Source organism: Autumnicola aciditolerans, from assembly GCF_041679265.1.
Taxonomy (GTDB): Bacteria; Bacteroidota; Bacteroidia; order Flavobacteriales; family Flavobacteriaceae; genus Autumnicola.
In genome coordinates, this window is record NZ_JBGFSM010000002.1 from 115344 (window position 1) to 172724 (window position 57381).

Sequence of the window (57381 nt, forward strand, 5' to 3'; positions counted from 1 at the left end):
CATTCAGTTTTTTAAGTACTTCGGCATCAGAAACAAAACAGTAAACGGCTTCACTGTGGTTTAGAACATACTCATAATCATCCTCAGAAATAGTTGGATAAACAGGAACATTTTGAGCACCAATTTGCAAAACCCCTATGTCCAGCACGTTCCATTCATTCCGGTTAGAAGAAGAAATAACGGCAATCTTTTCAGCTGGCTTTACACCCAGGCGTAGCAAACCTCTGCTCACGCTATTCGCCTTGTCAATATATTCCTTTGTAGATATGGAATTCCAGGAATTGCTGTACTTAGTACTTAAAGCGACCTCCAGGGGATGATTTTCCAACTGATAATATGGAAAATCAAACAGTCTTTTTATCTCTGTCATGAACTATATGGTGTGATATTCCCTGCAAAATAGGAATTTTGGGTGCTATTTCAAATCATATATCTAAAAAAAGATGCTTTATATTATAAACCTTTTAACGGTTTATGACTTATACTACAATAGGATTATGCGATTTATTAGAAGTTAGTTCAGGGAAATTGTTTTAGCAGACAATAAACTGAATAGTTAGCATAATTAAATAAGATCCTTGACCTGATAATAAATATCCATAATTTTAAAATTTTTTCTACACCTTTTTACATGAAAATTTTGTGAAAGGCCTTTTATCTTACTCATTTCATCCATGCTAAGTTTCTATTAAATTAACTACTAAGGCGTTAAACTCATTTTAAAATTCAGATTAACCGTAGAGATAAGGAACCTAATCCGTACTTTATAGGGACAACTAAAAAAATGAAATGATTATGAAGAATTTTAAGACTACCTTAATTTGTGCCATGCTATTGCTGGCCTTTGCCTGTGGCCCGAGAGTACGAACCGTAAATCCGGAAAGCAGCGACCTTAGCAGTTACGAAACTTTCGCCTATTTACCCAATACCAATGCTGAAGTTCCCGGTAAAGCCTATAATGATGAGAGTGTGAATCAAACTATTATTGAAGCTATAAATAACAATATGCAACAGGAAGGCTACGAGCTGGAACGTAATGAACCTGATCTACTGGTATTAGTAAGTACTAAAACCGATACCGAAGTAGAGACCACCACAGACCCTGTATATGCTACCTATCCCTATTCTGCAGGAATGGGATCAGTAAGCCCCTACTATAACAATTACTATTACTATGGATATAACAACTATAATGGGGTAGTGGGTTATGATACCGATACCTATTCTTATAAAGAAGGTACTTTAATAATTAACCTTGTAGACAGGCAAACTAAAAATACGGTTTGGAAAGGTATTGCCTCAGATGCTGTTTACGACCAAACTTCCCGGGATGCGATCAGGGGAATGGTTGATGATATTTTTGAAGAATACCCGCTTAAAAACTAATAATTAAAGAGGTGCAAAAAAAGAAAAACCGAAGTTCTGTACGGACTTCGGTTTTTTTATTACTGCTTTTTCTCCAGCCATTTTCTGGCGTTCACAAAAGCTTCCAGCCAGGGGGATACTTCATCTTTTCGTCCTTTGGGATAATAAGCCCAGTTCCACTGGAAAGTAGAACGTTCCAAATGTGGCATCATTACCAGGTGCCTGCCCGTGTCATCGGTTAACATTGCGGTATTATGGTTGGAACCGTTGGGATTGGAAGGATATTTATCATATCCATATTCTCCAACAATTTGGTATCGCTCTTTTGGATAGGGAAAACTGAATTTTCCTTCCCCATGTGCTGCCCAAATACCAAGTTTACTGTCGGAAAGGCTGGATAACATCACCGAATCATTTTCTTTAATTTCTACGGAAGTAAATACACATTCAAACTTCTTTGAAGCATTGTGCAGCATTTTAGGTTTTTCCTCATGATCTGGGTTTATCAAGCCAAGTTCTATAAAGAGCTGACAACCGTTGCAAACACCAAGTGATAATGTATCTTCTCTACTGAAGAAATTATCTAAAGCCGCTTTCGCTTTTTCATTATAAAGAAAAGCCCCGGCCCAGCCTTTCGCGCTTCCCAGAACATCTGAATTTGAAAAACCGCCAACGGCAGCAATAAATTTAATATCCTCCAACGTTTCCCTTCCCGAAATTAAATCAGTCATGTGTACGTCTTTTACATCAAAACCAGCCAGGTGCATTGCACGCGCCATTTCCCTTTCTGAATTTGAACCTTTTTCACGAATTATCGCCGCTTTAATTCTTTTGTCACTTCTAGCGGAGTCGAGAAGGCCGGTAAAATTTGCCGGAAATTTGAATTCCAGCGGCTGATTTTTGTAATTATTCAATCTTTCGGTGGCTTTGTCTTTACCACTCTGCTTTTGATCTAAAAGAAAAGAAGTTTCAAACCACTTGTCCCTTAATTCAGAAACATTAAAACTGAAGTTTTCAGCACCGTTCTTAATTTTTAACTCGTTTCCTTCAGTTGCACGTCCAATTTTAAAGAATTCAATATCATTATCAGTCAGCACCTGTTCCGCAGCAGCGTCTTTTGCCTGAAAAACAATTCCGCAGTTTTCATTGAAGAGAAGTTTTAGGGAATCTTTTTCATTTAAAGCGGAGAGATCAATTTCAGCTCCCAGGTTTACATCGGCGAAGCACATTTCCAGTAAAGTGGTAATCAGTCCGCCGGAAGCAACGTCGTGGCCTGCCAAAATCAATTCGGTTTTAATAAGGCCCTGTATATTGTAAAAAATATCAGCGAATTTTTCATCATTTTTGATGGTGGGAACATCAGCGCCCACTTTATTCAGAATTTGGGCAAAGGAAGAACCGCCGAGTTTAAAAGAATCCTGGGACATGTTGATATAATAAATATCGCCGCCGTCTTTCTGAAGTACAGGCTCCACCACTTTAGTGATATCGTCGCAATGTCCGGCTGCTGAAATAATCACTGTTCCGGGAGAAATAACTTCTTCATTTTTATACTTCTGCTTCATCGAAAGCGAATCTTTTCCCGTGGGAACATTGATGCCCAAAGCAATAGCAAAGTCTGAAACTCCCTGAACAGCCTCATAAAGCCTGGCATCTTCGCCTTCATTATTACAGGGCCACATCCAATTAGCCGACAAGGATACGGATTTTAGCCCTTTTTCAAGTGGCGCCCATATAATGTTGGAAAGCGCTTCGGCAATGGAGTTTTTAGAACCCGCAACGGGATCTACAAGTGCCGAAACCGGGGAGTGGCCTATAGAAGTCGCCACTCCTTCTTTACCATTGTAATCCAGGGCCATCACCCCGCAATTATTAAGCGGAAGTTGCAGCGGACCGGCGGTTTGTTGTTTGGCCACCCGGCCGCTCACGCAGCGGTCAACTTTATTGGTAAGCCAGTCCTTACATGCCACCGCTTCCAGTTGCAGCACCTGCTCCAAATATTCCTGAATTTTTTCTGAGGAATAAACAAGATCACCATATTTGCGATCTACCGTTTTATCTATCATCACAGTTTTGGGAGAGCTGCCAAACATATCGGCAAGTTCCAGGTCCATAGGTTTTTCGCCTGTAGTTTTTCCTTCAAAAGAAAAACGATGGTTGCCGGTAACATCCCCAACTTCATATATTGGAGCACGTTCTCTATCGGCTACCCGTCTTAAAATCTCAAGGTTGGTGTCGCCAATTACCAGCCCCATGCGCTCCTGGGACTCATTTCCTATAATTTCTTTCGCTGAAAGGGTGGGATCACCAACCGGAAGTTTATCAAGATCTATCTTTCCGCCGGTTTCTTCCACAAGTTCGCTAAGACAGTTTAAATGGCCTCCGGCGCCGTGATCGTGAATAGAAACAATAGGATTCTCCTCGCTTTCCACCATTCCGCGTACGGCATTGGCCGCACGTTTTTGCATTTCGGGATTTGCCCGCTGTATGGCGTTGAGCTCAATACCACTTCCAAACTCTCCGGTATCTGCAGAAGAAACCGCGGCACCGCCCATGCCAATGCGGTAATTTTCGCCACCAAGCACCACGATTTTGTCTCCTTTTTTTGGGACATCTTTTTTCGCCTGGTCTGCTTTCCCATAGCCAATTCCGCCGGCAAGCATAATTACTTTATCATAACCGAGTTTTCGATTATGTTCTGCATGTTCAAAAGTAAGTACAGAACCTGCAATTAAAGGCTGCCCGAATTTATTGCCAAAATCGGAAGCTCCGTTGGAAGCTTTTATCAAAATATCCATCGGCGTCTGGTACAACCATTTTCGCTCCTGCATTGCATTTTCCCAGGACCGATCTTTCTCTAGCCTGGAGTAGGAAGTCATGTAAACCGCAGTTCCCGCCAAAGGCAAAGAACCTTTCCCGCCGGCCAGGCGATCCCGAATCTCCCCGCCGCTTCCTGTAGCCGCACCATTAAAAGGTTCTACGGTTGTTGGAAAGTTGTGAGTTTCGGCTTTCAGGGAAATTACCGACTCAAAATCCTTATTTTCATAATATTCCGGTACGTCTGGCGCTTTAGGAGCAAATTGCTGTACTTTAGGGCCTTTAATAAATGCTACATTGTCTTTATAAGCCGAAACAATTTCGTTGGGATTCTCTTCGGAAGTTTTTCTGATGAGTTTAAAGAGGGAAGAAGGTTTTTCTTTTCCATCAATTACAAAAGTTCCGTTGAAAATTTTATGCCGGCAATGTTCTGAATTCACCTGGGAAAAACCGAATACTTCAGAATCGGTTAGTTTTCGGCCGAGTTTCTCGGCCAAACCCTGTAAATAAGCAACTTCTTCAACATTAAGTGCCAGCCCTTCCTGTTGATTGTAAGCCTCAATATCATCAACTTCAATTATCGGTTCCGGATTTATATGAATATCAAAAATATCCTGATCTAAACCATTGTATTTTTGCGATAACATGGGGTCGAAATCATGAAAATGCTCATCTACCCTTAAAAACTCTTCAATCCTGATGATGCCCTGAATACCCATATTTTGGGTGATTTCCACGGCATTGGTACTCCAGGGAGTAATCATGGCGGCTCGTGGGCCAACAAAAAAATCTGCCAGAGCAGATTTATTTATTTGAGTGGTGTCGCCAAAAAGCCAGTTTAGTTTAGAAATATCTTGAGCTGAAAGGTTGGTGTGGGTCTCCACAGCAAAAACCTTGGTGGTTTGGTTTCCGAAGAAAAGGATCATTCCAGGTTGTTTTTTATTGGTGACAAATTTAGCTTTTTTGGTGTGAATAACCGGAATGGAAAAATAAAAAAACCGATGCTGACCAGCACCGGTTTTTAATAATTTTAGAAATCAGGAATTAGTAAGTACCAATTCCATCAACATCATTCCTGTCCAAAATTTCCCATTGGTCAGCATCGTACGTGGTGGCAGGTTCTGTAATCTCTGCTTTTCTACGCAGGGTGATATCTTTGGCATAGTCGGCATCATTGTTAAAAACCCCAATAATATCTACCAGTTCATCATTTTTAAATAATCCCACGGCATCATTTCCGTTAAAGTCTATAGGAGCGCCATTTTGCTGGATATCGGCCTCATCCAGTAATTTCTGAAGGTCAGACTGGGAATTGATAACCACCAGTACATCGCCTGCTTCCAAAGTACCGGTTAGAGGGAGCGCGTTGCTCCAGTCACCAGAACCGTTTGATTGTTTCATGATACTATACCCGGCTGCTTCCAAATCTATGGCTTCTTCAGAAAGGTTAACAATTTCCAGGGCTTTGTTATTACCACTACCTTCAACATATTCTGAAAATAGTAAAACTGCGTTTTCATTATTGCCTGTAGTTCCTTCTCCATCTTCATCACCCTCACCTTCATCTGGAGTTTCGTCTTCATCTTCATTATCCTCATCGGTAGTATCTTCAGTATACTCTTCGCTTACAGGGCCAGTGTAATCTTCAGTCCATGTATTTACTGCATCGTCTCCTCCCCATATTAAAGTGGCCAGGTAAGGATTATCAATAAAAGGGTTACGGTTACCCTGCGCGCTTTCTATCACATCATTTCTATTCGCCTCTAAAACAGATACCGGGTCTTCAGCATTCCATTTTAGAAAAAGATCCATACCGCCCACATCGCTAAAGCTTTCGCCATAAGTAAGGTTCATGTACATAACAATCCTGGCTATATCCCCAGTCCAGTCTTCGCCGGGATACCAGGATGCATTATCTACCAGGTGATAACTTCCTTCACCATCGGCGAATGGGTAATTTTCGCGTGAAGAATTTATATTCTGGTCTCCAGGTTCCAGGTTATGAAGATCGGCTTTTACATCGTCGCTGGATAAATAAGATTGCGGATAGATGTGCTCGGTATTAAATGTTTGGGGGGAATATGAATTAGCGCTGGAAACGTATTCTCTTTTATCCCTGCTTTCACCGCTATACACCAATACTACATTGGCATCATTATCTGGATCTTCATTGGCATTGTATAAATAGTCATGCCTATCAGTGTAACTTAAAAAAGTAGTATGCCTGGCAATGGTTAGATCTGAAAGTTCCTGTTCAAGATCTTCTGAAGATAAACTGAAATCTACATCAGCATAATAAGTTGCCAGGTCATCGGGTATAATAAATCCCGGGTCCTCTCCCTGCTCTTCATCACCAGTATCGCCAGTCTCCCCAGTATCGGGAGTATCTGTAATAGTGTTGTCGTCATCAGAACTACAAGCTGCTAAAATGAACAGGCTGAAGAAAATTAAAATTCTGGTTTTTAAAATCATGTTACAATGTTAAATTATTAATTAAGATTTAAATCATTTTTTTAACTCCAGCAACGCCATATAAAACCCGTCATATCCGCTTTCCGAAGAAAGGATTCTCTGATCTTTTACAAGCTTGAAATTTTTCCCTTCCTCGCGGTTCAGGAAACTTTCTACCTGTTGCTGGTTTTCTGAAGGTAATACAGAACAGGTGGCGTAAACCATTTTTCCGCCAGGCTTTAAAATTTTAGAATATTGATCCAGGATTTCTGCCTGGGTGTTCTTTATTTCATCAATAAAATCCGGTTGGAGTTTCCATTTAGCGTCCGGATTCCTGCTTAATACGCCAAGTCCGCTACAGGGAGCATCAATTAAAACCCTGTCTGCACTGTTATGAAGTTTTTTAATGACCTTGGTAGTATCAATTTCTCTGGTCTCTATATTGTGAGCACCTGCACGTTTTGCACGGCGTTTTAATTCTTTTAATTTATTTCCGAAGATATCCAGCGCGATAATCTGGCCTTTATTTTCCATTAATGCCGCTAAATGCAAAGTTTTACCACCTGCACCTGCGCAGGTATCCACCACCCGCATTCCCGGTTCCACTTCGAGAAAATGAGCAACCAGTTGCGAGGAAGCGTCCTGTACTTCAAAGAAACCATCTTTAAAAGCTTTGGTTCTAAAGACATTGGCTCTCTCTTTAAGTTCCAGGGCTTCTGGATAATTTTTAACAGGAACAGAATCTATCTCCTCCTTTAAAAATTCCTGTTTCAGCGTTTCTTTATCAGTTTTGAGCGTGTTTGTTCTTACAATTACCGGTGCCAGATTGTTTAAAGCATGAATTTCTTTAGTCCAGGTTTCTTCACCAAGTTCTGCAACTCCCAATTCGTCCAGCCAGTCTGGGATAGATTCTCTAAATTTCCTAATCTGGCTTAATTTGTCAAACCTACCTTTAATCCTTCGGGTAGGAGTATCTTCAATTTGTTTCCAGTCCGGCAGTTCTATTCCTCTTAAAGTGGCCCAAACCGCGAAAAGGCGAAACAGGTTTTCGCGTGAAAAAGGTTCTTTAACTTCGGCAATTTCAGCATAAAGGCGTTTCCATCGCACAATATCATAAGTAGTTTCAGCAATAAAACTTCTATCCCGGGAACCCCAGCGTTTATCCCTCTTGAGCGTGCCCTGTATAACCTTATCGGCATATTTTCCCTCGTTAAAGATTTCAGATAAAGAATCTATGGTCGCGAAAACCAGGTTTCTGTGTAAGCGCATAAAATTATTTTAAGGCTGCAAAGGTACGGATTTTTGCTTCGGAAAAATTTATCTTTGGTTTATTGCTCAAAATGGCCAAATTCATTTTTCACCAAATATAGCTATTGTATGAAAAAATTACTTTACCTGTTTGTTATCTTTATCATTTCCTGTAAGTCTGAAAATAAATCTGATTCAGCTTCCGAAGCAAATGAAAATATTGCCGAAAGCTTTTTTACCAGTGTTGAAATAGAAAATATCCTGCAAAATGATTCTTTAAGCATCAGGGCTATAGAAGTAATTGGGAATAATCTTGTTTTTGCCGCCAATAACGGGACTTATGGTTTGTATAATTCCGCAGAAGAAAGATGGAAAACAAATGTGCAGAAGTACGATACAGTTGTTCCGGAATTTAGGGCAATTGCAAGTACTACGAATGATTTTTTCATGCTGAGCGTTGGATATCCTGCATTACTTTATAAAACGGGAGAAAACGGTAAAATGGAGCTGGTGTACAAAGAGGAAGGTGAAAATGTGTTTTATGATGCCATGGCTTTTTGGAATGACCAGGAAGGCATTGCTGTGGGAGATCCCACTGAAAATTGCCTTTCTGTAGTTATTACCCGTGATGGGGGTAAAACCTGGAACAAGATGCCGTGCGAGGAATTACCTGAAGCTGCCAGGGGGGAAGCGGCCTTTGCCGCCAGTAACTCTAATATTGCCTTAAAAGGGAATAAGGCCTGGATCCTTTCCGGCGGAATGAAATCGAGAATATTTTATTCGCCAGACAAAGGTGAGAACTGGGAAGTTTTTGAAACTCCGTTGCTTCAGGGAGAAGCGACCAAAGGAGGGTACAGTATGGATTTTTATGATGCTGAAAACGGAATAATTGTAGGGGGTGATTATACGGCTCCTGAAGGAAATACAGGAAATAAAGCGATTACCAAAGATGGCGGCAAAACCTGGAAGCTTGTGGCTGAAGGGGAGGAGCCGGGTTACAAAAGCGGAGTGCGGTATGTGCCAAATTCCGCCGGAAAAGAAATTATAGCTACTGGTTTTACAGGTGTTTCGTACAGCAAAGATGGCGGGGAAAGCTGGAGTCAGATTTCCAGTGAAGGTTTTTATACCATACGTTTTATTGATGATTCCACGGCTTATGCGGCCGGTAAGGGAAGAATAGCGAAATTACATTTTAAATAGAACCGGTTTAAAAAAAGTATTCCGGATGACAACAGCCACCCGGAATACAATTACTAACTAACTAACCAAAAAACTAAATCTAAAATCTTCTATTTACTGTTATTCTCTTGTTCGCTTCTTTTTCTTTCGCGATACTCTTTTATTAGTTTACGATGAAATTCATCTTCCAACCGGTGCAATTTTATAATTTCTTTGGTAGAGAGAATTTCTTTTAGATCCTTGAAAAGCTGTTTTTTAATCACATACTCCTGCCTTTCAATATCTAAATACTCGTCCAGTATTCTTTCTGCCTGTTCTTCATTTATGCATTCGGTATCCAGCAATTTTGTATCCTCTTCCTCATGCAGCTGTCTTCTTTTATTTTCATATTCTTCGTAGATAGGCCAGAATTTTTGCGCAATTTTATTGCTCATATTTAATTCCTGGGTAATAAAGGCTGTTTTCAGGGCTTTAATCTGTTCCCTGTTGTCCTGCGCATTGGAGTGGCCAACGCAGAAAAAAATAAGAAAAACAAGTATAGATTTTTTCATTTAATAATCAAATATATAAGTAGGGTCCTCCACATGCTCATCAAGATAATCTACAACAGCCCTGGAATTCACCTTCCTGAAATCGGCATCCTCAATAACATATCCATCTTCATATAAATAATTGGTAATTTCAGACTCCGGCATGTCCATATATCCTTCTTCTATGTAGTTTTCTATGGCAGACAATTCAAGGTTGTCCCAGGACGCTTTTGCGCTGTTTTCGTTAAAGAGGCCATAGAACAAAGAGATTAAAACTGCTGCAATCCCGGCAACATAATAAAGAGTCCTTCTGTCTATTAAAGAAATAACTCCTGTAGCTTCCTTCTCAGGAAGTTCTACATTAAAATTTTCAAAGTAACGTTGCGGGGTCTTAAACCCACTGGAAATTTTTTCATTAAGAACAAAGGCTTCTTTGGAATCAGAAAATAAGCTATCCATGAGGTTCTGCTCCAGAGCCTCAAAATAATCTTCGGGAACTTTAAAGCCCGGTTTAGATTTGTGTGGTAGCTTGTTCGTTTTCATTTGTTTATTTGACTTCTGTTTTTACAAAAGGTTTAATTTGTTTTTAAAAATTCTTCAATTTTTTTGGCAGCAATATGGTAACTAGCTTTTAATGCGCCTTCGCTCGTTTCTAGAATTTCAGCCATTTCCCTGTATTTTAGTTCTTCAAAATATTTCATATTAAAAACCTGTTGTTGTTTGGCGGGGAGACTGGCAATGGCCCTTTGCAGTTTTAATTCAATGTCGTTACCGTCAAAATACACATCACTTTGAAGATTTGAAATAAGCCGTTCCTGTAAATCTTCAGAGGTGATTTGAAGTTTTCTGGCTTTTTTATTGATGAAGGTGATCGCCTCGTTAGTGGCAATACGGTACATCCAGGAAAAAAGCCTGCTCTCTCCCTTAAAGTTACGGATATTTTTGAAGATTTTAATGAAGGTGTTCTGAAGAATATCATCTGTATCGTCATGGTTTTTCACCATATTCCTGATGTGCCAGTAAAGTCTTTCCTTATGTATTGATACAAGCTCTCTAAAAGCATCCTGGGCAGTAGCTTTATGTTTAAGGCGCTCTACTAATTCATTTTCAGACGTATCCAACTGCTTTTAATTTGCTGAACAATACAAGTTATGTTTTGCGGGCTTAAAGATATTTAAAAAATTACAGGCAGGATTATCTTCATCTTTCTTTGTTTGTAGGAAAATTATTTCAATTTTGACTTCAATTCAGGATAAAATGCTTTTTTTTCTGTTGAAATGCTATTTTTTCTTGGTGAAGTGGAATTAAGTTGTATATTTACAGCATCAGAAATGATTTAATCTTTTTTTGCCCCAAAGATAAAATCGCATTAAAGATGTTGTTTTCATTAGCCCCAAGATGGAAATGACTATTATAAAAATGGATGAAACCTACTTTCATCCATTTTTTATTTGCTTAAACTTCAGTAACTTATCTTGTAGGAATTTACAACGATTAGTCGAAGGATTGCATTTCCACTAATTTTCTATAATTGCCGTTTTGGGCAAGAAGTTCTTCGTGCTTCCCGGCTTCTACTATTTCTCCTTTTTGCATCACTACAATTTTGTCTGCATTCTGTATGGTGGATAACCTGTGCGCAATTACCACGGAAGTGCGATTTTTCATCATGTTTTCCAGTGCCTTTTGTACTAGTTTCTCACTTTGGGTATCCAGGGCAGAGGTAGCTTCATCAAGAATCATGATGGGTGGATTTTTTAGTACTGCCCGGGCAATTGAAATTCTTTGTTTTTGCCCGCCGCTGAGTTTATTACCACTGTCTCCTATATTGGTATCCAGTTTTTGTGGCAGGTCTTTAACGAATTCCCATGCATTGGCGACCTTAAGGGCGTCTATTATTTCGGCTTCGGTGGCGTCTTCTTTCCCCAGTCCAACATTGTTTCTGATGGTATCATTAAACAAAATGGAATCCTGGGTAACCAGCCCCATGAGGTTTCTTAAGGAAGATTTTGTAATATCACGAATATCGATATCATCAATTTTTATTTGTCCTTCATTTACATCATAAAACCTGGTGATAAGGTTGGCAATGGTAGATTTCCCACTTCCGGATTGCCCAACGAGAGCCACGGTTTCCCCAAAATTAACCTGCAAAGAAAAATTTTTTAGGACTTTCTCTTCTTCATATTTAAATGAAATGTTTTCAATATGTATGTGGGAATCAAAGGACTTTTTGTGAAGAGCGTTGGGTTTATCCCTTATAATGCTTTTAGTTTCAATTATTTCCATAATCCGCTCTGCACTGGCATTGCCTTTTTGCACGCTGTAGGCTGCTTTTGAAATGGCTTTGGCAGGCGTAAGGATTTGATAAGTAAGTACTATAAACCCTATAAAAGTAGAGGCATCCATGGTTTGTTCTATTAATACCATATTTCCACCGTACCACAGGATAATGGTAATAACCACCACTCCCAGAAACTCACTCATGGGAGAAGCGAGGTTTTGCCTGTGCAATAAAGAATTAAGGATGCGGTTAAGCCTTCCTGTACTTTCCTGAAATTTACGCCTGAACCTCTCTTCAGCATTAAATCCTTTAATAATTTTTAAACTGGAAAGGCTTTCTTCCACAAGAGAAAGAAAAGTGGCGTTTTCCTGCTGTGCACTGGTAGATTTTGCCTTTAATTTTTTTCCTATAGAAGAGATTAGAAATCCTGAAATGGGCAGGAAAATGAATACAAATAAGGTAAGTTTGGGACTAATGGCAATCATAGCAACAAGGGCAAATATAAGTTGCAGCGGCTCCTTAATAAACATTTCCAGCATGCTTAGAAACGAAGACTGGATTTCCTGCACATCGCTGGTGATCCTGGATATAAAATCACCTTTGCGTTTTTCAGAGAAAAAAGAAACCGGTAATTCCACAATTTTATCATATATCCTGTTCCTTATATCTTTTAACATCCCGTTCCTTAAGTTGGCAATAAAGTACATTGCCATATAATCAAAGATGTTTTTTAGCAGGAACAGCACAATAACCAGGACACAAATAGTGATTAAGGCTGAAATTTGTCCATATTCTTCTACCCGTTGGTTAAGGAAAAAATTCGCATAATCGCTCGCGAAATCTTTAAAAGTTTCTATTTCCCCATTCCAGTTGGGCTTCACCAGTATTGGTTCTTCTTCCTGGAAAAGCACCTGTAGCATTGGGATAAAAGCCAAAAAAGAAAGGGTGCTGAAAATGGCGTAGAAAATATTGGAAATAATATTCAGGATCGCGAAACGCTTATATGGCTTCGCGAACTGAAGTACTTTTCTGAAATATGACATAGTAGGAAGGGATTAACCCAATTGCAGTTCTTTCTTAATTCTTGAAACTTTGTCGGCTAATTCCTGGTTAACTTTCGAATGATTTTCCACCTGGTCCAGATCTGCATTCACGCTAATGTAAAACTTGATCTTTGGCTCTGTTCCGCTGGGGCGGGCAGCGATTTTCGTACCACTTTCAGTGTAATAAATCAATACGTTGGATTTTGGAATATCTATTTTTGCTTCCGTATTATCCTGTAGGTTCCTGGCAACTGAAGCCTGATAATCTTCAATAAGCACCACTTTTTCACCATCGATTTCCTTCCAGGGATTTTCCCTTAGATCAACCAGCATTTTTTTAATTTCCTTTTCTCCCTCAATTCCTTTCTTCACCAGGGAAATAAGCTCTTCACGATATAGGCCATATTGGGTATATAGTTCTATTAATTTCTGATAAAAAGAACTTCCTTCTTCTTTCATTTTTGCAGCGATCTCACAGGCAAGCAGGGTAGAGGTAACGGCATCTTTATCTCTTACAAAGTCTGAAACCATGTAGCCAAAGCTTTCCTCACCACCTCCTACAAAATCCAGATCAGGGTGATCTTTTATAAGTTTAGCAATCCATTTAAAACCGGTTAGCACCTCGTGGTATTGCACATCGTAAGCTTCCACGATATTTTTAAGCATGGGAGTGGAAACGATGGTAGAGGCTACAAATTCGTTGCCGTCCAGCTTATTTTCCTTTTTCCACTGTTCCAGTAAAAACCACGTCATTACCAGCATGGTTTGATTGCCGTTGAGCAACGTCATGTTGCCTTTAAGGTCACGAACAGCTACTCCAAGGCGATCGCAATCAGGGTCTGTTCCTATCACGATATCTGCATTGTTTTTATCGGCAAGTTCCAGGGCCATTTTTAGCGCTTCAGGCTCTTCAGGATTGGGAGATTTTACCGTTGGAAAATTGCCGTCCGGTTCTTTTTGTTCCTGGACTATGTTTATATTTTTAAAACCAGCTTTTTCCAGCACATCCGGAACAAGGGTAATAGAAGTCCCGTGCAGGGAAGTGAAAACGATATTAAGTTTTTCTTTTGCGGAAGCAGAAGTATCAAAACTGCCATTTGTAACAGAAGCTTCAGTAAAAGCTTTATCCACTTCTGTATCTATGGTATGTATGAGTTCTTTCCTGGCTTCAAAATTAATATCAGCATACTCGGTAGCATTAATAACTTCTACTAAATCCTTATCCTGTGGCGGTACCAGCTGGCCGCCATCCTGCCAGTAGACTTTATACCCGTTATATTCCGGTGGATTATGGCTGGCCGTAAGAACAATTCCGCAGTGACAATTAAGATGTTTTACCGCAAAAGACAATTCCGGCGTTGGGCGTAAATTTGAAAACAGGTAAACCTCTATTCCGTTAGCCGAAAAAACATCGGCAACCACCTGCGCCAGTTCTTTGCTGTTGTTCCTGCAGTCGTAGGCCACAGCAGCTTTGGGTTTCTCCCCGGAAAATTCTTTTTTCAAAAAGTCAGATAATCCCTGTGTATTTTTCCCGAGGGTGTATTTATTGATCCTGTTGGTGCCAACGCCCATAATGCCACGCATCCCACCGGTACCAAATTCCAGGTCTTTGTAAAAGCTTTCTTCCAGTTCCTGCGGCTTGTTTTCCAGCAGGTGATTTATTTTATCTTTAGTCTCTTTGTCAAAAGTTCCGGTAAGCCAGGCTTCGGCTTTGGTGCGTATTTCAGGTTTTATCTGTGACATGTTTTTTCTATTTACAAACAAAAATAATGATGAAGTTAAAAATTTCCGGTGGTTTTATTAATTAAATAACGTTCTTTTTCTCTTTTAGACCTTAAGATAAGCTCGCCCAGAAAACCCGCAAGGAACAATTGGCTACCAATTATCATAACGGTAAGCGCAATATAAAACCACGGGTTGGAAGTAACCAAAACGTTGGGAAGCCCATGGTACAATTTATAAAGTTTGGATATGCCAATCCAGCCTGCAGAAATTAATCCGAAGATAAACATCAGCACTCCCAGCGCTCCAAAGAAGTGCATGGGACGCCTGCCAAATTTGGAAAGAAACCATATGCTTATAAGGTCCAGGAAACCATTAATAAAGCGTTCTACACCAAACTTTGTTTTGCCATACTTCCTGGCCTGGTGCTGAACTTCTTTTTCTGTAATTTTTATAAATCCTGAATTTTTAGCCAGTACGGGTATGTAGCGGTGCATTTCGCCATAAACATCAATGTTTTTAACCACTGCTTTACGATATGCCTTGAGGCCGCAGTTAAAATCATGCAGTTTCACGCCAGAAGTTTTTCTTGCCGCGGCGTTGAAAAGCTTGGAAGGTAGGTTTTTAGAAAGAATATTATCGTAGCGCTTCTTTTTCCATCCTGAAACAAGGTCGTATTGCTCTTCTTTTACCATCCGGTAAAGCTCGGGGATTTCTTCAGGATTATCCTGCAGGTCCGCATCCATGGTTATAATCACATCGCCCTGCGCCTGCAGGAAACCGGCGTGCAGTGCCTGGGATTTCCCGTAGTTGCGGTTAAATTTTATGCCTTTTACAAACTGGTCATTTCGCGAAAGTGCTTCAATAGCATTCCAGGAGCCATCTGTACTACCATCATCAATAAAAATGATCTCATAGGAAAAGGAATTGGACCGTAAAACCTTTACGATCCAATTATATAATTCCACTATGGATTGTTCTTCATTTAGGAGAGGAATGACGATAGATAATTGCATAAATTTATGCTTCGTATGGGTTCTTGTTCTTTTTGATAAGTCCTACTACCAATGCAATAAGAAAACCAAAGAAGATATTTCCAATGAGGGAAAAAGCTGTAATAATCCAGGGAGAAGAAAATTTACCGGCCATTTCCATAGATTGATCAATTTGGCTCTGTGGCATATCTGGGAAACGTTCAATCATTTGCTCCCTTTGTAAATCCCCTAATTGTGTCATATAATCTGGCTCTATAACAAAAATAAGAAGTAATAACCATATCGCTCCAATAATTCCGCCTATTAAAGCTATTCCCACTCCTACCTTTAAAGCATCTTTTATTGAAAGATAGCCATTGTTTTCTTTCTTATATGCTTCCACCCCTAACCAGATAGTGCCGGCAAGAATCAGGAATCCAATAATATTGTAGATAAAGCTGGGGCTAAGGTATGCATTGGTGACATACATGATTACCCCAAGAAGGATAGATATGACTCCAAGGATGGCTCCATAATTAAGAATAATCTTTTTTGAATTTGCTGTTGAATTTTCCATGTTTTAAAAGATTGATTAGTTTTATGGAATATTGGTAAGCAAAGATAGTAAAACGTTACATACAGATATTTCAAAAAAGTTTCAAGATGTGCTTGTATTTATGTATGAAATGATTAAATTTGCACCTCGAAAAATAAAAGTTAAAAGCGATGAAGCAGGGAATCCATCCGGAAAATTATAGATTAGTAGCGTTTAAAGATATGTCTAATGAAGATGTATTTTTAACAAAATCTACCGCCAAAACAAAGGAAACAATTGATATTGAGGGAACAGAATATCCTTTGATAAAGTTGGAGATTTCAAGGACCTCTCACCCATACTATACCGGGAAGTCTAAACTTGTGGATAGTGCTGGTAGAATTGATAAATTCAAAAACAAATACGCGAAATTCAAGAAAAAATAATTTTTTCCTGAGTTTTAACAATATATAAGGCGGTCCGTAAGGCTGCCTTTTTTATTTTACACTTCTTCAGGTTTATCTTTACATCTTCTAAATTTTAGCTGAAAATGAATTATATCCTATTTGACGGTAACTACCGAAATAAATTGCTGCCGTTTACTTTTACCCGGCCCGTAGCCGATATACGAATTGGAATTCTTAGCATCAGGGAAAAATGGGAAGCCTGGCTTGGCAATACCACTTCTACGGTCACTGAAGATTATCTTGCAGGAAAATGGCCATTGGTAGAAATGGAAGAAAATGTTATGATTAATGCCGCTTTCCTGCCAACAGCATCGCTTGTGGAGCAGGTGAAAGACCTTAAAGAACAGCAGGCTATTTTTTTTGAAGAGGAAGTGGTGGCATTCTTTGTTAAAGAAGACCAGGAAGTGGATTTCACAAAATTTGAACAGCTGGAACTTGCTGAAGAAGCCTTTTATATTCAGCACACCTGGGATATTTTTTCAAAGAACGGAGAGGCCATAAGGGCCGATTTTGATTTACTTACCGAGAACAGGGATTCGCAGGACATTCCGGAGTCCAACCACGTGATGAATGCCGGCGATATCTTTATTGAAGAAGGTGCTGTGGTGGAGTGTTGTTCTTTAAATGCATCTGGCGGTCCAATCTATATAGGAAAAGATGCCCAGGTGATGGAGGGCAGCCTTATTCGCGGCCCTTTTGCAGCCGGCGAGGCTGCAGTGGTAAAAATGGGTGCCAAAATTTATGGCCCCACCACTATTGGCCCCGGATGTAAGGCAGGAGGGGAGATTAGTAATTCTGTGCTTATGCAAAATTCCAATAAGGGACATGACGGCTTTCTTGGAAATTCTGTGCTGGGGGAATGGTGCAATATTGGAGCCGACTCCAATAATTCCAATCTAAAAAATAATTATGCTGAAGTGCGCCTTTGGGATTATGAATCTGAAAAGTTCGCACCCACCGGTCTTCAGTTTTGCGGATTAATGATGGGAGACCATAGTAAATGCGGCATTAACACCATGTTTAATACCGGTACAGTGGTAGGGGTGAGCGCAAATATATTTGGGGCAGGATTTCCGCGGAATTTTATTCCAGGCTTTAGCTGGGGCGGAAGCGCAGGAACAACAACCTACAAAACCCAAAAAGCCTTTGAGGTGGCAGAGAAGGTAATGAAAAGACGAGATGTGGAATTTACAGAAGAAGATAAAGCCATCCTGGAACATGTTTTTGAAGAAACTAAAAAGTGGAGAAGAGATTAATTGGAATGTGAGATTTGAAAATGGGTCAATTTGAAGATTCGTAATTCCAGGCTGTACCGTGTGATGTACTGCAGCGTTCATTTTTTCTTTGTTTTTTAATTAAGGTTAGTAAATCGTATATTTGCAAACCCTTTGGCAGGATGAGATTTGGAATAAAAACCGGCTGATTTATGAATGGAAAAAAAGTAGCTTTTTATACCCTGGGCTGTAAGCTCAATTTTTCAGAAACATCAACAATTGCGCGCTCTTTTAAAGATGAAGGCTTTAGCAGGGTAGATTTTTCTGAAGAAGCAGATATTTATGTGATCAATACCTGTTCGGTTACAGATAATGCAGATAAACGCTTTAAAACCATTGTAAAGCAGGCGCAAAAAATTAATGAAAATGCCTTTGTAATTGCGGTGGGTTGTTATGCCCAGCTTAAGCCGGAAGAACTCGCGGCAGTAGACGGCGTGGATCTCGTTTTAGGGGCTACTGAAAAATTTAAAATTACAGATTATCTAAACGATCTTACAAAAAATGATTTTGGTGAGATTCATTCCTGTGAAATCCAGGAGGCAGATTTTTATGTGGGTTCATATTCCTTTGGGGACCGCACGCGGGCATTTTTAAAAGTGCAGGATGGTTGTGACTATAAATGTACCTATTGCACAATTCCACTGGCAAGAGGGATTTCCCGAAGCGATAAGCTTGAAAATGTGCTTCACAATGCAGCCGAAATTTCAGCAAAAGGAATTAAGGAAATTGTACTTACAGGGGTGAATATTGGCGATTATGGAAAAGGGGAATTCGGCAATAAGAAACACCAGCATACATTCCTGGACCTGGTAAAATCCCTTGACGAGGTAGAAGGAATTGAACGCCTTAGAATCTCTTCAATTGAACCTAACCTATTGAAGAACGAAACAATAGATTTTGTGGCAGCCAGCGATTCTTTTGTGCCGCATTTCCATATTCCTTTGCAAAGCGGGAGCAATGACGTTCTTAAAGCAATGCGCCGCAGGTATATGCGGGAACTTTATGTAGACAGGGTAAGGCAGATAAAATCTGTGATGCCTGATGCCTGTATTGGAGTGGATGTTATTGTTGGTTTTCCCGGGGAAACAGAGGAGCATTTTCTGGAAACCTATAATTTCCTTAATGAGCTGGATGTCTCTTACCTACATGTTTTTACATATTCTGAAAGAGACAACACCCTGGCCGCTGAAATGAAAGAAGTGGTACCGGTGAAAATTAGAAAGAAAAGAAGCAAAATGCTGCGTGGCCTTTCAGCTAAAAAGAGAAGGGCTTTTTATGAAAGTCAGCTGGGAAAAAAGTTTACTGTTCTTTTTGAAGGTGAAAATAAAAAAGGTTACATCCATGGATTTACTGAAAATTATATAAAAGTAAAAGCGCCCTGGAACCCCATGCTTGTAAATACTTTACATGAAATAGAACTCACGAAAATTGATGAAGACGGCCTGGTGAGATTTGATTTTATACGCGAGTCACAAGCAGTGGCGGTTTAACTAAATATTGATACCTACCGGAAGAAGGTCTTTATATTTTCGTCGGTTTCTGCGCATAAATTTGGCAATCTCAGGGCTTGTGGGCATTACGCGGGTATTCCGTTCCTTTATCTCTTTAAGCACATTTTCAATAAAAATTTCCATATAGCCTTCATTTCGTAAATTTTCAGACATAAGGATCTTTGTTAAAAAGATTTTCCTATCCTGTTGAGAATATTCTATAGTAGCCAGTTCTTCATGAATGGTGGTTTCGAATTGTCTCAGGAATTCATTATCTGTAATCTTTAATTCATCACTCATTTTTATATAGATTTTAATTAGTATTCAGAATCGAAATCATTTCCTGGGGAAAATGGTCTTCAATTCCAGGGAAGCCAATTGTTGGGCAAGCATTGGGCAATTAAAAATGTTTTTAAATCTGGTTGATTAGCTTCAAATTATATACCAGGATTTAATATATGTTAAAATTTGAAGTAGTAGTGTTGCTTATTTTGAACGCTTCTCAAATTTAAGGATTTAAATTTGAACCTGCAGCTTAAGTCACTACATTTAGTAGATATGCGTTACCATTACAATAATCTCCAGATTTAGCTGCAATAAATTTGTGCAATATAACTGCCCGGCTTTTGTAATAGAATATAAAATATCTTTAATTTTGAGACTGACTTCAGCAAATCCCTGAAAGTTATTTTTGATGGCAGATAAGAAGCAGGTTTTACATGTGTATTTTATGCCGGGAATGGCTGCGAATCCCACTATTTTTGAGCATATTAAACTTCCCCCGGATCGATTTAAAGTACACTATTTAAAATGGATCATTCCTGAAAAAGCAGAGTCTTTAAAAGCGTATGCCCTGCGGATGAACAGTTTTGTAACACATGAACGGCCTGTATTGGTTGGCGTTAGTTTTGGCGGGATTCTTGTTCAGGAAATGAGTAAATACCTGGAGGTTTACCGGCTTATTATTATTTCCAGTGTAAAATGCCGGGAAGAGTTGCCCAGGAGAATGCGGTTTGCTGCTAAAACCGGAGCTTTTAAACTTCTCCCAACCGGACTTCTAAATTTTGTGGATCATTTTGAAAAAGTGGCTTTTGGAAAGTACCTTAAAAAAAGGGCCGCACTTTACCGTCAATATCTTTCCGTTCGGGATAAGCGCTACATCAACTGGGCAATAAGGAATACGGTACTTTGGGACTGTGATAAAGCAAATAAAGAGCTGGTTCATATTCATGGGGATAAAGATGAAATATTCCCTGCAAAATACATTAAGGATTATATAAACGTGGAGGGCGGAACTCATATAATGGTTATCAATCGCTTTCGCTGGTTTAACGAACATCTTCCAAGTTTAATTCTGGAAGGAAAAATGGAATTAAGAAATTAAATAAAGGTTGAAAAGGTTATGGAGTATTTAAAGAAAAGTCTGGTGGTAATTGGAATTTTAGCCGTGTGTGCGGTAAGCATAAACGCGGTGCAGGATTTTCCGGTTGATGCGATTAAAGGAGTAGAAACAGATTCGGTAATAAATAAAAGTGTCGCGCAAAATTACCGGATTAAAGCACTGAAGGTTCCAAGAAATCTCGATTTTGCAGGAGAACCCGTTCCACTGGAAGATCCAGATGTATATGAGAGGCTGGACCGGGAATTGCTGGTAAATACTTACTGGCAGTCCAATGCATTGCTGCTTATGAAAAGAGCAAATAAATATTTTCCAATTATTGAACCCATATTAAAAGAAGAGGGCGTGCCAGATGACCTTAAATATCTTGCTGTAATTGAAAGTGGCCTTACCCAGGCAGTTTCCCCGGCCAGGGCTATAGGTTTCTGGCAAATAATGGAAGGTACAGGGGAAGATTATGGCCTGGAGATTAACAGTAATGTGGATGAGCGATATAATATTGAAAAAGCCACTCGGGTAGCTGCCAGGTATCTTAAAAAGGCCAAAGAAAAATTTGGATCCTGGACCTTGGCTGCTTCAGCGTATAATGCGGGGAATGCGGGCATTGCAAGGCAACTGGAAAGACAAAAAGTGTCGGATTATTACGATTTACTTCTTGGGGAAGAAACTGGGAGATATGTGTTCAGGCTTCTGGCATTAAAAGAGATCATGACCTCTCCCCAAAAGTATGGATTTGATTTAGAGGAAGACGATTTGTATGCTTATATTCCAACTTTTAAAGTTGAAGTAGATACAGTGGTACATGATTTTCCTGATTTTGCGAAACAGTTTGGGATTAACTACAAAATCCTAAAGATTCATAATCCCTGGTTAAGGGATGATCATCTTAACAATGCTTCCCGCAAAAAGTATGAAATAGATATTCCTGAAAATGGCTATTATCCTGAAATAAATTAACGCTATTGTTCGAGGGATAGAAGGGTGGCCATTTCCTTTTCATGGCTTGCCCTGGTAAGATGGCTGGAAATGCCTTCTTCCATAGACTCGTAGTTGCGCTCATAAGAGACTTTCTGAGGAGTGTTATAAGGTAGGAAAATGCTTCTCCTTATATCCATAATTTGTTTGTTTTCTGAAATAAGAAAACAGGTGGGCAAACCCAAAGAATGCTTAAGGTTTTGAATTACAAACGGATCGCTGTTTTGGGATTCATCTATGTAAACAACAGAAACTTTTTTGTTGAATTCCTCCGATAATTTTCTTGCAGTGCCTGCTTTATCCCAAAAAAGTACCACAAATTTCACTTTGTCCCTGTATTTTTCAGCGAGTTCATTAATCGCCGGAATTTCGCCTTTTTCAGGTACGCACCAGGAGGCATAGGTGATAAGGTATACCGGTTTTTTATAATCATATAAATGAACAGGTTTCTGGTTTAAGCGGTAGAACTTAAAATTATCCATAAACGTGTAGCGAAGGCAGTTGTTCACTAAAGAATCAAATAAAAAGCTACCTCTTTCATAATCATTAAATCGGTAAGCTCTTTTTGCCTTAGCCTCATATTTTGGTAGATGATAATACAACGCCTGGGAGAAGTAGATTTTTGTACTATTCTCCTCCTGGGATTGGGCGCAAAACCCGCTAATAAGAAGAAACAGGAGTAAAAATTTCTTCATGCATTCTTAGTTGGCTGTTAGAATGCAAAGGTATGCCTGGTACAGGCCGTGCAGAAATATTTTCGTTAAAGGGTAAAAATATCTGGTGAAAGTAGGTATTTATGTTTTCCTGTGTATGAAAAATGCTTAAATTTTCTTCATTTGCTGCTTCATCATCCTAATTTGGTCCTTCAGCATCCCGTGTTTATCCAGCTTTTTGGCTTCGGCAAGTAAATTGGTGGCTTCTCTTTTCCTACGCTTGGTCATGGCGATTCCCGCAAGATTGAGTTTTGCCATTGCAAGGTCCTGATCCATGGAAAGACCAAGGCGTATGGCTTTCTTAAAATATTTTTCCGCCTGGGTAATGTTAGTTTGGGAAACCATTAATCCGTGCAGGTACCAATAATAGCCTTGTTGTTTTTGAGTAAGGGCGCTCTCCGGATTTTTAATTTTATCCAGCCATTTCTTGGCGCCATCAAAATCCTGTTTGCGCAGCCTCAGGAAAGCAAGAAGAATCATTTCGTTCTTAAAATAAAGGAAGATAAAAATGCCTGCAAGTAGAATAAGCGCTATTCCATTACCAATATTTCCTTCAAAAAACTGCCAGAAGGCCCAAAGCATTACTAATCCGGCTAAAACTAATTTGATATTCTTATTAAACATGCTCCTCTTTGTTTTGCAGGCGGCAAAGGTAATAAAAACAATTAAAAATTATTTCTATTTAGTATTTGGAAGAGTTAAAAAGCTTTGTATATTTGCACGCAGTTTTTAGGACTGCTTTAAAAAGATTTCACAGAAGATTAAAGATATTTAAAATGAAGAGAACGTTTCAACCATCTAAGAGAAAAAGGAAAAACAAGCACGGCTTTAGAGAACGTATGGCCAGTGTAAACGGTAGAAAAGTTTTGGCCAGAAGAAGGGCCAAAGGCAGAAAGAAATTATCTGTATCTTCTGAGAACCGACACAAACATTAATGATTTTTGATATCAAAATAAAAAAGGTGTTACTTTTATTAGTAACGCCTTTTTTTATACCCAATAGCTTCTTACTTTTATAATCAAAACCTTCTCAATGCCCAAAAACAATAACCTTAAAAGTATTTTAATTATAGGCTCAGGTCCCATTGTTATAGGCCAGGCCTGTGAATTTGATTACTCCGGAACACAAGCACTTCGCTCTTTGCGCGAAGATGGTGTAGAAACTATCCTTATTAATTCCAATCCGGCAACTATCATGACAGACCCTTCCATGGCAGATCATGTATATCTCAAGCCGCTAACCACGAAATCTATCGTGGAAATTTTGAAAAAGCACCCTGAAATAGATGCGGTTCTTCCCACCATGGGCGGCCAGACGGCCCTTAATTTATGCATAGAGGCAGATGAGAAGGGAATTTGGAAAGATTTTGGAATAAAACTCATTGGAGTAGATATAGACGCCATAAATATTTGTGAAGATCGGGAAAAATTTAAGCAGTTAATGGGTAGGATTGGAATTCCTGTGGCACCTGCTAAAACGGTGACCTCTTATCTGGAAGGAAAAGAAGTGGCCCAGGAATTTGGTTTTCCTCTCGTGATAAGGGCTTCTTTTACCCTTGGAGGTGGTGGTGCAGGTTTTGTGCACAGGCAGGAAGATTTTGAAGAAATGCTAACCTACGGGCTGGAAGCTTCTCCAATTCATGAAGTTTTAATTGATAAGGCCTTGCTTGGCTGGAAAGAATATGAGCTGGAATTGCTTCGCGATAAAAATGACAATGTAGTTATTATTTGTACTATAGAAAATATGGATCCCATGGGCATCCATACAGGGGATTCTATTACTGTTGCTCCGGCGATGACATTGAGTGATACAGCATTTCAGCGTATGCGGGACCTTGCGATTAAGATGATGCGCAGTATTGGAGATTTTGCCGGGGGATGTAATGTTCAGTTTGCAGTAAGCCCCGATGAGAAGGAAGAAATTTATGCCATAGAAATCAACCCACGGGTTTCCAGGTCTTCTGCACTGGCTTCTAAAGCTACCGGTTATCCCATTGCTAAAGTGGCTACCAAACTGGCTATGGGGTATACCCTGGATGAGTTGGAAAATCAAATCACTAAAACCACTTCCGCTTTATTTGAACCTTCCCTGGATTATGTAATTGTAAAAATTCCAAGATGGAATTTTGATAAATTTGAAGGAAGTGAACGTACACTCGGGCTTCAAATGAGGTCTGTGGGAGAAGTAATGGGAATAGGACGTTCTTTTCAGGAAGCCTTGCACAAAGCCACCCAGTCTCTTGAGATCAAGAGAAACGGCCTTGGTGCCGATGGTAAAGGCTATACCAAGTATGATGAAATTATAGACAAGCTTACCAACCCCAGCTGGGACAGGGTCTTTGTAATTTATGACGCGATACAGGCCGGGATCCCACTGAGCCGTATTCACGAAATCACTAAAATAGATATGTGGTTTCTAAAGCAATATGAAGAGCTCTTCGCTTTGGAAGTTGAAGTCTCCAAATATGATATTGATAGTCTTCCCAGGGATCTTTTCCTGGAAGCGAAACAAAAAGGCTTTGCTGATAGGCAGATTGCTTTTATGCTGAAATGCCTGGAAAGTGAGGTCCATAAAAAACGGGAGGAGCTTGGCATAAACAGGGTTTACAAACTTGTAGATACCTGTGCTGCCGAATTTAAAGCAGAAACACCTTATTATTACTCTACTTTTGAAGCTGAAATTGAAACGGCCGATGGTAACAAATATGTAGCCAATGAAAGCGTTTCCAGTGACCGTAAGAAAATTGTAGTACTGGGTTCTGGTCCAAACAGGATTGGGCAGGGAATAGAATTTGATTACAGTTGTGTTCATGGAGTACTCGCCGCAGCAGAATGTGGTTACGAGACCATCATGATCAATTGTAATCCGGAGACAGTTTCTACAGATTTTGATATTGCCGATAAGCTTTATTTTGAGCCCGTGTTCTGGGAACATATTTATGATATTATCCGCCATGAAAACCCGGAAGGAGTAATTGTGCAATTAGGTGGGCAAACCGCTCTTAAACTTGCTGAAAAACTGGATCGCTACGGAATAAAAATTATGGGTACCAGCTTTAAAGCCCTTGATTTAGCAGAAGATAGGGGAAGTTTTTCCAGGTTGCTGCAACAAAATGACATTCCCTATCCCGAATTTGGTACGGCTGAAAATGCCGATGAAGCCCTTGCGCTGGCCGATGAATTAAATTTTCCCATCCTGGTAAGACCGTCTTATGTCCTGGGCGGGCAGGGGATGAAAATTGTTATTAATAAACAGGAGCTGGAAGAAACCGTGGTAGATCTTCTAAGAAAAATACCTAATAATAAACTATTGCTGGACCATTATCTTGACGGAGCTATAGAAGCCGAAGCCGATGCCATTTGTGACGGGGAAGATGTTTATATCATGGGAATTATGGAACATATTGAGCCCTGCGGCATCCATTCCGGGGATTCCAACGCCTTACTTCCTCCTTTTAACCTGGGAGATCTGGTTATGCAGCAGATAAAAGATCATACCCGTAAAATTGCATTGGCGCTAAATACGGTTGGCCTGATCAATATTCAGTTTGCGATAAAAGATGAGAAAGTTTACATTATTGAAGCCAATCCAAGAGCTTCCCGTACGGTGCCTTTTATCGCAAAAGCATATAAAGAACCTTATGTGAATTATGCCACCAAAATAATGCTGGGAGAGAAGAAAATAAAAGATTTTAAATTTAATCCCCAGTTAGAAGGTTACGCCATTAAACAGCCGGTATTCTCTTTTAATAAATTCCAGAAGGTTAATAAGCAATTAGGCCCTGAAATGAAGAGTACAGGAGAAAGCATTTTATTTATAGACAGTCTTAAAGATGATGCTTTTTATGATCTTTATTCCAGGCGTAAAATGTACCTGAGCAAATAAATGCGGCAGGAGGATACAACAAATTAAGTTTAGATAAAAAAACGGCTGCTTTTTTAAGAGCAGCCGCTTTTTTAAAGCTTGTTTTATATCTACTTCTTACTTAGCTCCAGGACCTGTACAGAATTTTTACCATCGGTAGATTTCCATACCTGTTCTTTCTTTTTGTTGGTAACCATTATCCAGGTTTTATCAAAATCTGAATCTTCATAGGAATTAGTACTGGTAATAGTAATAAGATCGTCTCCCTGCATGGTCCATCTAAAATCCTGGACATCGCTAAATTCGTTCTGGAACATATTATATTCCACATTTTTCTCTCCGGTTCCGTTTTTATTGATCACCAGTTCGCCAGCGTTGCGGGTGGTGAAATTTTGTCCTTTTTGATTATCTACCTCGTAGCGGTCAATATTCCAGTTGCCTACCACATTAGGACTACAACTCATTATTAACATGGAACAGAATATTCCCAGAAATAAAACTTTTTTCATAACTATTTAATTTTTGGCTCAATATAACATAAATTGCAGCTTTTAGCACATTTTAGCCCAGTACTGGCTGGAGTTTTCACTAAATTTTAGCAATGAAAGAGGTTGTTTTAACATTTGGAGGGGTTTATGGTACTCTTGCAGTAATATTTGGAGCTTTTGGCGCACATGCTCTTAAAAAGCAATTGAATGAAGAACAATTAGCAAGTTTTGAGACGGGGGTAAAATACCAAATGTATCATGCCATTATACTTATAATATCCGGAATTGTTTTTCCATTTCTAACAGTGGGACAACAAATAAGCGGCTGGTGTTTTATTATTGGAGTCCTTCTGTTCTCGTTTAGTATTTATGGCCTGGTACTAACAGATGCTGCCGGGAAAAAATTGAAATTTCTTGGTCCGATAACTCCAATTGGAGGCCTTTTACTTATTATTGGATGGATTATGTTTACTATAAATTTGGTACAAATAGCGAACTACTTAAATTAATTAACACCGCAATTTGTCCTTTGCAGTACCATATTGCGCTCAAATTCAATTTCAGGATTCTCAGTAAACTTCATCCCTTCTTCTGTTTGTTGCATATTGCCGTGCCCTTCAACTATACTTTTTTCACCCTTTAAAAAAACCACATCCCTTGTGGATTCTTTGCCTTCCGAAGTAAAAAAGTATTCGGCATAAAGGGTGTCTCCCTTCATTTCTCCTACAATTTCACCGTTGTTTTTATCTTTTTCAGCTAAATGGTACATTAAATAGCCGGTTACCTGGTCTCCTAAAATTTCCAGTCCCAGGTTTATGGTGTCATTGCCTTCAGTATAAAGAAAACATTGCTTCTGCGGGATATCTCTGGCTTCTTCAACTACAACGGGAGTATTGGACCGTGCTTCCTTTTTTTCTTCTTTATGTTCCTGGCAGGAAATGAAGAAAACAGCTAAAATCAGTAAGCTGGACAGCTTATTTTTCATCTTTAAAAATTTTTAATAAAGATAGAGGATTCTGAAAAATTTTATAAGCAGAATAAAAATTTATTAGCCTTACTCCATAATTTTGCGTTTTCCATATCTTTCTGCAAAATAGGCAATGATGAGCAGCTGCAGGGAGTGGAACAGCATGATAGGCAAAAGCAGCAGCCCTGTGGCAGCTGAGTTCCCAAATATTACCTTTACCATCACAGAGCCATGAACCAGAGATTTTTTTGTGCCGCAGAACTGGGTGGCAATTTTATCTTTTATATCAAAATGAAGAGCATTACAGAGGACATTGAGCCCAAAATAAATAATAAAGAAAAACGCTACAATCAAGCCGAAAAGCTTCAGCAAAGCTCCCACGCTTACCGTTTGAAAAAGATCTGAAGTAAAAGAATTGCTGAAACTGGAATAAACAATAAGAATAATGGTAGCTTTATCTACCAGTCCAAACTTTTTACCATGTTCTTTTACAAAATCTCCTATAAATTTCTGAAAGAATAATCCCAGGACCAGGGGGAGGATAATCTGAAGGAATAGTTTTAAAAGAACCGTGGTAAACTCAAAACTGGTGGATTTCTGAAGGAAAATTTCCAGCCAAAGAGGAGTGGCAAAAATGCCAATAAGCCCGGAGAGGCTTGCATTAAATATCGCAGTTGGAATATTGCCTTTAGCGATAGAAACCATCACTACAGAAGAAGATACGGTTGAAGGCAGGGTCGCAAAAAAGAACAGGGCAATCCATAATTGAGAGGTGGTACCTTCTTTAAAAAGGGGAAGGCATGCCAAAGCCAGTAAAGGGAATATCACAAAGGTGGTAAGTTGTATCACCAGGTGGGATTTGTAATTTTTTAGCCCGGCTTTTATTTCTGATGGCGCTAATTTTAAACCGTATAAAAAGAAAATTAGCCCTATTCCAACGTCTATAATAGTAGATAAAGGCAAAACTTCAATTCCCTGCGGAAGGAAATAGGCGATGATGATAGCCGCGAAAATGGCAACAATAAATCCGTTAATCTTCAACTATTTCTCAATTTTTACATTTTCCAGTTCCTGGATGTGCAGGTATTCATCAGACATAAAATCGGTATCCTGGAATTCCTGTTTCCTGATTTTTTTCATAGAGATACGCTTCAGGCTTTTCGCGAAGCGCCTGATGTCATTATCGGTTTTAAGAATTAGGCCGGGTACTTTTACAGATTTACCATTGCTATCTTTGGCAACCATGGTAATGTGGGAAGAATTGCAATGTTTTACCTCGCCCGTCTGGATATTTTCTGCTTCCACCCGTATGCCTATTACCATAGAGCTGTTGCCAACATAATTTACCGAGGCCTTCATGGTGACCAGTTCGCCAATTTCTATAGGTTTCAGGAAATCTACCGTATCTACACTAGCGGTAACACAATAGGCGCGGGAATGCTTGGAGGCGCAGGCGAAGGCAATCTGATCCAGCAGCGAGAGAATATATCCACCATGGATTTTCCCGTTAAAATTGGAGTGGGAGGGCAGCATTAATTCTGAAATGACAACTTCAGATTCTTTAATTTCTTTGAATGTTTTGGTCATTGCTTAACGGTTTCTAAAATGTGGGGATTCGGCCTCTCTTACATCGGTTATAAAATATTTGGTATCGCCCCAAAAGAAGAAGGTGGCATACCTTTCAATGTAAGTGAGCTTAACATAATTGCCTTCATTTTCCTGAAGTTTCTCCACCAGCTCTTCATCATTGTTTAATACAGAAAACTGGAAAATCTGGGCACCGCTTATTCCCTGGCTTATTTCTCCTTCCCAGGTTTTGGAAAACACGCCTTTTTTGCTGAATTTAATAAGTTCGCCACTTCTTGTTCCTTCGCTATACGGAACAAAATAAACAAAGGCAAAATAAGCGAGAAACAACAGGAATATACTTCCCAGAATGATATATAAAGTCTTCTTCATTTTAGATGTTTTTATAGAGAATTTGCATGAATTCTTCCACTTTAGAAGGTTCAAGCCACCTGGTAACCACCACCAGGCTGTTCTTTTGATCTACAATAATAAAGTTTCCTCCAAATCCGGCAGCATAAAAAATATCCTCCTCAATGTTTTTCCATTGCCGCGGCCCTTGTGCATTTAACCACCACATGTAGCCATAATTAGGATTAGGTATAGAGGATTGCATAGCTTCTTCTACAAGGCTTTTTGAAAGTAACTGCTTTCCATCCCAGTTGCCATTATTCATAAACAGCAATCCAAAACGGGCCATATCTTTAGTATTGATAAACATGCCGCCACCGGAATGCCCGCCGCCACTTACCGATTGTATTTTAAGTCCGTCTATGGTGATCCAGGAATTATCATAGCCAAACCACCTCCACTTTGTGGAAGCCCCGATAGGATCCATAATTTCCTCTTTTAGGACCTTTGGGAGTGGTTTCCGGAAAACGTTTAGCAGAGAATACGCCAGTACGTTTACGCGAACATCATTGTATTTAAAATAGGTTCCCGGCTCATGCAATTGCCTTGCCCGCCATTGGTCAATATTTTCATTTGATGGCGGCCGGTCTGCCCAGTCATAAGATCCCCAGAGTTCACCGCTCCAGTCAGAATTTTGTTGTAAGAGGTGTTTCCAGGTAATTTTGCTGTTGTGCGGCCCTTCAAAGGTGTCGTCCCAAAGATAATCGGCTACTGTATCATTTACACTGGTAATAAATTTTTGCTGCAGTGCTAAAAGGGCGGTAGTGGAGAGAAAACTTTTGGTCACGCTAAAAGTCATGTCCACCCTTTCAATATCTCCCCATTCTGCTACAATATAACCCTTCTTTAAAATCAATCCTGCCGGCCCGCCGCGTCTTTTTGTAGGGCCTAAAATTTTGTGGTAAGGTTCGCTTTGAAATCCTTTTAATATGGCCTGCCGCAAATCTCTTGACTCTGAATATTCGTTATCCATAGCAAATTTTACTGCTTCGGTTAAATCCAAACCATAAACCGAAGCCTCTTTTTGCTGCCAGTTGCCACGTGGTGGAAAATATGTTTCCTGCGCAGGGAGCGCCAGAACAAAGAAAAAAATTAAAAAAACACTGAAGTTAAAAGAATGGTTTTTCATCTAGTTTAAGCTTGTTTTCTTTGGGTTATCATCCGGTTCAATATGAGCCTTATTCAGCCATTTTTGAGGGATTTTTTGTTTTGGGGAAATACCAAGGCTTTCCAGTTTATCTATATCTTTAATAAGGTTTTGCTGACCGGTTAATTTTTTCATCGCGCCATTATAAGCAGAAGAAGTAGATTTTAACCTGTTTCCCACAACTTCCAGTTCATCGAGCAAAAGCTTGAACTTATGGTACAATGAAGTTGCGTGTCCTGCAATTTCCAGTGCGTTTTGCTGTTGCTTTTCATTGCTCCAAATGGTATCTATGGTTCGTAATGTAGAGAGTAGAGTGGTGGGGCTTACTAATAAAATATTCTTCTGAAACGCGGTATAAAAAAAGGAATTATCAAGCTCCTGGGCCAGATATAACGCAGGCTCTACAGGAACAAACATCAGCACAAAATCTGGTGAATCGCAGCCGTGCAAATCTTCATATTTCTTGGCACTTAATTGCTGGATATGATTACTCAGGGATTTTAGATGCTCCTTCAAATAACGGCTTCTCAGTTCTTTATCTTCTTCATTTACGTATTTTTCGTAAGCCGATAAAGAAACCTTGGAGTCAATAACCATCTTTTTGTCGTTGGGAAGGTGTATCACCACATCTGGCAACACTTTATTTCCATCTTCATCTTTATAAGCTTTCTGAATAAAATATTCCCGGTCTTTTTCCAGCCCCGATTTTTCAAGTACCCTTTCCAGAATTAATTCTCCCCAGTTTCCCTGCGTCTTGTTTTCTCCTTTTAACGCCCTGGTAAGATTATTGGCTTCTTCGCTAATCTTTAAATTTTGCTCATTCAGGATCTTTAAATAATTACCCAGTTCCGCATGGCGGGAAATAAAATCATCATTGTTTTTGCTGACTTTTTCTTCAAAATTTTTAATCTTTTCCTGAAGCGGATTCAGGATATTCTGAATGTTTTCTTTGTTGAGCGAGGTGAATTTTTCTGACTTCTGCTCCAGGATTTTACTGGCAAGATTTTCAAACTGAACAGTGAACTTTTCCTGAAGGTCTTCCATCTCTTTCTTTTGCTCTTTTTGCCGCTCCAGGAGGTGTTGATATTCAGCAGTTCTGCGGGTAAGTTCATTGCTCAGACTCTCCTTTTCCCTGCGGATGTTTTCCCGTTGCTTTTCTATTTCTGCTAATTTTATTAGCAAGTCTTCCCTGGTCTCTTTTAAGTTGTTTTTGTATTCAATTAAAGCATTGTTATTCAGAAGTTTAATTTCTTCTATATGAAGTGTTTGTTGACTTATTTTTTCCTGTAACAGGCCTTCTTTTTTGCCAGCTTTTAACCTGGAGATAAAACTTCCCAAAAGCATTCCGCAAAAAAAAATAACAAAAGAAAGGAGTAAAAAAAGTACAATATCGTTCATGCGGGAGAAGTGATTTCTTCCAAAGATAATTAATTGAATTTATCCTGATAATAATAGCCGGGTTTAATTAGGATTTGATCCTGAAGGAGACGGTTTCCGGATCAAAAACAATAATGTCTGAAGGAAAAATTTCAGAGAAAGCATTTTTTTTCAGCAGTTCTTCAGGCGAACCAATTTCTACTTTGCCGGGCTGCATCAAAATGATTTTATCGCATAGCTGGATGGCGAGATTAATTTCGTGTGAAGCGAAAACAATTGCTTTATTGGTTTTTCGGGTAAGGTCCTTCAGCAACTTTAAGACGTAAGCTTTGTGATAAAGATCCAAATGGGTGGTGGGCTCGTCTAAAATCACCAGAGGGGTATCCTGGGCAATGGCTCGCGCAATGAGTACCTTTTGCATCTGACCGTCGCTAAGTTCGTAACATTTTTTCTCCTGAAGGGGCTCGATATTTACCAGCTTTAACGCAGAGAGGATCTGCCGGAGGTCATTTTTGCTCAATTTTCCTATCCAGTTGGTGTAGGGCTGTCTTCCAAGGGCCACAAGCTCCAGCACGCTCAGGTTTTTAGAAACCGGCTGCTCTGTTAAAACAAGGCTAATAAGAGAGGCTAATTCTAAAGCATCTATTTTACCGAATTCGATACTCTTTAAAAGAACTTTCCCCGATAATGCCGGCTGAATGCCGCTAAGCGTTCTTAAAAATGTAGATTTCCCTATGCCATTCACCCCAATTACCGCAACAAGTTCCCCCTGTTTTATTTTAATGTCTATACCAGAAGCAATCAGCTGTTCCTGATCCTTTTTTTTATAACCAATGCTTAGAGCTTCAGTTTTTAAAATATGTGCGGCCGATTTTGTCAAAACATGAATTTTCTTTTTCTAACCAATAGCCAGATCACTACAGGTGCCCCAATAAGCGAGGTAATAGCATTAATTGGCAATGTAAATTCTTTTCCCGGTAGTTGTGCTACTATATCACAAATTAGCATTAAAGCTGCACCTCCCAAAATAACTGCCGGAAGTAAAATCCTATGGTTATTTACCGGGAGTATCTGCCTGATTAAATGCGGCACTGCAAGACCAACAAAAGCGATGGGACCGGCAAAAGCCGTAATGCTACCGGCCAGAATACTGGTGGCAAGGATTATTTTAAAACGGTTCCTGCGGATGCTCACCCCCAGGCTTTTGGCATAGGGTTCTCCCAGCAGCAGGGTATTCAGGTTTTTAATACAGGAAACAGCAAGTATCATCCCGGTAAGCCAAAAAATTGATAAAATGCCAACTTCCGGCCACGACAGGTTTCCAAGGCTTCCAAAGGACCAGAAAACGTACTGCTGTAAATTTGCCGCAGGGCTAAAATAGGAAAGTACGCTTACCACAGCTGCCGTAAGGCTGGCAAACATTAAGCCTATAATTAAAATTGCCATGGTATCCCGAAGTTTTACCGAGGCCAGCATAACTGCCATTAACACAAAGAAACTCCCCAGGCTGGAGGCAATTACCAGGCTCCATTTAGAAAGCATGACAGCGGCAAACCCTCCTCCAAAAACCGAAGCTCCCATAATTATAATGGCCACTCCAAGACTGGCGCCACTGCTAAGTCCCAACACGTATGGACCGGCCAGAGGATTGCGAAACAGGGTTTGCATAAGCATCCCGCTTACTGCAAGGCCAGAACCGGTAATAACTGCCGTAAAGGCTTTGGGAAGACGATATTCCAGAATGATATAGCGGTAGGTTTCCCTGCTAACTTCCCCGTTAAAAATAGAGCCGAAAATGTCTTTTAATGGAATAGTTACAGAGCCGGAGGCAATATTTAAGAATATAAGGAGGATTACTCCGGTAAAGAGAAATACAATAATAATCCGATATTTTGTCAAATTCTGTTGCAAAAGGTACCAATGAACTGGTTGGATATTTTTTGAGAAGCGAAATTACAGTTTTTATCCTTAAGAGGGAATGCTAACTGCACGGGACTTACTTTTCGTCTCGAATTTCTCTTAAATGTTTAGAATATAAAATTGAATTGTATCCTTTACTCTTTAAACCCTGCATTAATTTTTTATCTCCTGTCCAAAGCGGTGCATTTAGCTGAAGGCCTAAAGCTATAAAAGGAATGTCGTAAGCGTCTACATCCTTGGTAAGTGCGGCGGCTTTTACCCAGTTAGACTGCTGAATGATTTCAGGATCAATGAATTCAATTTTTTTGAGTAGTAATCTTTTTAGGAAATTAAGATCAGTTTCTGAGTAACCGGAAATTTGAAGTAGTTTTTGATGATGTTTTTCCAATTCTTCAAGAAGAAAACCTGGAGAATAAAATTGAAAAATATCACTGGAATTTAATAAAAGATCGCTTATGTCTCCTTTAGGATTTAAGATGCCACTAAAAACTATGTTAGTGTCAACTATTATGATCATTAAAGGAATCGATTTTTATTTTTTTCCCACCAATCTGATTTGGATTTTTGAGCAAGTTCCTCAATCTGTTTTTCGCTGGCTTTACTTTTAGATGCTATTTCCCGGTATTTGATATAATCTATCATACGCTGCAGGCCTGGAAGGTGTGTTCCTGCCGGGACTTTTATAAGTATTTCGTTATCTTTTTTTTCGATTTGCATAGACTAAAGATAAGTATTTTTTACAAGTTTGTTACTCTTCCAAAGCTTTAAAAAATGTTCTCCGGTAATCTGGCATCAAACCAGGATGAAAAATAGAGATAAGGTCTTTAAGAACAAGATCCGGGCGCTGCGGGCCAAGTTCGTAATACACTACGCCGCCGGTTGCTCCTTTTACCAGGCTAACGCTGTAAACCTTTTTATTTTTAACCGCTTCAAACTGGCGGTAATGATCAGAATTTGCGAAAAGTTCTTCGTAGGAAGTAAACTGGCCGGCACTTATCCAGTAATCGGCATCCTGTGCTTCTGCCAGCACACTTTCAAAAGAAAGTGCCATGCTGCCATTTCCTTCGGTTTCGGCATAAACGTAATGGGCATTAGCGTCTTTTATAAATTGCGCGGTCCAGGAATTTCCATAAGGCATATACCACTGGTCTTTGTACATAGAACCGCTCAAAACTTTTGGAGAATCTTCGGCAGTATTCGCCAGTTCTTTGGCTTCTTTGTAGGAGACAGCAATCTGCTTGTAAATCTCTGCTGCCTCTTTTGTTTTATTAAAAAATGCTCCGAAGAATTTAACCCATTCCGCTTTACCCAGCGGGCTTTCCTCGGTCCAGTCGCCATTGTAAACCACCGGAATGCCTGCTTTTTGTATAGTTTCGAAGGCGGGATTATTCCCGTTAATGGCAAAGCCAATCACTACATCGGGTTCTAAATCTATCAGAACCTCAGTATTTAGATTTTCATTTTTCCCCACTTCTTTTATTTCTCCGGAATTTATCAATTCCCTCGTTTTTTCTGAAGAGATAAAATCCAGTCCGGGAAATCCTTTCAAAGCAGATTCTTCTTCCAAAGCTTCCAAAGCGGGAATATGGGTGGTGGAAGTCACCACAATTTTCCTGACCGGAATTTGGACTTTTTGGTCAAATTCTAAATCGGGTGGAATAACAGCATCCTCTTCAGCTAAAAGATAACGGAAATTTTCTCCGGCATCCGGCCAGGGGTTATTGACTTCAATTATAAAATAATGATCAAATTTTTCAATTTCGAATCCCTTTGCATAAGAGATGTTAATCTTCTCTCCCTTAGAAGGATATGTTTCTTCTCGTTTGTTTTCAGAATTTTTACAGGCGCTAAAAATCAGTAAGACTAAAAGGAGACCAAATTTCTTCAAAAGGAACTGTTTTAAAAATTCAAAAGTAAGATTATTTAAAAATTTAAGCTGCCAGCAAACATAATTGTTTATTTTCGCTAAGAATTTTTGGTTCGGTGCCGGAGTTTTTTCGGTACAGATTAAAAGGGAATCAGGAAGAAGTTAGAAGTACGAAATTAGAAGTGCGTAGTAAGTTTTTAAAACTTTGTACTTCACACTTCATAACCTCTAACTTCAAAAGCCTGAGCTGTTCCCGCAACTGTAAGCTTAGTCCCGTTGGGATGCTTGTTGTTATCACTTCAAAATACCACTGTTCTTTATGGATGGGAAGGTAAACAACAAGACGCAAGCCAGGAGACCTGCCAGAAGCAAACTTTAAAAATCGAGGCTTTCGGGATAAAAGTCGCTGGCTAATGAGAATAAGATTCCTATTAATCGTACTGCCGTTATGGCTATTTACATCTAAACTTTTTTCCCAAACACGGGAGATTACTGTTTTAGATACCGTTTTATTAAGCGATGAAAAGCTGGAGAAATTCTCTACAGGACAGCGTGTTTATAAACTTTCAGATTCGGTATTAACCAAAAATCAGCCGTTGCTTACCGATGTTTTAAGCTTTAATACTTCAATTTACTTCAAAGAAAACGGCAGGGGAATGGTTTCTTCGCCTTCTTTCCGCGGGACCACAGCAGCACAAACCGCCGTAGTTTGGAATGGGATCAATATAAATTCCCAATTTAACGGCCAGATGGATTTTAACACTGTAAATGCAGCAGCTTACGATAATATCCTGGTTAGAGGTGGCGGCGGAAGCGTGGTTTATGGTACCGGGGCTATTGGCGGGAGCATTCATTTAAACAACAGCCTGTCATTTAACCGGAAACAGCAACACCGGTTTCTATTGCAATACGGGAGTTTTAATACTGTTGACGCGCGGTACAACCTGAAATTAGCACAAAATAAATGGAGTTTAAATATGGCAATTGCCAGGAACAGCAGTGATAACGATTATGATTATCCAAACGGGCGCGGGAAAAACCTAAATGGGGAATACTATAATAATGCTTTGAATGTTACAATGGGGTACCGGTTTAATTCTAAAAACGTCCTTAAGTTCATTAGTGAAGTTTATGACGGGAAACGCCATTTTTCACTCATTCGTCCTTCCGAGAACCGTACGAAATACCTTGATTTTAACAACAGGAATTTATTAGAGTGGGCTAAGGAATTTTCAGATTTTCGGCAGGTTACCCGGCTGGCCTTTATCAGGGAAAACTACAAATATTTTGAAAACATAGATGCTGAAAATTATTCCTACGGAAAGGCAGGCAGCTTTATTGCGAAATACGATTTAAATTATAAACATAAAGAGCTTCTTTTAAATACAGTTATCCAGAACACTTATACAAAAGGTGAAGGAAGCAGTTTAGGCAATAATAGCCGAAACATCTTTTCTATAGCAGTTCTCGGGAAACATCGGGTGACATCAAAATTCCAGTACGAAGCAGGAATAAGAAAAGAAGTTACTGCGAATTATGATAGTCCGCTGTTATATTCTTTTGGAGCAGATTATAAAATTGGCAACTTTTATACGCTAAAGTTTAACGCTTCAAAAAATTTCAGGATTCCTACCTACAACGATTTGTACTGGTCCTCTGCAGGCAACCCAAATTTGGACCCGGAAACTTCTCTCCAGGCTGAAATTAGTAATGAATTTCATCTTAAAAATTTTGAAACCGGATTAACTATCTATTACAACAAGATTAATGACATGATTCGGTGGTTGCCCGGCGAAAGCGGAATCTGGCGTCCTGTAAATGAAGATAACGTAAAAATATATGGCCTGGAGTCTTATCTAAACTGGCATAAAACTTTTAGTAAAGATCAGGTTCTTACTACTTATGCCACCTATGCCTACACCGTTTCCAAAGATACTGAAAGCAACCGGCAGTTAATTTATATCCCTTATCATAAAATTACCGGCAATTTTAGTTACAATTACCACGCTTTTACCCCGTCTATCCAGCTGCTCTATAATGGAAGCGTTTATACCAGGACCGACTATAGCGGAGAACTCTCCGGATATTTTCTAGCCAATCTTGGTATTAACTATGCCTTCAAAAATGGCAAATTAGAGGCAGGAGCAAAGATCAACAACCTGTTTAATACAGAATATCAAAACGTAGAAGACCGGTGGATGCCGGGAACAAACTTTAATCTATACCTAAACTTTAAATTTTAATCAATCAACTATGAAAATTCGCAAATTTTTAAGCCTTTCACTTTTAGCCTCGGTTTTACTTAGCTCCTGTAGTAATGACGATGATATTAACGAGGTGCCGGAACCTACAGGAGATTATGCAGATGGAGTAATTGTTCTTAATGAAGGCTCCCAATCTGCAGGAAGTATTTCTTTCTTGGATACAGAACTAACAACGGTGGAAAATATGGTTTTTGAAACGGTAAATCCCGGGATGGACCTGGGTAATTTTGTACAATCTATGTTTTTTGATGATGAAAATGCCTATATCATTTCCAATGGTTCAAATTTGATAACGGTGGTAGATCGCTATTCTTTTGAATATAAAGGCCAGGTGGATAGCGGCCTGAATGTTCCTTTATATGGCGTGGCTTATAACGGCAAGGCTTACGTGACAAATGTAGCCGGTTTTAGTGATGGCAGTGATGACTATATTGCCGTTATAGATCTGGAAAGTTTAGAAGTTGAAGAAAGCGTAGTTGCCGGTAGTAAGCTATCAGCATTGCAGATAAGCGATGACTTGATTTATGCGGAAGGAGCAGCGTACGGAGATGGAAATACTGTAAAAGTTTTTGATCCTTCTTCTAATTCTTTTGTGAAAACCATTACTCTTTTTGAAAATGCTGAAGGAGAAATGGAAGGCTTGAATGCTATAGAAATTGAAGGTAATTCCCTGTTTGCCCTTTCTAATGAAAAGCTTTATAAAGTAGCTCTGAACGCCGCAGAAGAAGTTGCGGTGCTGGATCTTACAAGCTTAGGAGGAGTCTCAAATCTTGATATTGAAGATGATATAATTTATTTTACGGCAGGGAAATCTGTTTACAGCATTTCTGAAGACGCTACAGAAGCGCCTGAAGAAGCGATTTTAAGTTATGAAAGTGAATCTGATCAATATGGGGAAATGTATGGTTTTGAAGTAGAAGGCGGGTATATTTATGCGGGGGACGCGCCTAATTTTTCTTCAAATGGGAAGGTGAGAATATATACAATAACCGGAGAATTTATAACAGATTTCACAGTTGGAGTAGGGCCTAACGGGTTCTACTTTAACTAAATTGTTTACACTTTCCTGAAGTACTTTTTTAGCTTCAGGAAATGCTTTTCATATAAATGATAAGAAAGAAAAGCGACCAGGAATAGAGCAATTAACGCTATAAGGATAATTAAAATTCTGGATCCGGGGCTTAAGAGTTTGTTGAAAAAGACAATAATAAAGCCGCTGTAAACATAAAGCCCGTAAGTATATTTTCCCAGGTATTCTGTAATCCTGAAAATATAGTTACGGGCTAATTTTTGTCCAAAGTGGGTAATGCTGAAGATAAGCAGAACAAAAAACAGGGAAAGCAGCAGGTTAAATAAGATCGCAATTTTTACTGTAGGGAACAGTAAAATGAAAGAAAGTAGCAGGCCGGGCAGTAAAATGCGTTTTTTAAATTTTAATCTTCCCAGGTAAAAGAGATAACCTGCCGCCATCCCGAAGGCAAAATTCACAAGATGTAGGAATACACTTTTATAGCGCTCCCAGCCAAAGTAGCCTTCAGAAATCATAAAAATTACATACCCCAGCAGCAAAGAACCAATGATATACCAGAAGTGTTTTCTAAAGAAAATGCTCAGCAGCAGGAAAAGCAGGTAAAATTGCTCTTCCACGGCAATAGACCATAAAAACTTCAGCGGTAAAAGATAATGGCTGTTGTCATAATTGGAGAGAAACGTCCAGAAGTACCATTCCTTTTCAGGCAAGGTGATTGCAATGCCGGCTTTTTCAGCAAGAAAAGGCAGGATTACAAAACTGAAGAATACGATGAGGTAATACAGCGGAAAGATCCTGAGCACTCGGCGCAAAAAGAAATTTCTGCGGGAAAAACTTCCGGTTTTTTCTATTTCAGTAAAAGCAAGATAGGTAAGTAAGAAGCTGGAAAGTACAAAGAAGAAATCCACTCCCAAAAATCCAAAAAAGAAAATTTCAGAAGAATGAAACAGGAAAACCATAAGAAATGCCAGGAATCTGAGGCTGTCCAGCCCGTAAATCCTCCTTTTTTCGCTCTGCTTTAGCCTTTTCAAATAGTATAATTTCAGGATTTAATGAAGTCTTCAAAATCTGTAAAAAAGGCTTCCATTTTCAACATTTTTTCTACAAAAAATTGCTGTACATGCTCCCAGTTATTTTTATTATGGATGCTCACCCCGCCCAGCTGCACATAAACCCGCGAAACAACTTTACTTTCCGGTAGTTCATAGTGTTCATCAAAAATGGCATCTGGCAAATATTCAGCAAGAAGAATTTTCTTCAGCGAAAGCATCTTTTCGAAATAATAAGCCTGGATCAATTCATCCTGCGAACTTACATCCATAGAAACCTGTGCCATTTTTCTGGTAAAAGTAAACTTCAGCTGGATTTCCTTGATTTTCGTGTTATACAGGATCCATTTATGTGGAAAATTTTTTCCGAAGCCGGTCCAGAATTCCTGCGTAAGTTTTTTCGATTCTTCCCTGCTGAACATGGTTTACTTCTTTCTAAATAGTAGTTCCGGAATTTGGCTAAAATGGCTTCTTATTACAATTTGCCCAAAAATAACTATTATAAAATGAATTGCAGGTTGAGCAAAATTGAAACTTAAATAAAATAAGCCAGCAATATTCCAAGAATGACAACTCCCAGCTTTGAGATGTTAAAACTATGATTTTTAGCCGATTCAAATAAAATGGTAGTGGAAACATGCAGGAATATGCCAATGACAACCGCATTGATATATGCGTTATATTGCTGAAGGAATTCAAAATTTTCCTGAAGCCAGCTCCCAAGAGGAGTCATAAACGCGAAAAATGCCAAAAAAAGAAAAGTTGCCGGTTTGCTCATTTTGGAGCGGATTAAAAAAACCGATAAAATTGCGGCGACCGGAATTTTATGAATCACCACTCCTTGAAGTAAATGCCCATGCTCGTGTATGGGAAAACCTTCCAGCAATGCGTGCAGGCTTAAACTCGCGAGCAACAAGAAAGGGAATTTCCCCACTTCTTCGTGGTGGTGCATATGCCCGTGTTCCACCCCTTTAGAAACAAATTCCAGGCTAATTTGCAAAAGAAGGCCCATCATAATGAAAATGCCAATATCTGCGGTATTGCTTTGATAAACCTCGGGCAGCAATTCAAAAACCGTTACAGAAAGCAGATAAGCACCACTGAAGGATAGCAACAGTTTAAACCCTGTGGAATTCCCCGGTTTTAGAAAGAGTGAAATCACATAACCCGCAAGAACAGAAAGTAACGGTAAAATATAGATCATTCCTGGCAGGGGATTTTTTGGTTTTCGGCTTTTAACGCCTTAAGCTTTAAATTAACTTCTAACTTCTAAATTCACTCTTCACTCTTCACTCTTCACTCTTCACTCTTCACTTCTCACTTCTCACTTCTTTAATACCGGCCAAAATTAATGTATTTTTGCGGTTCTCTAAAAAGGTGATATGGGAAATAATTTTACAATGATCGCCAAAACCATGTTCGGCTTTGAACCAATCCTGGCCAAAGAACTTATGGCTTTGGGTGCTATGGAGGTGAAAGAAGGAACGCGTAATGTGAGTTTTGTGGGGGACAACGGCTTTATGTATAAAGCTAATTTGTGCCTGCGGACTGCCATTAAAATCCTGAAACCCTATAAAAGTTTTAAGATTTATTCTGAAGAAGATCTTTACAAAAGTATTTATGCATTGCCATGGGAGGAGTTTATGGATGTAAATGACACGCTGGCGGTAGATGCCACCGTACATTCTGATACTTTTACGCATTCAAAATACATCTCCCTTAAAACCAAAGATGCCATTGTGGACCGCTTTAGGGATAAATTCGGAAAGCGGCCAGATGTGGACCTGGATTTCCCAACGTTGCGGTTAAATATCCATATTGAAAAAAACTTCTGTAACGTGAGCTTTGACAGTTCCGGGCAGTCCCTGCATAAACGTGGCTACAAAACAGCCACCAATATTGCTCCAATAAATGAAGTTTTGGCGGCAGGAATGCTGCTGCACTCCGGCTGGAACGGGCAAAGCGATTTCCTGGATCCCATGTGCGGGAGTGGAACTATTCTTATTGAAGCGGCGATGATCGCCTGTAATATTCCGCCGAACCTTAACCGCAAAGAATTTGCTTTTGAAAGGTGGAAAGACTGGGATGCAGATCTTTTTGAGAAAATTGAAGAATCTGTGCTGAAAAAAATAAGGGAATTTCATTTTACGCTGAAAGGTTATGATACTTCGCCTTCTGCAGTGCATAAAGCGATTGATAATGTGAAAAATGCTAATCTTGCTGAATTTATAAAAATTGAAAGGCAGGATTTCTTTGAGAGTGAAAAGGAAAATGAGCGGCATTTGCACATGGTCTTCAATCCGCCGTACGGGGAACGGCTGGAGATTGACATGCCAAAGTTTTATAAAAAAATAGGAGATACGCTGAAGCAAAGTTACCCCGGCACCCAGGCCTGGTTTATTACTTCAAATCTGGAAGCAATTAAAAATGTTGGCCTTCGCCCTTCCAGGAAAATAAAAATGTACAACGGCGCATTAGAATCCCGCTTGCTGAAATATGAAATTTATGAGGGAAGCAAGAAAAGGATAAATTAGAAGTACGAAGTTAGAAGTACGAAGTTGGAAGTTGGAATTTTGAAATACGAATTTAGAAATTAGGTTTGGAATTGATTATCAACTTTAATAAAATTTCTGCGCTAATCTGCGAATTTTGTGGGAAGAAAGAGGAAGTACGAAATTAGAAGTACGAAGTTAGAAGTTAGAATTTTAAGGTATGAAGTTGGGAGTTAACAGCAGAAATTCTGCCGAAACAGAAAACTTCAAAACCTGAAACTTTAAACTTTCCTACCGTCTACCGTCTACCGTCTAACGGCTATTTTTTATAAAGTGGCAGCAGATATGAAATAGTATATCCAAAGCCAACCCCAAAATTACTTTCATCGTAAGTCCTGTTAAAGCCGGGAATGCTTAGGTTATCAAAATTTGGAGGAGTGCTTTGGCCAATACGCCTTTTTAGCTGAACATTAACAGCAAGAAAAAGGTTGTTAAGAACTTCTACTTTAATGCCTGCAATAAGTTCTATCCAGTTGGCGGTAAGGCCGGTGGTTTCTCCATCTTCCGGAGTGCGCACATCGGGTTCAAAATAAGAAGTGGTGGTATAGATGGTATATTGCTCCAGGTCCTGTGAAAAAGTGGCAAACCCGTAACGCAGGCCCACAAAGATGCTGTTTTGCATGTCCAGCCAGTTTTCATAGGCATTATAATCGGCTCCCACTTTTATATAGCTTCCGCTTGAAGTGGCTGTAATAGGGCCTTCGGCAAAAGTTATCTTTTCATTCCCAATTTCAGCAGCGGCATAGAAATTTTTATAAACCCGGTAATCCCCCACAATTTCAAAGCCGCTGTAATCATCCTGTAAGGCAGTCCGCAGCAATTTACTCAGGTCTACCCCGGCGCGCAACCCGAACTTTTGTTTATACTGTACACTGTCTGCAACAGAAGGCGGCGGAATTTCCTGCTCCTGTGCCTGCAAATTTCCGAAGAAAAGCAAAAGCAGTAGTAGATTAATAGTATAAAAAGAGGTGTGCTTCAGTTTCATCTATAACTTCTTCTTGTTCAATTTGATAGGCTTGTATCCATGCGCCGTCTTCTCCACCTTCGGTTTCCACATCAAGTCCGGAATAATTAATTTTAAAAGAGCAGGCCCGGTTAAGGTATTCCTGGTCGCGTATATAGCTAAAAGTAATCGTATCGGTATTATTTTGTTCTACAGGGCTATTAGGATCTATATCGTCTCCTTCGGCATAATTAAAGATGAATTCATAAGAGGTTTCATCGGCATTGGTGCGCAAAGGAACTGCCAGGCTATCGGTATTAAAATCGTCTCCGGTATAAAATGTGGTGTCTCCAACTGCCCTAATTCTCAAATTTGTAGGAGATTGCAGGGTAGTGCGGTCTTCAACATCATAAAAGCGAATGATGAGCAGGGAAGTGGTTTGGGTACTTTCAGGGCAAATATCGTCCCGCTGGCATGAGCTAAATGCAGCCAATCCCAATAACAAACCAAACATTAATTTATTTCTGAAACTCATTAAGGTTTTATCTTTTTTCAAGGCAAACCACGTTCTCCACATGAAAAGTCTGTGGGAACATATCTACCGGCTGCACTTTTGTTACTTTGTAATGTTTATCCAGCATTTCTAAATCCCTGGCCTGGGTGGCAGAATTGCAGCTTACATAAACAATGCGCTTCGGCAAGATAGCAATTATCTGTGCCACCACCTCTTTGTGCATCCCGTCCCGCGGAGGATCTGTAATTATAACGTCCGGGTGGCCATTTTTATTGATAAACTCATTGGTAAATACCTTTCGCATATCCCCGGCAAAGAATTTTGTATTTTCAATATTGTTTCTCTGGGCGTTTTGTTTCGCATCTTCAATAGCTTCAGGAACTGCTTCAACCCCAATGACTTTTCGCGCTTTAGCGGCGACAAACTGGGCAATAGTACCAGTTCCTGTGTACAAATCGTACACCACCTCATCTCCCTGTAAGTTGGCAAAATTCCGGGTAATTTTATACAATTGGTAAGCCTGGGCAGAGTTGGTCTGGTAAAAACTTTTGGCGTTTATCTTGAATTTAAGACCTTCCATTTCTTCAAAAATATGATCCCGGCCATGGTAGCAAATCACTTCCTGATCATAAATAGTATCATTTCCTTTAGAATTGATCACGTATTGCAGGGAGGTAATTTCGGGAAATTCAGCCAGTATATTGTCAAGCAGTAATTCCCGTTTTTCCCTGTTTTCTTCAAATAGCTGAAGCAGCACCATTATTTCCCCCGTAGAAGAGGTGCGTATCATCAGCGTTCGTAAAAAACCCGATTGCTCCCTTGCGTTGAAGAAAGGCATATCATTTTCAGTAGCAAAAATTTTTACAAAATTTCTTATCGCGTTGCTGGGGTCCTCCTGTAAATGGCATTTTTTAATGTCCAGAATTTTATCCCACATACCCGGAATATGGAAACCAAGAGCGTTCTTGTTTTCTATATCTTCCCCGCTTTTAATTTCTTTCATGCTAAGCCAGCGGCTGTCACTAAAAGAAAATTCCATTTTATTGCGGTAAAAATAGATGTCTTTGGAGCCAAGAATAGGAGTAATCGCCGGAAGTTCTACTTTACCAATGCGGCGCAGGTTATTTTCCACTTCCTGCTGTTTGTACTCCAGTTGGAATTTATAGTCCATAAACTGCCATTTACAACCTCCGCAAGTGCCAAAATGCTGGCAAACCGGCTCTACACGTTTAGAAGAATATTCATGAAATTTTACGGCAGTGCCCTGGTAGTACGATTTTCGTTTTTTTATGGTCTGGATATCGGCAATATCACCGGGTACCGCGTTATTGATGAAAATCACTTTTCCATCCGGCGCTTTGGCGATACTTTTTCCTTTAGCACCTGCATCAAGTACTTCTACTGCTTCAAAAAGCTTGTTTTTTTTCTTTCTGGCCATAGCGCAAAAATAGGATAATTGCCAAGATTTAATAGGGCTGGCATTGAAAATTTCAGTAAACATTTAGTAATTTGCGAAAATCTGAAAAAAGGATGATTTCTCTCCAAATCCGCTGCTTTCAATGCGCGGGACAAGAAGGAATTGCAGAAGTGAAAAGATTAAAAATTTTGAAATGTCATTAACACAAATCAAGTCTTCAGAAGAGGCTATTCAACTGGAAGATAAACACGGAGCGCACAATTACCACCCGCTTCCCGCCGTTTTAAGCAAAGGCGAAGGCGTGCATGTATGGGATGTGGAAGGAAAAAAGTACTACGATTTCCTTTCGGCCTATTCCGCAGTAAACCAGGGACATTGCCATCCAAAGATTATAGATGCCCTAAACAAACAGGCTGCCACCCTTACCCTCACTTCCCGCGCCTTCCATAATGATGTGCTTGGGCCGTTTGAAAAATATGCTACAGAATATTTTGGTTTTGATAAGCTGCTACCTATGAACACAGGAGCCGAGGCTGTGGAAACCGCGATAAAACTGGCCAGGAAATGGGCTTACGAGACTAAAGGAGTTAAGGAAACCGAAGCGCAGATTGTGGTTTGCGAAAATAATTTCCACGGAAGGACCACCACCATCATCTCTTTTTCCAATGATGAGGATGCACGAAGAAATTTTGGCCCCTACACCCCCGGATTCCTGAAGATACCTTACGACGATGTAGACGCACTGGAAAAGGTACTTGAAGAAAATGATAATATTGCCGGTTTTCTTGTGGAGCCTATACAGGGTGAAGCTGGAGTTTATGTGCCATCTGAAGGTTTTCTGAGAAGAACAAAGGAACTCTGTAAAAAACATAATGTACTTTTTATTGCTGATGAGGTGCAAACTGGAATTGCCCGTACAGGTAAATTACTGGCGGTAGACCATGAAGAGGTAAGGCCTGATATTCTTATTTTGGGAAAAGCGATCTCCGGAGGAGTTTATCCCGTATCTGCGGTTTTGGCCAATAACAATGTGATGGACGTGATCAAGCCAGGACAGCATGGCTCTACTTTTGGTGGGAATCCTCTTGCCTGTGCAGTGGCTCATGCGGCACTTGAGGTGATAAAAGATGAAAATTTAGCTGAAAATGCCGAAAAACTGGGAGGTTTGTTCAGAAGATTACTGGATGATTATATCAGGAATTCCAGTATCGTAGATTCCGTTCGCGGAAAAGGTTTGCTGAATGCCATTCTTATTAACGACTCTCCTGAAAGTACAACAGCATGGGATATTTGCGTTGCGCTAAAGGAAAACGGACTCCTGGCGAAGCCAACCCACGGCAATATCATTAGATTCGCTCCACCATTGGTAATGAATGAAGAGCAACTAAAAGATTGTGTGGATATTATTATTACTACCTTAAAAGACTTTGAAAAGTAGAAAACTTTTAAGCTGAGAATTAAAAAAGGTCTGAAAATGCTAATTTTCAGACCTTTTTTAATTTAATCAGGAATTCTTTTTTATGCTTCGTAATTTCCATATTCCCGCAGAATTTCCTCCTGCATTTCCTGGATTCCTTCAATACCGCCATAGATAATTAAGCCTACAATGATGATCACGATGTAGAGCGCACTCACTCCAACTCCTATATAAGCAAGTATCCTCCCGGTTTTTACATTTTGATAGCCCGTATATAATTCGGGATTGGCATGGTAAATTTCCGTGGCTTTTTTTGCCATTACAATAGCCAGGATTCCAAATATTGCCCCCAGGACGCCATAGCAGCAGCATCCAAGGATGGATAGGATACCAAAAACAAGAATTAAGGTGGAATTAGGTAATTGTTCTTTTTCCATAAATAGTTGGTTTAGTTAGTGGATGATTAAGATAAATTTATAAAGATAATTTCCCGTGATTATGGCAGCGTTTAAAATAATTAACCCGATTTTAATGGAATAGTCGTATTTAAATTTAAAGAAAAGATTGAATACTAAAAATCCCAGCAGTACAAGGAGGGAAAAAATAGCGGGATACATATGGAAGGCTGCGTTAAAATCTCCTTTTAAAAGTAATGCAATAGAACGTTGAGCCCCGCAACCGTAGCATTCTAATCCAAAAAGTTTTTTATTTAAACAGGGAAACATGTATTCCTCCATTACTATCTTTTTTTGATGGTAATTTTTTTACTGATTTTTTTCTTATTTGTAGTAATAATATTGAGAATATAAACTCCTTCACTTAGACCGGAGACAGGAAGGCTGATTTCTATTTCAGAATTTAAAATCTTTCTGCTAAGCACTTTGCTACCTTTAAGGTCAAAAAGATTGATCTGTGCTGCATTGGTTTGTGTAGGAATCTTCAATTGTAAAATTCCTTCCCCGGCGTTCTGAAAAACCTCTACTTCTTCGGCAGAAGTAATTGTCTTCTCAGGGCTTTCAAAAAGTTCTTCTGAATTTTGCGCCGGGGGATTATCGTCATTAACATTTGTGGATTCCGGCGCAGGCATTTTTATAGTTAAAAAGAAGCGGCTGGAATATTCCCCCTTTTGCAATACAGTTTTATAGCTTTCCTTGAGGATATTTTTGTAGGTATTGGCTTCAGCATCATAAATTAAAACGGCTTCAGGTTCCAGCGCCCGCATAGATTCCACACTAAAGACAATTTCCCCTTCTGTAGCCATACTTATGATTAATGGGATATTTTCTTCAGCTGCAAATGGACGGACATTAATCAGGTAAAAATCATTATCTACAAACCACCCGGCATCTGAGGCGATTTTGTTCATGGCCATTGCATCCATTGCCCAGTCTTTTCCAGTTGTGGCATCATTCCTGAATGCCAGTACTAACGGCCTGGAGTAAAGGTTATTAATTTCTACATCAAGGCGCAGGTTGGGAATAATCTCACTCACTTCCGGATTACTGGCCACAGCCTTAAACTGGGAATCGCGGGTCTTTTCTTTTTTAAAAATGCGATGAGAATTTTTAAAGCTCACATTGCCATCTTTGCTGCCAATGAGCATAAATCCCTGGGCAACGGGAATAAATTCCCGCGGAATTATTTCTCCGTTTTCTCCCGTTACTCCTGCCAGTTCTCCATTTCCACGATATTTCTTAAAAACCGCAGGAACATAAGAATTCGCTCCCGGAGAGTATGCGCCATAGCCGCCTTCATAATCCTGAAGATAGTGAGAAGTGCCATTATCTTTAGAATCCCAAAAATAAGCTATTCCGGTTGTGGCAGGATTATCCAGCAAGAAGCTCTTTAGATGAAGGGCTGAAGGATAAGGGTTGCCAACAAGTAAAGATTGATTTTCTAGAATATTTATATTGTACAGGCCGTCATTTGGGGTGCCACGAAAGTCGTACCGCTGGCTGCTGCCGGGATTATTTTCTACGTTATTGATTAAAGTATGGTTTGTTCCATTAGTACCTTTCATGGTAAAACCTTCGCCGGGTTTCAAATCGAAGTAGTCACCAATGTACTTCCAGTCTGCATAATCGTCTCCCGCAAATTTGTAGATCCATTTCTTCGAAATGCTAAGAGGATCTGCCTGCCCGTTAAGATCGGTCGTAAAAATGGCTTTTCTGCTGCGGGTAAGATCCAATGGTTCCAGGATATAATCATGGATATTCCGGTTCCCCGGATTGCTCACCGGTAACGCCCAGTAATTATAATCAAAAGCATTTGAAGTGCCCTCCTGGAAAAGGGAAACTGATCCATTTCCATTATTAAAGTTTTCCTGTTTTTCGCCCTGCAGGAGCTGTGCTTCATTACGTAGATAGATACCTGCTTCTGTTGAAGGATTCCTGTTTTTCACCAGGTGGATCCCGTCCTGCACATACAAAAGCCTTTCGTTTACATAAACATAGCTATCCTGGAATGTAGAAGGGGAAACGCTTAATTGTGCCCTGCATGGAAATGTGCAGGTGAATAGGATAAAGATGCAAATAAATTTCCCCATGCAGCCGTTTTTTATAGCACAAGAAAGGTAAACAAAAATCTTTATTGCAACATGATTAAATTTATTAAGATGTTGTGCATTAAACATTTAAAACATGGTTTATCCTTTTATAGCGGAAAAAAAGTCGTTAAACTATTATTAAAATCTTAACCTGTTTTCTTTTCTTTTCTATATATTAGCCATTCCCTACAGAAAAACGATTTTTTAAAAATTATTTTAAATGAATATCCTAATCTTAAGTGTAGGGTTTTTATTACTTACCTTACTAGTTTTCTTTCTGGTCCGCACCATTCTAAGTAATTACAAAGAAAAAAGAAGGTTGCAGCACATGCGTTTAGAATGCAGCTCTAAAAAATCTGGCTAGGGCTATAAAGAAATTTTTCTTCTGATGTATTCCTGTCTATAGGTTGAGGATTTTCTGTAATTCCCGAAATTAAATCATAATTTTGTCAGCAGATTAATTATGCCGGATTTTCTATTACATCTTCGGAGGAATGGAAAAATGCAGCAGCAGAGCTATTATGATGAAAAATTCCCAATTAATAAATTCCGTTTTAATAATTGTTGGCGCCGCATTACTTATTTATGTAATTGCGGTAAAAGACGCCAGCCCTTACTTTAAAATTGCGGGATTAATAATTATTATGTTTGGCTTATACCGCGCCACCAACTACTGGGTTGCCACCAAAGATGATCATAAAGAAGAAGAAAACGGGAAATAATGGAATTTAAACCTGGAGATAAAGTAGAGTTATTGGATGATAACCTGGAAGGAATAGTGGTGAATGTTCAGGGGGAAATGGTAGAGGTGGAAACCCCAGAGGGCTTTACTATGGATTTTCCCGCTTCAGATTTGGTGAAAATTGCGGTCCCCATTGAAGACCTGCAGGAAGATGTAGATTTTGAAAGTGTCCTTAAAGAGAAAAAAATTCCGAAGAAAAAAAAATCAGCAAGGGTAAAACCCAAAGAGCGCAATGCGCCTCCTATGGAAGTAGACCTTCATATAGAAAAGCTCACCAGGTCTACAAGAGGCTTAAACAACCATGAAATGCTGAATTTACAACTGGACACTGCCAGGCGCCAACTGGAATTTGCCATGAGCAAAAGAATTCAAAAAGTGGTATTTATTCACGGAGTTGGGGAAGGGGTTTTAAAAGCAGAGCTGGATTACCTTTTTGGGCGGTATGCCAATGTAAAATTTTATGATGCCGATTTCCAGAAGTATGGGCTTGGCGCCACCGAAGTTTATATTTTTCAGAATTATACTGTAGAATAGTTGTTCGAGCTATTCCGTATCAGTTTCATCACCGGTTTCTTCATCTGTTTCTTCTCCCGTATCTTCATCTTCATAAGGACTGTATATTTCTTCCAAGGTTTCATCAAAAAATCCAAGGTCATATTGGGCAAATTTAATTTCTTCTCCGCTCCCGTCCTGTTTGATTAAAGAAAAATCACGGATTGTAATATATGTTCTTATACTTCGTTTAATTTCATTCTCAAGAAAAGTATCATTTTCTTCAGAAATGGCAGCGGTTCGGTCAAGATAGTAAGCTATTTCGGCTCCATTGAGATACGAAGCAGGCTCTAAAATATCACTTTCAGAATCAGGATCTACTTCATTTCGGGTAGGTGCCCCATCGCCATCGTCGTCGGTATCCAGGTAATTTGGGATGCCATCTTCATCGGTGTCTCGATATTCACTATCACCTGTGGTGGGATCTCCATCTGGATTGCGTAATTCCGCGGACGTTTCAACATTATCATTATCATCATCTATATCGAGATAATCCGGAATCCCGTCTCCGTCAGAATCCAAATGGTCTTCGCCATCAACATCAAATCCTTCTTCAAGATTGGTTAAACCATCGTTATCAGAATCGGCTTCATTGGTAAGATCTCTGTAATAGGTGTTTATATTAATTGTTCCCCTGCTGGAACTTATGTATTCTTCAAGCACTTCAGGATTACTTGGGGGGATATCGCTGCAAAAGTAAGAAGTGGGCACGGCATCATTATAAATGCGATAAATGAGCCGGTTGGTGGTATTTAAACTGAGGGCAACATCCCCTATTTCGGTTCTAAGGGTGCTTTCTGCCGTGCTTATGGCAGTGTTTTTAAGAACAAGGGACATAGACTCATATACATCTTCACTATTGGTGGTGTACAAAACCTTTGTAGCGAGGCCGCAAAGTTTTAGCTGGCTGTCTTCCATATCAAAACTGGTAACGATAATTTCGCCGCTGTCACAGGAAAGAAAAAGTGCTACTAAAAGTATAAGTCCAAAAATCTTCTTCATTTTAATAATTTACTAAAGAAAAATGCATTGCAAATTTTAAGTTTGCTGAACAAAAGTAGCGGAAATATAGATTTTTACCGATGCTTCTTAGAAATAATTTAATTTCTCCTATTTTTGCACACCATGAAAAAAGTCTACCTGGATTCTGCAGCCACAACGCAAATGCGAGATGAAGTAATAGCTCGCATGAGCAGCGTTATGAAAGAAAATTATGGAAATCCTTCTTCCACTCACAGTTACGGGAGATCGTCTAAAAGCCTTATTGAGCAGGCGAGAAAAACAGTTGCCGCTGCTCTAAATGTCCAGGCGTCAGAAATTGTTTTTACTTCCGGCGGGACAGAAGCTGATAACCTTATATTAAACAGTGCTGTAAGAGACCTTGCGGTAAAGCGAATTATCACTTCCAGGATAGAGCATCATGCGGTTTTGCACACGGTGGAACAACTTAAGAAAAATTACGAGATAAAGGTAGATTACGTGAAGCTGGATGAAAATGGCGATATACTTTTGGAAGATCTGGAGCGGCTTTTATCTTCTTCTGAAGAAAAAACGCTGGTAAGCCTGATGCATGTAAACAACGAGATTGGTAATAAAATCGATTTGAAAAAGGTGGCTGAAATTTGCAAATCTCACCATGCCCTTTTTCATTCAGATACCGTGCAGTCGGTTGGGCATTATGAGCTGGATTTCAAGGAAATCCCAGTTGATTTTACCGCGGCCAGCGCACATAAATTCCACGGCCCAAAAGGTGCGGGCTTTGCTTTTATAAGAAAAAACAGCGGCTTAAAACCTTTAATTTTTGGAGGAGAGCAGGAGAGGGGGCACCGTGCCGGGACTGAAGGGGTCCACAATATTGTGGGGCTGGAAGAGGCCCTGAAGCTTTCTTATAAAAATTTAGAGGAAGAAAAAGAATACATATCTTCGTTAAAGTCCTACTTCATCAAATCGCTGCAGGAAAATATTTCCGGGATTAAATTTAACGGCAATTGTGCTGAAGCAGATAAAAGCACCTATACGTTGCTTAATGTTTGCCTTCCGGTTTCTGCGGAAAAGTCCATGATGCTTCTTTTTCAGCTGGACCTAAAAGGAATTGCCTGTTCCAAAGGCAGTGCCTGCCAAAGCGGAAGCGATAAAGGTTCTCATGTCTTGAGCGAATTCCTATCAGAAGAAGATCTGGAGAAACCTTCTATTCGTTTTAGTTTATCCAGATTCAATACTGAAGAAGAAGTGGATTACGTGGTAAACGTGCTGAAGGAGTTTATTGAAAATTAATGGTTTTTACTCTCATTCTATATTTTGAATGATGAATTTTGAAAAGGTTTGTTGTCTGTTATCAATTTTTTTTAACCATTCACTCTTTAAACTTCCTATTTCTAACTTCGTACTTCAGATTATTTTCTAAAGAACTTTGCCTCATAAATCGCTGTATTTCCCACGTTATCTGTCACCACCAGCTTAAAGTTGTTTTCGGTATCGGTCACGGCGCCGTCGCTAAAATTGTAAGTAAGGGTGTTGTTTTTATATTCATATTCCATCAGGATAAACTTTCCGTTCACTGTGGCACGATAGCTCTGGATTCCGGAAAGGTCGTCGCTTATTTTAAGCTGCAAGGTGCTATTATTCGAAATCCATTGTCCGTCAGAAAAATTAACAGGGTTTATCCATGGCGCTTTAGTATCTGAAGCTAAAGTGTAATCGCCAAAAGTGCGGACCCCTGTGGTAAAACGATCTCCTTTTTTGTAAGTGGTCGAGTAGCTGGGCCTACCCCTGTAGCCAAGCTGGGCGATGAACATTTTTTCCTTTTCTTCCGCTTTGTATTTGCTTACATCAAAACCAATGGTGATATTGTTTTGTATAGGGGTATTGTCTTCATGAAAATGTATTGTATCCCCTTGAAAACTGATGTCTAAATAAGTATCCTGGTACAAACTGTTTTTTGGAATGTAAACATCAATACCGTTTTCTTCTGTGGAAAAAGGCTGAGAGGCTTCTACAAAATACTCAGTTTCTTTTAGCTGTTTTGGCTGGATATTATCGCTGAATTTTCCCTGAATGGGAATCCTTATCACACTCTCGTTGCCGGCGAAATCCTGGACTTTAATCGTGTAGTTATAATTCAGGCTGTCCTGAATATTTAGCCTTCCTTCAGATTTTACATCAGCATAAAGGCTAAGCGGGTTATTCTCGTCTACAAACAATTTTTGCACACGGTCCCGGTGCGAGGTATAATATTCATAATCTATAAGCTGATTAAGGCGACGGGTTTCGCCAAAAGAGAACCGGTCAAAATTCAGCTGAAAAACTTCGTCTCCATTCAGGTCAGCTTCAATCTTATATATTCCGTTTTTATTGGGAGCCCCATCCAGCTGGTCTACTGTGGCAACTCCAAAGCCAATTTTCCCACAGGCATTGATTTTTTCCGTAGTAAAGGAACCGTCTTTTAATGGAATAAGCCTGATTTTTTGTCTCTCAGCCGAATTGTTTACATGGGAATCATCACCTTCAGGATAAACAAAGAGCCCGTCGATTATAGGTTTGCGATGGTCTTCAATTTCTATCCCAAACAGTTGTGGGTTCATGGGCCTCTGGCTGGCGTCTCTTATTTCAAAATGCAAATGTGGGCCGCCACTGCCACCTGTGTTCCCGCTGTAGGCCACAAGCTCCCCCATATCGACTTCCAGTTGCCCTTCTTCGGGAAACAGTTCAATTTCATAAGTTTCATTGGTATATTGTTGCTTTTTCACATAAGCTTCAATTTCGGGTGAAAATCGCTGTAAATGGCCATAAACGCTTGTGTAACCATTGGGATGTTGAATATAAAGAGCCTTTCCGTAGCCATAATGCTGAATTTTAATCCTGCTTACATAACCCGGGGCAGCGGCTTTAACTTCCAGTCCCTGGCGTTGCTGGGTTTTAATGTCAAGCCCACTGTGAAAATGATTAGCCCTTAGCTCACCAAAGGTTCCCGCTAAAACAAGTGGTATATCTAATGGTTTCTGAAAATAATCCTGTGGTACGTTGGGTTGTGATTGGGCAATGCTCGTCACGGCAAAAAAGGCAAGCAAAAAATAGAGCTTCATATAGATTCTTTATTCAAATTTCATAGCGCTGTAAATATAAAGAAAACTAGCTTTAAAAGTAAAGGTCTTGGCCTGAGATTATTATAGGTAAGCAGCGTATTTTGTAAAATTAGCAATAAAAGTATTGGGATATTTCAAAGCGTATGTTAACTTTGTGCGTATCGGCATCACAAGGAGCTTTTATGAGTGAATTAACGGAAATAGTTGATAATCTTGAAAATAGAATCAGCAAGTTGCTTCACAAGTATGAAGTTTTAAAGCAAATGCGGGATTCTTTACAGGAAGAATTATCTGCTGTTAAATCTGATAATGACCATTTAAAAAAAGAACTGGAAAATTCTTTTGAACGAATTCAGACTTTAAAAGCAGCAAATGCGATGCTGGGCAGTAATGATTATAAGAAAGAGACAAAGCTCAAAATAAATAGCCTGATAAGGGAGATTGACCAATGTATAGTGCAGCTATCTGACTGATGAAATGGAATGACAGAAAAATTAAAGATCAAAATATCAATTGCAGATCGTGTGTATCCATTAACAATCCAGCCCCAACAGGAAGAAGGTCTGCGTAAGGCAGCAAAGAAAATTGAAGGAATGATCAAACAATTTGAGCAGAGTTATGCTGTGAGGGATAAACAGGATGTACTGGCCATGTGTGCTCTGCAATTTGCAGCGCAAACAGAGCAAAAAGGCCTGGATAAATCTGCTGAAACAATTGAAGCAGAAGATAAGTTAAAATCGCTTGATGATTTGCTAAAGAAGCATTTGGCGACATAAGTTCTTTAAATAGATTAAGGTTACTGCCTGTATTAGTGATTTTCTGATAAACTCAACACGAATTCTTTAAAGAGGGTGAGTCTAAGTTGTAAAAGCGCGCCGCTCCCGTTAAACCGGGATGAGCGGATTCTTGATCAGCTTGTTAGCCCTAAACTTGATTTTAAGGAGTTTAATACAAAACCACAACTAATACAGGCTTTTTTTATATATAAATTTTAAGTAAATGGAAATAATTATACCGATTGTTGTAGGACTTATTGGCCTTGCCATAGGTTTTGCGATTGCTAAAATGCTGGAGCGTAAAAAGGCTTCAGAAACCATATCTAATGCTGAAAAAACTGCCGCGGGCATTCTAAAAGAAGCTAAAGTTGAAGGGGAAAGCATCAAAAAAGATAAGATCCTTCAGGCTAAGGAAAAGTTTATTGAACTTAAATCTGAGCACGAAAAGGTTATTTTAAGTAGGGATAAAAAGATTAATGATGCCGAAAAAAGAATACGCGATAAAGAATCACAGGTTTCCGGAGAACTGGCCAAAAATAAAAAGCTAAATAAGGAGCTGGAAGAGAAACTTGCCGATTACGATTACCGGACGAATTACCTGGAAAAGAAACAGGAAGAAATAGATAAGCTTCATCATAGTAAAATTCAGCAGCTCGAAGTAATTTCCGGCCTTTCTGCCGAAGAAGCCAAGGCGCAGCTTACCGAATCTCTTAAAGACATAGCCAAAGCAGATGCTATGGCCATGATCCAGGATACGGTGGAAGAGGCTAAATTGACTGCGCAGCAGGAAGCCAAAAAAATTATTATTAATACCATTCAGAGAATTGGAACAGAAGAAGCGGTTGAAAATTGCGTATCTGTTTTCAACCTTGAGAGTGATGATGTAAAAGGTAGAATTATTGGCCGCGAAGGTAGAAATATTCGCGCACTGGAAGCCGCCACAGGGGTGGAGATTATTGTAGATGATACCCCTGAGGCAATTATCCTTTCCTGCTTTGACTCGGTTAGGAGAGAGGTGGCTCGTTTATCCCTGCATAAACTGGTAACCGATGGCAGGATTCACCCGGCGCGTATTGAGGAAGTGGTGAAAAAAACCCGTAAACAAATAGACGAGGAAATTATTGATATTGGGAAACGCACCGTTATAGATCTTGGCATCCATGGGCTAAATCCTGAACTTATTAAGGTGGTGGGAAGAATGAAATATCGTTCTTCTTACGGCCAGAACCTGCTTCAGCATTCCCGGGAAGTAGCCAAACTTTGCGGGGTAATGGCAGCCGAACTTGGATTAAACCCAAAATTGGCAAAAAGAGCCGGACTGCTGCATGATATTGGTAAAGTTCCGGAGACCGAAACAGAAGTGCCACACGCCATTCTTGGAATGCAATGGGCAGAGAAGTATGGTGAAAAACCTGAAGTTTGCAATGC

General features: G+C 39.6%; 57 protein-coding genes, 1 other RNA gene and 1 riboswitch (2 of these 59 running past the window's edge). Of the genes, 21 read left to right on the forward strand and 37 right to left on the reverse strand.

Features of this window, described 5'->3' with window-relative positions; translation table 11 throughout:
• Positions 1–370, reverse strand: the beginning of a protein-coding gene (locus AB8M93_RS02250) for an AMP-dependent synthetase/ligase (RefSeq protein WP_373056003.1). The gene continues 1406 nt to the left of window position 1, outside the view; 370 of the gene's 1776 nt are visible here — the first part of the coding sequence; it begins with the start codon at positions 368–370; its stop codon lies off the left edge, out of view.
• Between the two features lie 425 nt (positions 371–795).
• On the opposite strand from AB8M93_RS02250, the gene AB8M93_RS02255 reads away from it, so the two are divergent.
• Positions 796–1386 (forward strand): DUF4136 domain-containing protein, encoded by a 591-nt coding sequence (locus tag AB8M93_RS02255; protein ID WP_373056004.1) that lies wholly within the window; start codon positions 796–798, stop codon positions 1384–1386.
• A gap of 59 nt (positions 1387–1445) precedes the next feature.
• On the opposite strand, the gene purL is transcribed toward AB8M93_RS02255, so the two are convergent.
• From purL to AB8M93_RS02270, 3 genes are all read right to left on the reverse strand, one after another.
• Positions 1446–5108: a phosphoribosylformylglycinamidine synthase gene (gene purL, locus AB8M93_RS02260; protein WP_373056005.1), complete on the reverse strand. Its 3663-nt coding sequence runs from the start codon at positions 5106–5108 to the stop codon at positions 1446–1448.
• A gap of 118 nt (positions 5109–5226) precedes the next feature.
• Positions 5227–6654 carry an endonuclease gene (locus AB8M93_RS02265; protein WP_373056006.1) on the reverse strand — a complete coding sequence of 476 codons (1428 nt, stop codon included), beginning with the start codon at positions 6652–6654 and terminating at the stop codon, positions 5227–5229.
• A gap of 33 nt (positions 6655–6687) precedes the next feature.
• Complete coding sequence (locus tag AB8M93_RS02270; RefSeq protein WP_373056007.1) at positions 6688–7902, reverse strand: RsmB/NOP family class I SAM-dependent RNA methyltransferase; 1215 nt, start codon at positions 7900–7902, stop codon at positions 6688–6690.
• Between the two features lie 108 nt (positions 7903–8010).
• Between AB8M93_RS02270 and AB8M93_RS02275 the strand changes: the two genes are divergently transcribed.
• Entirely contained in the window at positions 8011–9081 is a 1071-nt protein-coding gene (locus tag AB8M93_RS02275) for a WD40/YVTN/BNR-like repeat-containing protein (protein WP_373056008.1), read from the forward strand.
• Positions 9082–9170: 89 nt separating this feature from the next.
• Here the strand turns inward: AB8M93_RS02275 and AB8M93_RS02280 are convergent, their stop codons facing one another.
• The 7 genes from AB8M93_RS02280 to AB8M93_RS02310 all read right to left on the reverse strand — a co-directional run bounded on the left by AB8M93_RS02280 (position 9171) and on the right by AB8M93_RS02310 (position 16187).
• Positions 9171–9611: a hypothetical protein gene (locus tag AB8M93_RS02280; protein WP_373056009.1), complete on the reverse strand. Its 441-nt coding sequence runs from the start codon at positions 9609–9611 to the stop codon at positions 9171–9173.
• A complete protein-coding gene (locus tag AB8M93_RS02285) occupies positions 9612–10133 on the reverse strand; it encodes a hypothetical protein (RefSeq protein ID WP_373056010.1) in 522 nt (173 codons plus the stop codon).
• A 32-nt stretch (positions 10134–10165) separates the two neighbouring features.
• A complete protein-coding gene (locus tag AB8M93_RS02290) occupies positions 10166–10711 on the reverse strand; it encodes an RNA polymerase sigma factor (RefSeq protein ID WP_373056011.1) in 546 nt (181 codons plus the stop codon).
• 373 nt (positions 10712–11084) lie between these two features.
• Positions 11085–12914: an ABC transporter ATP-binding protein gene (locus AB8M93_RS02295; protein ID WP_373056012.1), complete on the reverse strand. Its 1830-nt coding sequence runs from the start codon at positions 12912–12914 to the stop codon at positions 11085–11087.
• Positions 12915–12926: 12 nt separating this feature from the next.
• Positions 12927–14657: a phospho-sugar mutase gene (locus AB8M93_RS02300; RefSeq protein WP_373056013.1), complete on the reverse strand. Its 1731-nt coding sequence runs from the start codon at positions 14655–14657 to the stop codon at positions 12927–12929.
• A 35-nt stretch (positions 14658–14692) separates the two neighbouring features.
• A complete protein-coding gene (locus AB8M93_RS02305; protein WP_373056014.1) occupies positions 14693–15652 on the reverse strand; it encodes a glycosyltransferase family 2 protein in 960 nt (319 codons plus the stop codon).
• Positions 15653–15656: 4 nt separating this feature from the next.
• Entirely contained in the window at positions 15657–16187 is a 531-nt protein-coding gene (locus AB8M93_RS02310) for a DUF4199 domain-containing protein (RefSeq protein ID WP_373056015.1), read from the reverse strand.
• Between the two features lie 149 nt (positions 16188–16336).
• On the opposite strand from AB8M93_RS02310, the gene AB8M93_RS02315 reads away from it, so the two are divergent.
• The 3 genes from AB8M93_RS02315 to mtaB all read left to right on the forward strand — a co-directional run bounded on the left by AB8M93_RS02315 (position 16337) and on the right by mtaB (position 19376).
• Entirely contained in the window at positions 16337–16591 is a 255-nt protein-coding gene (locus AB8M93_RS02315) for a type B 50S ribosomal protein L31 (RefSeq protein ID WP_373056016.1), read from the forward strand.
• Positions 16592–16695: 104 nt separating this feature from the next.
• Entirely contained in the window at positions 16696–17868 is a 1173-nt protein-coding gene (locus AB8M93_RS02320) for a GlmU family protein (protein ID WP_373056017.1), read from the forward strand.
• Positions 17869–18038: 170 nt separating this feature from the next.
• A complete protein-coding gene (gene mtaB, locus AB8M93_RS02325) occupies positions 18039–19376 on the forward strand; it encodes a tRNA (N(6)-L-threonylcarbamoyladenosine(37)-C(2))-methylthiotransferase MtaB (RefSeq protein ID WP_373056018.1) in 1338 nt (445 codons plus the stop codon).
• On the opposite strand, the gene AB8M93_RS02330 is transcribed toward mtaB, so the two are convergent.
• Positions 19377–19676 carry an N-acetyltransferase gene (locus tag AB8M93_RS02330; RefSeq protein ID WP_373056019.1) on the reverse strand — a complete coding sequence of 100 codons (300 nt, stop codon included), beginning with the start codon at positions 19674–19676 and terminating at the stop codon, positions 19377–19379.
• A gap of 394 nt (positions 19677–20070) precedes the next feature.
• Between AB8M93_RS02330 and AB8M93_RS02335 the strand changes: the two genes are divergently transcribed.
• Both AB8M93_RS02335 and AB8M93_RS02340 read left to right on the forward strand, forming a co-directional pair.
• A complete protein-coding gene (locus AB8M93_RS02335) occupies positions 20071–20760 on the forward strand; it encodes an alpha/beta hydrolase (protein WP_373056020.1) in 690 nt (229 codons plus the stop codon).
• Positions 20761–20778: 18 nt separating this feature from the next.
• Positions 20779–21732, forward strand: a complete 954-nt coding sequence (locus tag AB8M93_RS02340) for a lytic transglycosylase domain-containing protein (protein WP_373056021.1) — start codon at positions 20779–20781, stop codon at positions 21730–21732.
• Between the two features lie 2 nt (positions 21733–21734).
• Here the strand turns inward: AB8M93_RS02340 and AB8M93_RS02345 are convergent, their stop codons facing one another.
• Both AB8M93_RS02345 and AB8M93_RS02350 read right to left on the reverse strand, forming a co-directional pair.
• The gene (locus tag AB8M93_RS02345; protein ID WP_373056022.1) at positions 21735–22445 is read right to left on the reverse strand and encodes a TlpA family protein disulfide reductase; all 711 of its coding nucleotides are present in this window, start codon (positions 22443–22445) and stop codon (positions 21735–21737) included.
• 126 nt (positions 22446–22571) lie between these two features.
• Positions 22572–23087: a tetratricopeptide repeat protein gene (locus AB8M93_RS02350; RefSeq protein WP_373056023.1), complete on the reverse strand. Its 516-nt coding sequence runs from the start codon at positions 23085–23087 to the stop codon at positions 22572–22574.
• A gap of 152 nt (positions 23088–23239) precedes the next feature.
• On the opposite strand from AB8M93_RS02350, the gene rpmH reads away from it, so the two are divergent.
• Both rpmH and carB read left to right on the forward strand, forming a co-directional pair.
• A complete protein-coding gene (rpmH, locus tag AB8M93_RS02355) occupies positions 23240–23398 on the forward strand; it encodes a 50S ribosomal protein L34 (RefSeq protein ID WP_013071475.1) in 159 nt (52 codons plus the stop codon).
• Positions 23399–23495: 97 nt separating this feature from the next.
• Complete coding sequence (gene carB / locus AB8M93_RS02360; RefSeq protein WP_373056024.1) at positions 23496–26348, forward strand: carbamoyl-phosphate synthase large subunit; 2853 nt, start codon at positions 23496–23498, stop codon at positions 26346–26348.
• A gap of 89 nt (positions 26349–26437) precedes the next feature.
• Here carB and AB8M93_RS02365 read toward each other — a convergent pair whose 3' ends face one another.
• Positions 26438–26836 carry a hypothetical protein gene (locus AB8M93_RS02365; protein WP_373056025.1) on the reverse strand — a complete coding sequence of 133 codons (399 nt, stop codon included), beginning with the start codon at positions 26834–26836 and terminating at the stop codon, positions 26438–26440.
• 92 nt (positions 26837–26928) lie between these two features.
• Between AB8M93_RS02365 and AB8M93_RS02370 the strand changes: the two genes are divergently transcribed.
• Positions 26929–27324, forward strand: a complete 396-nt coding sequence (locus tag AB8M93_RS02370) for a DUF423 domain-containing protein (protein WP_373056026.1) — start codon at positions 26929–26931, stop codon at positions 27322–27324.
• On the opposite strand, the gene AB8M93_RS02375 is transcribed toward AB8M93_RS02370, so the two are convergent.
• The 11 genes from AB8M93_RS02375 to AB8M93_RS02425 all read right to left on the reverse strand — a co-directional run bounded on the left by AB8M93_RS02375 (position 27321) and on the right by AB8M93_RS02425 (position 36091).
• Positions 27321–27800, reverse strand: a complete 480-nt coding sequence (locus AB8M93_RS02375) for a hypothetical protein (RefSeq protein ID WP_373056027.1) — start codon at positions 27798–27800, stop codon at positions 27321–27323. The two genes, AB8M93_RS02370 and AB8M93_RS02375, sit on opposite strands and share 4 nt — an antisense overlap.
• 69 nt (positions 27801–27869) lie before the next feature.
• Positions 27870–28823 (reverse strand): bile acid:sodium symporter family protein, encoded by a 954-nt coding sequence (locus AB8M93_RS02380; protein WP_373056028.1) that lies wholly within the window; start codon positions 28821–28823, stop codon positions 27870–27872.
• On the reverse strand, positions 28824–29369 hold the full coding sequence (locus tag AB8M93_RS02385; RefSeq protein WP_373056029.1) for an acyl-CoA thioesterase: 546 nt from the start codon (positions 29367–29369) through the stop codon (positions 28824–28826).
• A gap of 3 nt (positions 29370–29372) precedes the next feature.
• Entirely contained in the window at positions 29373–29741 is a 369-nt protein-coding gene (locus tag AB8M93_RS02390; RefSeq protein WP_373056030.1) for a 6-phosphogluconate dehydrogenase, read from the reverse strand.
• A 1-nt stretch (position 29742) separates the two neighbouring features.
• Entirely contained in the window at positions 29743–30888 is a 1146-nt protein-coding gene (locus AB8M93_RS02395; RefSeq protein WP_373056031.1) for a serine hydrolase domain-containing protein, read from the reverse strand.
• Positions 30889–32304: a DNA recombination protein RmuC gene (locus AB8M93_RS02400; RefSeq protein ID WP_373056032.1), complete on the reverse strand. Its 1416-nt coding sequence runs from the start codon at positions 32302–32304 to the stop codon at positions 30889–30891.
• 67 nt (positions 32305–32371) lie between these two features.
• On the reverse strand, positions 32372–33163 hold the full coding sequence (locus tag AB8M93_RS02405; protein WP_373056033.1) for an ABC transporter ATP-binding protein: 792 nt from the start codon (positions 33161–33163) through the stop codon (positions 32372–32374).
• A complete protein-coding gene (locus tag AB8M93_RS02410; RefSeq protein WP_373056034.1) occupies positions 33160–34182 on the reverse strand; it encodes a FecCD family ABC transporter permease in 1023 nt (340 codons plus the stop codon). The genes AB8M93_RS02405 and AB8M93_RS02410 overlap by 4 nt, the downstream gene beginning before the upstream one ends.
• 97 nt (positions 34183–34279) lie before the next feature.
• Positions 34280–34720: a PIN domain-containing protein gene (locus tag AB8M93_RS02415; RefSeq protein WP_373056035.1), complete on the reverse strand. Its 441-nt coding sequence runs from the start codon at positions 34718–34720 to the stop codon at positions 34280–34282.
• On the reverse strand, positions 34720–34920 hold the full coding sequence (locus AB8M93_RS02420) for a hypothetical protein (protein ID WP_373056036.1): 201 nt from the start codon (positions 34918–34920) through the stop codon (positions 34720–34722). Before AB8M93_RS02420 ends, AB8M93_RS02415 begins: the two co-directional genes overlap by 1 nt.
• Before the next feature lie 31 nt (positions 34921–34951).
• Positions 34952–36091: an ABC transporter substrate-binding protein gene (locus tag AB8M93_RS02425; protein WP_373056037.1), complete on the reverse strand. Its 1140-nt coding sequence runs from the start codon at positions 36089–36091 to the stop codon at positions 34952–34954.
• Positions 36092–36162: 71 nt separating this feature from the next.
• A riboswitch (cobalamin riboswitch) is annotated at positions 36163–36451 on the forward strand.
• Positions 36452–36483: 32 nt separating this feature from the next.
• Between AB8M93_RS02425 and AB8M93_RS02430 the strand changes: the two genes are divergently transcribed.
• Entirely contained in the window at positions 36484–38313 is a 1830-nt protein-coding gene (locus tag AB8M93_RS02430) for a TonB-dependent receptor plug domain-containing protein (protein WP_373056038.1), read from the forward strand.
• Between the two features lie 10 nt (positions 38314–38323).
• On the forward strand, positions 38324–39385 hold the full coding sequence (locus AB8M93_RS02435) for a YncE family protein (RefSeq protein ID WP_373056039.1): 1062 nt from the start codon (positions 38324–38326) through the stop codon (positions 39383–39385).
• 5 nt (positions 39386–39390) lie between these two features.
• Here AB8M93_RS02435 and AB8M93_RS02440 read toward each other — a convergent pair whose 3' ends face one another.
• From AB8M93_RS02440 to AB8M93_RS02450, 3 genes are all read right to left on the reverse strand, one after another.
• Complete coding sequence (locus AB8M93_RS02440) at positions 39391–40395, reverse strand: acyltransferase family protein (protein WP_373056040.1); 1005 nt, start codon at positions 40393–40395, stop codon at positions 39391–39393.
• Positions 40396–40406: 11 nt separating this feature from the next.
• Positions 40407–40835 (reverse strand): DUF4268 domain-containing protein, encoded by a 429-nt coding sequence (locus AB8M93_RS02445; protein WP_373056041.1) that lies wholly within the window; start codon positions 40833–40835, stop codon positions 40407–40409.
• A 113-nt stretch (positions 40836–40948) separates the two neighbouring features.
• Entirely contained in the window at positions 40949–41617 is a 669-nt protein-coding gene (locus AB8M93_RS02450; protein WP_373056042.1) for a ZIP family metal transporter, read from the reverse strand.
• 178 nt (positions 41618–41795) lie between these two features.
• Here AB8M93_RS02450 and AB8M93_RS02455 point away from each other — a divergent pair, with 178 nt between their 5' ends.
• Positions 41796–42947 carry a THUMP domain-containing class I SAM-dependent RNA methyltransferase gene (locus AB8M93_RS02455; RefSeq protein ID WP_373056043.1) on the forward strand — a complete coding sequence of 384 codons (1152 nt, stop codon included), beginning with the start codon at positions 41796–41798 and terminating at the stop codon, positions 42945–42947.
• Between the two features lie 277 nt (positions 42948–43224).
• Here the strand turns inward: AB8M93_RS02455 and AB8M93_RS02460 are convergent, their stop codons facing one another.
• The 3 genes from AB8M93_RS02460 to rlmD are packed head-to-tail and all read right to left on the reverse strand — an operon-like array spanning position 43225 to position 45860.
• A complete protein-coding gene (locus tag AB8M93_RS02460; RefSeq protein ID WP_373056044.1) occupies positions 43225–43950 on the reverse strand; it encodes a DUF6048 family protein in 726 nt (241 codons plus the stop codon).
• Positions 43916–44443: a DUF6452 family protein gene (locus AB8M93_RS02465; protein ID WP_373056045.1), complete on the reverse strand. Its 528-nt coding sequence runs from the start codon at positions 44441–44443 to the stop codon at positions 43916–43918. Before AB8M93_RS02465 ends, AB8M93_RS02460 begins: the two co-directional genes overlap by 35 nt.
• 7 nt (positions 44444–44450) lie before the next feature.
• Positions 44451–45860, reverse strand: coding sequence for a 23S rRNA (uracil(1939)-C(5))-methyltransferase RlmD (gene rlmD / locus AB8M93_RS02470; RefSeq protein ID WP_373056046.1), 1410 nt, complete (start codon positions 45858–45860; stop codon positions 44451–44453).
• A 172-nt stretch (positions 45861–46032) separates the two neighbouring features.
• Here rlmD and rocD point away from each other — a divergent pair, with 172 nt between their 5' ends.
• The gene (gene rocD / locus AB8M93_RS02475; protein ID WP_373056047.1) at positions 46033–47277 is read left to right on the forward strand and encodes an ornithine--oxo-acid transaminase; all 1245 of its coding nucleotides are present in this window, start codon (positions 46033–46035) and stop codon (positions 47275–47277) included.
• A gap of 80 nt (positions 47278–47357) precedes the next feature.
• On the opposite strand, the gene AB8M93_RS02480 is transcribed toward rocD, so the two are convergent.
• The 3 genes from AB8M93_RS02480 to AB8M93_RS02490 are packed head-to-tail and all read right to left on the reverse strand — an operon-like array spanning position 47358 to position 49801.
• Positions 47358–47693 (reverse strand): CCC motif membrane protein, encoded by a 336-nt coding sequence (locus AB8M93_RS02480; protein ID WP_373056048.1) that lies wholly within the window; start codon positions 47691–47693, stop codon positions 47358–47360.
• A 15-nt stretch (positions 47694–47708) separates the two neighbouring features.
• Positions 47709–47993: a DUF2752 domain-containing protein gene (locus tag AB8M93_RS02485; RefSeq protein ID WP_373056049.1), complete on the reverse strand. Its 285-nt coding sequence runs from the start codon at positions 47991–47993 to the stop codon at positions 47709–47711.
• A gap of 2 nt (positions 47994–47995) precedes the next feature.
• Positions 47996–49801 (reverse strand): DUF8693 domain-containing protein, encoded by a 1806-nt coding sequence (locus tag AB8M93_RS02490; protein WP_373056050.1) that lies wholly within the window; start codon positions 49799–49801, stop codon positions 47996–47998.
• Positions 49802–50322: 521 nt separating this feature from the next.
• Here AB8M93_RS02490 and AB8M93_RS02495 point away from each other — a divergent pair.
• Together AB8M93_RS02495 and AB8M93_RS02500 are read left to right on the forward strand one after the other, a co-directional pair.
• Complete coding sequence (locus tag AB8M93_RS02495; protein WP_373056051.1) at positions 50323–50523, forward strand: hypothetical protein; 201 nt, start codon at positions 50323–50325, stop codon at positions 50521–50523.
• Positions 50523–51077 carry a DUF8465 domain-containing protein gene (locus tag AB8M93_RS02500; RefSeq protein ID WP_373056052.1) on the forward strand — a complete coding sequence of 185 codons (555 nt, stop codon included), beginning with the start codon at positions 50523–50525 and terminating at the stop codon, positions 51075–51077. Before AB8M93_RS02495 ends, AB8M93_RS02500 begins: the two co-directional genes overlap by 1 nt.
• Before the next feature lie 9 nt (positions 51078–51086).
• Here the strand turns inward: AB8M93_RS02500 and AB8M93_RS02505 are convergent, their stop codons facing one another.
• Complete coding sequence (locus AB8M93_RS02505; RefSeq protein ID WP_373056053.1) at positions 51087–52097, reverse strand: hypothetical protein; 1011 nt, start codon at positions 52095–52097, stop codon at positions 51087–51089.
• 123 nt (positions 52098–52220) lie between these two features.
• On the opposite strand from AB8M93_RS02505, the gene AB8M93_RS02510 reads away from it, so the two are divergent.
• Positions 52221–53369 carry a cysteine desulfurase family protein gene (locus AB8M93_RS02510; protein WP_373056054.1) on the forward strand — a complete coding sequence of 383 codons (1149 nt, stop codon included), beginning with the start codon at positions 52221–52223 and terminating at the stop codon, positions 53367–53369.
• A 119-nt stretch (positions 53370–53488) separates the two neighbouring features.
• On the opposite strand, the gene AB8M93_RS02515 is transcribed toward AB8M93_RS02510, so the two are convergent.
• Entirely contained in the window at positions 53489–55177 is a 1689-nt protein-coding gene (locus tag AB8M93_RS02515) for a M23 family metallopeptidase (RefSeq protein ID WP_373056055.1), read from the reverse strand.
• A 182-nt stretch (positions 55178–55359) separates the two neighbouring features.
• On the opposite strand from AB8M93_RS02515, the gene AB8M93_RS02520 reads away from it, so the two are divergent.
• From AB8M93_RS02520 to rny, 4 genes are all read left to right on the forward strand, one after another.
• Complete coding sequence (locus AB8M93_RS02520) at positions 55360–55650, forward strand: hypothetical protein (protein WP_373056056.1); 291 nt, start codon at positions 55360–55362, stop codon at positions 55648–55650.
• A 9-nt stretch (positions 55651–55659) separates the two neighbouring features.
• Positions 55660–55953, forward strand: a complete 294-nt coding sequence (locus AB8M93_RS02525) for a cell division protein ZapA (protein WP_373056057.1) — start codon at positions 55660–55662, stop codon at positions 55951–55953.
• Between the two features lie 50 nt (positions 55954–56003).
• Positions 56004–56124, forward strand: a non-coding RNA gene (gene ssrS / locus AB8M93_RS02530) — 6S RNA.
• Positions 56125–56176: 52 nt separating this feature from the next.
• A protein-coding gene (gene rny / locus AB8M93_RS02535; RefSeq protein WP_373056058.1) for a ribonuclease Y crosses the window boundary here: on the forward strand, positions 56177–57381 show its 5' portion. Its footprint extends 358 nt past the window's final position; 1205 of the gene's 1563 nt are visible here — the first part of the coding sequence; the start codon lies at positions 56177–56179; its stop codon lies off the right edge, out of view.

Excerpts from the sequence above, each read along its gene's own strand:
- AB8M93_RS02520 (WP_373056056.1), top strand. The coding sequence starts at position 55,360 with ATGAGTGAATTAACGGAAATAGTTGATAATCTTGAAAATAGAATCAGC.
- AB8M93_RS02445 (WP_373056041.1), bottom strand. The coding sequence starts at position 40,835 with ATGTTCAGCAGGGAAGAATCGAAAAAACTTACGCAGGAATTCTGGACC.
- AB8M93_RS02255 (WP_373056004.1), top strand. The coding sequence starts at position 796 with ATGAAGAATTTTAAGACTACCTTAATTTGTGCCATGCTATTGCTGGCC.
- AB8M93_RS02415 (WP_373056035.1), bottom strand. The coding sequence starts at position 34,720 with ATGATCATAATAGTTGACACTAACATAGTTTTTAGTGGCATCTTAAAT.
- AB8M93_RS02525 (WP_373056057.1), top strand. The coding sequence starts at position 55,660 with ATGACAGAAAAATTAAAGATCAAAATATCAATTGCAGATCGTGTGTAT.
- AB8M93_RS02370 (WP_373056026.1), top strand. The coding sequence starts at position 26,929 with ATGAAAGAGGTTGTTTTAACATTTGGAGGGGTTTATGGTACTCTTGCA.
- AB8M93_RS02320 (WP_373056017.1), top strand. The coding sequence starts at position 16,696 with ATGAATTATATCCTATTTGACGGTAACTACCGAAATAAATTGCTGCCG.
- purL (WP_373056005.1), bottom strand. The coding sequence starts at position 5,108 with ATGATCCTTTTCTTCGGAAACCAAACCACCAAGGTTTTTGCTGTGGAG.
- AB8M93_RS02305 (WP_373056014.1), bottom strand. The coding sequence starts at position 15,652 with ATGCAATTATCTATCGTCATTCCTCTCCTAAATGAAGAACAATCCATA.
- AB8M93_RS02385 (WP_373056029.1), bottom strand. The coding sequence starts at position 29,369 with ATGACCAAAACATTCAAAGAAATTAAAGAATCTGAAGTTGTCATTTCA.
- AB8M93_RS02375 (WP_373056027.1), bottom strand. The coding sequence starts at position 27,800 with ATGAAAAATAAGCTGTCCAGCTTACTGATTTTAGCTGTTTTCTTCATT.
- AB8M93_RS02280 (WP_373056009.1), bottom strand. The coding sequence starts at position 9,611 with ATGAAAAAATCTATACTTGTTTTTCTTATTTTTTTCTGCGTTGGCCAC.
- AB8M93_RS02300 (WP_373056013.1), bottom strand. The coding sequence starts at position 14,657 with ATGTCACAGATAAAACCTGAAATACGCACCAAAGCCGAAGCCTGGCTT.
- AB8M93_RS02500 (WP_373056052.1), top strand. The coding sequence starts at position 50,523 with ATGGAATTTAAACCTGGAGATAAAGTAGAGTTATTGGATGATAACCTG.
- AB8M93_RS02435 (WP_373056039.1), top strand. The coding sequence starts at position 38,324 with ATGAAAATTCGCAAATTTTTAAGCCTTTCACTTTTAGCCTCGGTTTTA.
- AB8M93_RS02365 (WP_373056025.1), bottom strand. The coding sequence starts at position 26,836 with ATGAAAAAAGTTTTATTTCTGGGAATATTCTGTTCCATGTTAATAATG.
- AB8M93_RS02390 (WP_373056030.1), bottom strand. The coding sequence starts at position 29,741 with ATGAAGAAGACTTTATATATCATTCTGGGAAGTATATTCCTGTTGTTT.
- AB8M93_RS02340 (WP_373056021.1), top strand. The coding sequence starts at position 20,779 with ATGGAGTATTTAAAGAAAAGTCTGGTGGTAATTGGAATTTTAGCCGTG.
- AB8M93_RS02400 (WP_373056032.1), bottom strand. The coding sequence starts at position 32,304 with ATGAACGATATTGTACTTTTTTTACTCCTTTCTTTTGTTATTTTTTTT.
- AB8M93_RS02510 (WP_373056054.1), top strand. The coding sequence starts at position 52,221 with ATGAAAAAAGTCTACCTGGATTCTGCAGCCACAACGCAAATGCGAGAT.
- AB8M93_RS02460 (WP_373056044.1), bottom strand. The coding sequence starts at position 43,950 with ATGAAACTGAAGCACACCTCTTTTTATACTATTAATCTACTACTGCTT.
- AB8M93_RS02485 (WP_373056049.1), bottom strand. The coding sequence starts at position 47,993 with ATGGAGGAATACATGTTTCCCTGTTTAAATAAAAAACTTTTTGGATTA.
- rpmH (WP_013071475.1), top strand. The coding sequence starts at position 23,240 with ATGAAGAGAACGTTTCAACCATCTAAGAGAAAAAGGAAAAACAAGCAC.
- AB8M93_RS02515 (WP_373056055.1), bottom strand. The coding sequence starts at position 55,177 with ATGAAGCTCTATTTTTTGCTTGCCTTTTTTGCCGTGACGAGCATTGCC.
- AB8M93_RS02275 (WP_373056008.1), top strand. The coding sequence starts at position 8,011 with ATGAAAAAATTACTTTACCTGTTTGTTATCTTTATCATTTCCTGTAAG.
- AB8M93_RS02295 (WP_373056012.1), bottom strand. The coding sequence starts at position 12,914 with ATGTCATATTTCAGAAAAGTACTTCAGTTCGCGAAGCCATATAAGCGT.
- AB8M93_RS02335 (WP_373056020.1), top strand. The coding sequence starts at position 20,071 with ATGGCAGATAAGAAGCAGGTTTTACATGTGTATTTTATGCCGGGAATG.
- AB8M93_RS02350 (WP_373056023.1), bottom strand. The coding sequence starts at position 23,087 with ATGTTTAATAAGAATATCAAATTAGTTTTAGCCGGATTAGTAATGCTT.
- AB8M93_RS02270 (WP_373056007.1), bottom strand. The coding sequence starts at position 7,902 with ATGCGCTTACACAGAAACCTGGTTTTCGCGACCATAGATTCTTTATCT.
- rlmD (WP_373056046.1), bottom strand. The coding sequence starts at position 45,860 with ATGGCCAGAAAGAAAAAAAACAAGCTTTTTGAAGCAGTAGAAGTACTT.
- AB8M93_RS02315 (WP_373056016.1), top strand. The coding sequence starts at position 16,337 with ATGAAGCAGGGAATCCATCCGGAAAATTATAGATTAGTAGCGTTTAAA.
- AB8M93_RS02310 (WP_373056015.1), bottom strand. The coding sequence starts at position 16,187 with ATGGAAAATTCAACAGCAAATTCAAAAAAGATTATTCTTAATTATGGA.
- AB8M93_RS02285 (WP_373056010.1), bottom strand. The coding sequence starts at position 10,133 with ATGAAAACGAACAAGCTACCACACAAATCTAAACCGGGCTTTAAAGTT.
- AB8M93_RS02345 (WP_373056022.1), bottom strand. The coding sequence starts at position 22,445 with ATGAAGAAATTTTTACTCCTGTTTCTTCTTATTAGCGGGTTTTGCGCC.
- AB8M93_RS02420 (WP_373056036.1), bottom strand. The coding sequence starts at position 34,920 with ATGCAAATCGAAAAAAAAGATAACGAAATACTTATAAAAGTCCCGGCA.
- AB8M93_RS02430 (WP_373056038.1), top strand. The coding sequence starts at position 36,484 with ATGAGAATAAGATTCCTATTAATCGTACTGCCGTTATGGCTATTTACA.
- AB8M93_RS02465 (WP_373056045.1), bottom strand. The coding sequence starts at position 44,443 with ATGAGTTTCAGAAATAAATTAATGTTTGGTTTGTTATTGGGATTGGCT.
- AB8M93_RS02505 (WP_373056053.1), bottom strand. The coding sequence starts at position 52,097 with ATGAAGAAGATTTTTGGACTTATACTTTTAGTAGCACTTTTTCTTTCC.
- AB8M93_RS02490 (WP_373056050.1), bottom strand. The coding sequence starts at position 49,801 with ATGGGGAAATTTATTTGCATCTTTATCCTATTCACCTGCACATTTCCA.
- AB8M93_RS02330 (WP_373056019.1), bottom strand. The coding sequence starts at position 19,676 with ATGAGTGATGAATTAAAGATTACAGATAATGAATTCCTGAGACAATTC.
- AB8M93_RS02265 (WP_373056006.1), bottom strand. The coding sequence starts at position 6,654 with ATGATTTTAAAAACCAGAATTTTAATTTTCTTCAGCCTGTTCATTTTA.
- rocD (WP_373056047.1), top strand. The coding sequence starts at position 46,033 with ATGTCATTAACACAAATCAAGTCTTCAGAAGAGGCTATTCAACTGGAA.
- AB8M93_RS02480 (WP_373056048.1), bottom strand. The coding sequence starts at position 47,693 with ATGGAAAAAGAACAATTACCTAATTCCACCTTAATTCTTGTTTTTGGT.
- AB8M93_RS02450 (WP_373056042.1), bottom strand. The coding sequence starts at position 41,617 with ATGATCTATATTTTACCGTTACTTTCTGTTCTTGCGGGTTATGTGATT.
- carB (WP_373056024.1), top strand. The coding sequence starts at position 23,496 with ATGCCCAAAAACAATAACCTTAAAAGTATTTTAATTATAGGCTCAGGT.
- AB8M93_RS02495 (WP_373056051.1), top strand. The coding sequence starts at position 50,323 with ATGATGAAAAATTCCCAATTAATAAATTCCGTTTTAATAATTGTTGGC.
- mtaB (WP_373056018.1), top strand. The coding sequence starts at position 18,039 with ATGAATGGAAAAAAAGTAGCTTTTTATACCCTGGGCTGTAAGCTCAAT.
- AB8M93_RS02395 (WP_373056031.1), bottom strand. The coding sequence starts at position 30,888 with ATGAAAAACCATTCTTTTAACTTCAGTGTTTTTTTAATTTTTTTCTTT.
- AB8M93_RS02455 (WP_373056043.1), top strand. The coding sequence starts at position 41,796 with ATGGGAAATAATTTTACAATGATCGCCAAAACCATGTTCGGCTTTGAA.